The 57,671-nt window shown below is 59.8% G+C and carries 46 protein-coding genes (1 of these 46 running past the window's edge); 5 read left to right on the forward strand and 41 right to left on the reverse strand.

Translation table 11 applies throughout. The annotated features are described in order from the left end of the window. Positions 1-458: 458 nt before the first annotated feature. From tyrS to infC, 16 genes are all read right to left on the reverse strand, one after another. Positions 459-1,763, reverse strand: a complete 1,305-nt coding sequence (tyrS, locus tag HMPREF2879_RS05160) for a tyrosine--tRNA ligase (RefSeq protein WP_005507861.1) — start codon at positions 1,761-1,763, stop codon at positions 459-461. Positions 1,764-1,929: 166 nt separating this feature from the next. Then, a complete protein-coding gene (locus HMPREF2879_RS05165; RefSeq protein ID WP_141753028.1) occupies positions 1,930-4,224 on the reverse strand; it encodes a HelD family protein in 2,295 nt (764 codons plus the stop codon). Between the two features lie 203 nt (positions 4,225-4,427). Further along, positions 4,428-5,003: an adenine phosphoribosyltransferase gene (locus HMPREF2879_RS05170; protein ID WP_044150631.1), complete on the reverse strand. Its 576-nt coding sequence runs from the start codon at positions 5,001-5,003 to the stop codon at positions 4,428-4,430. Positions 5,004-5,137: 134 nt separating this feature from the next. Further along, complete coding sequence (locus HMPREF2879_RS05175) at positions 5,138-6,742, reverse strand: AMP-binding protein (protein WP_049356071.1); 1,605 nt, start codon at positions 6,740-6,742, stop codon at positions 5,138-5,140. 153 nt (positions 6,743-6,895) lie between these two features. Then, the gene (locus tag HMPREF2879_RS05180) at positions 6,896-7,381 is read right to left on the reverse strand and encodes an arginine repressor (RefSeq protein ID WP_049345349.1); all 486 of its coding nucleotides are present in this window, start codon (positions 7,379-7,381) and stop codon (positions 6,896-6,898) included. Positions 7,382-7,776: 395 nt separating this feature from the next. Next, positions 7,777-8,544 (reverse strand): hypothetical protein, encoded by a 768-nt coding sequence (locus HMPREF2879_RS05185; protein ID WP_070634966.1) that lies wholly within the window; start codon positions 8,542-8,544, stop codon positions 7,777-7,779. A gap of 192 nt (positions 8,545-8,736) precedes the next feature. After that, positions 8,737-11,307 carry a phenylalanine--tRNA ligase subunit beta gene (gene pheT, locus HMPREF2879_RS05190; RefSeq protein ID WP_070634967.1) on the reverse strand — a complete coding sequence of 857 codons (2,571 nt, stop codon included), beginning with the start codon at positions 11,305-11,307 and terminating at the stop codon, positions 8,737-8,739. Positions 11,308-11,310: 3 nt separating this feature from the next. Continuing rightward, on the reverse strand, positions 11,311-12,438 hold the full coding sequence (gene pheS, locus HMPREF2879_RS05195) for a phenylalanine--tRNA ligase subunit alpha (protein WP_049341754.1): 1,128 nt from the start codon (positions 12,436-12,438) through the stop codon (positions 11,311-11,313). Between the two features lie 237 nt (positions 12,439-12,675). Then, a complete protein-coding gene (locus HMPREF2879_RS05200) occupies positions 12,676-13,197 on the reverse strand; it encodes a hypothetical protein (protein ID WP_049356064.1) in 522 nt (173 codons plus the stop codon). Between the two features lie 328 nt (positions 13,198-13,525). Next, on the reverse strand, positions 13,526-14,008 hold the full coding sequence (locus HMPREF2879_RS05205) for a (deoxy)nucleoside triphosphate pyrophosphohydrolase (protein WP_070542795.1): 483 nt from the start codon (positions 14,006-14,008) through the stop codon (positions 13,526-13,528). A gap of 42 nt (positions 14,009-14,050) precedes the next feature. Next, positions 14,051-14,830: a DUF421 domain-containing protein gene (locus tag HMPREF2879_RS05210; RefSeq protein ID WP_070634968.1), complete on the reverse strand. Its 780-nt coding sequence runs from the start codon at positions 14,828-14,830 to the stop codon at positions 14,051-14,053. Between the two features lie 18 nt (positions 14,831-14,848). Beyond that, on the reverse strand, positions 14,849-15,769 hold the full coding sequence (locus tag HMPREF2879_RS05215) for a cation diffusion facilitator family transporter (protein ID WP_060823723.1): 921 nt from the start codon (positions 15,767-15,769) through the stop codon (positions 14,849-14,851). A gap of 91 nt (positions 15,770-15,860) precedes the next feature. Beyond that, positions 15,861-16,772 (reverse strand): TrmH family RNA methyltransferase, encoded by a 912-nt coding sequence (locus tag HMPREF2879_RS05220; RefSeq protein ID WP_246822919.1) that lies wholly within the window; start codon positions 16,770-16,772, stop codon positions 15,861-15,863. A gap of 208 nt (positions 16,773-16,980) precedes the next feature. Further along, positions 16,981-17,361 carry a 50S ribosomal protein L20 gene (gene rplT / locus HMPREF2879_RS05225; protein WP_005507127.1) on the reverse strand — a complete coding sequence of 127 codons (381 nt, stop codon included), beginning with the start codon at positions 17,359-17,361 and terminating at the stop codon, positions 16,981-16,983. Positions 17,362-17,475: 114 nt separating this feature from the next. Further along, complete coding sequence (gene rpmI / locus HMPREF2879_RS05230; RefSeq protein ID WP_004006287.1) at positions 17,476-17,670, reverse strand: 50S ribosomal protein L35; 195 nt, start codon at positions 17,668-17,670, stop codon at positions 17,476-17,478. Positions 17,671-17,867: 197 nt separating this feature from the next. After that, on the reverse strand, positions 17,868-18,569 hold the full coding sequence (gene infC, locus HMPREF2879_RS05235; RefSeq protein ID WP_083309633.1) for a translation initiation factor IF-3: 702 nt from the start codon (positions 18,567-18,569) through the stop codon (positions 17,868-17,870). A 293-nt stretch (positions 18,570-18,862) separates the two neighbouring features. On the opposite strand from infC, the gene HMPREF2879_RS05240 reads away from it, so the two are divergent. Then, positions 18,863-19,285 carry a DUF1844 domain-containing protein gene (locus tag HMPREF2879_RS05240; protein ID WP_049345337.1) on the forward strand — a complete coding sequence of 141 codons (423 nt, stop codon included), beginning with the start codon at positions 18,863-18,865 and terminating at the stop codon, positions 19,283-19,285. A gap of 173 nt (positions 19,286-19,458) precedes the next feature. On the opposite strand, the gene HMPREF2879_RS05245 is transcribed toward HMPREF2879_RS05240, so the two are convergent. The 3 genes from HMPREF2879_RS05245 to HMPREF2879_RS09195 form a co-directional block, all read right to left on the reverse strand. Next, the gene (locus HMPREF2879_RS05245; protein WP_049359333.1) at positions 19,459-20,244 is read right to left on the reverse strand and encodes a HisA/HisF-related TIM barrel protein; all 786 of its coding nucleotides are present in this window, start codon (positions 20,242-20,244) and stop codon (positions 19,459-19,461) included. Then, positions 20,244-21,011, reverse strand: coding sequence for a type 1 glutamine amidotransferase family protein (locus tag HMPREF2879_RS05250; protein ID WP_080976704.1), 768 nt, complete (start codon positions 21,009-21,011; stop codon positions 20,244-20,246). Before HMPREF2879_RS05250 ends, HMPREF2879_RS05245 begins: the two co-directional genes overlap by 1 nt. 118 nt (positions 21,012-21,129) lie before the next feature. Further along, complete coding sequence (locus HMPREF2879_RS09195; RefSeq protein WP_083309634.1) at positions 21,130-21,792, reverse strand: LysM peptidoglycan-binding domain-containing protein; 663 nt, start codon at positions 21,790-21,792, stop codon at positions 21,130-21,132. An 829-nt stretch (positions 21,793-22,621) separates the two neighbouring features. On the opposite strand from HMPREF2879_RS09195, the gene lexA reads away from it, so the two are divergent. After that, positions 22,622-23,296 (forward strand): transcriptional repressor LexA, encoded by a 675-nt coding sequence (gene lexA / locus HMPREF2879_RS05260; protein ID WP_005507121.1) that lies wholly within the window; start codon positions 22,622-22,624, stop codon positions 23,294-23,296. A gap of 245 nt (positions 23,297-23,541) precedes the next feature. Here the strand turns inward: lexA and HMPREF2879_RS05265 are convergent, their stop codons facing one another. Beyond that, on the reverse strand, positions 23,542-25,614 hold the full coding sequence (locus HMPREF2879_RS05265; protein ID WP_070634970.1) for an ATP-dependent DNA helicase: 2,073 nt from the start codon (positions 25,612-25,614) through the stop codon (positions 23,542-23,544). A gap of 6 nt (positions 25,615-25,620) precedes the next feature. Further along, the gene (gene hflX / locus HMPREF2879_RS05270) at positions 25,621-27,333 is read right to left on the reverse strand and encodes a GTPase HflX (RefSeq protein WP_070594143.1); all 1,713 of its coding nucleotides are present in this window, start codon (positions 27,331-27,333) and stop codon (positions 25,621-25,623) included. Between the two features lie 142 nt (positions 27,334-27,475). Between hflX and HMPREF2879_RS05275 the strand changes: the two genes are divergently transcribed. Further along, a complete protein-coding gene (locus HMPREF2879_RS05275) occupies positions 27,476-28,099 on the forward strand; it encodes a class I SAM-dependent methyltransferase (RefSeq protein ID WP_049352687.1) in 624 nt (207 codons plus the stop codon). A 126-nt stretch (positions 28,100-28,225) separates the two neighbouring features. Here HMPREF2879_RS05275 and dapF read toward each other — a convergent pair whose 3' ends face one another. The 3 genes from dapF to miaB all read right to left on the reverse strand — a co-directional run bounded on the left by dapF (position 28,226) and on the right by miaB (position 31,778). Further along, on the reverse strand, positions 28,226-29,161 hold the full coding sequence (dapF, locus tag HMPREF2879_RS05280) for a diaminopimelate epimerase (protein WP_070507696.1): 936 nt from the start codon (positions 29,159-29,161) through the stop codon (positions 28,226-28,228). A 96-nt stretch (positions 29,162-29,257) separates the two neighbouring features. After that, the gene (gene miaA, locus HMPREF2879_RS05285; protein WP_070634971.1) at positions 29,258-30,178 is read right to left on the reverse strand and encodes a tRNA (adenosine(37)-N6)-dimethylallyltransferase MiaA; all 921 of its coding nucleotides are present in this window, start codon (positions 30,176-30,178) and stop codon (positions 29,258-29,260) included. Positions 30,179-30,263: 85 nt separating this feature from the next. Beyond that, positions 30,264-31,778, reverse strand: coding sequence for a tRNA (N6-isopentenyl adenosine(37)-C2)-methylthiotransferase MiaB (gene miaB / locus HMPREF2879_RS05290; RefSeq protein WP_070634972.1), 1,515 nt, complete (start codon positions 31,776-31,778; stop codon positions 30,264-30,266). 35 nt (positions 31,779-31,813) lie between these two features. Between miaB and HMPREF2879_RS05295 the strand changes: the two genes are divergently transcribed. After that, the gene (locus HMPREF2879_RS05295) at positions 31,814-33,196 is read left to right on the forward strand and encodes a hemin ABC transporter substrate-binding protein (RefSeq protein WP_070635053.1); all 1,383 of its coding nucleotides are present in this window, start codon (positions 31,814-31,816) and stop codon (positions 33,194-33,196) included. 162 nt (positions 33,197-33,358) lie between these two features. Here HMPREF2879_RS05295 and HMPREF2879_RS05300 read toward each other — a convergent pair whose 3' ends face one another. The 11 genes from HMPREF2879_RS05300 to dapB form a co-directional block, all read right to left on the reverse strand. Beyond that, positions 33,359-35,317, reverse strand: coding sequence for a RecX family transcriptional regulator (locus HMPREF2879_RS05300; RefSeq protein ID WP_070634973.1), 1,959 nt, complete (start codon positions 35,315-35,317; stop codon positions 33,359-33,361). 210 nt (positions 35,318-35,527) lie between these two features. Further along, entirely contained in the window at positions 35,528-36,631 is a 1,104-nt protein-coding gene (gene recA / locus HMPREF2879_RS05305; protein ID WP_005507111.1) for a recombinase RecA, read from the reverse strand. Positions 36,632-37,035: 404 nt separating this feature from the next. Next, the gene (locus tag HMPREF2879_RS05310) at positions 37,036-37,257 is read right to left on the reverse strand and encodes a DUF3046 domain-containing protein (RefSeq protein ID WP_049351797.1); all 222 of its coding nucleotides are present in this window, start codon (positions 37,255-37,257) and stop codon (positions 37,036-37,038) included. Positions 37,258-37,402: 145 nt separating this feature from the next. Beyond that, a complete protein-coding gene (locus tag HMPREF2879_RS05315) occupies positions 37,403-37,810 on the reverse strand; it encodes a helix-turn-helix domain-containing protein (protein WP_012903910.1) in 408 nt (135 codons plus the stop codon). 290 nt (positions 37,811-38,100) lie between these two features. Continuing rightward, positions 38,101-38,691 (reverse strand): CinA family protein, encoded by a 591-nt coding sequence (locus tag HMPREF2879_RS05320; protein WP_070634974.1) that lies wholly within the window; start codon positions 38,689-38,691, stop codon positions 38,101-38,103. Between the two features lie 99 nt (positions 38,692-38,790). Beyond that, on the reverse strand, positions 38,791-39,438 hold the full coding sequence (pgsA, locus tag HMPREF2879_RS05325; RefSeq protein WP_049356045.1) for a CDP-diacylglycerol--glycerol-3-phosphate 3-phosphatidyltransferase: 648 nt from the start codon (positions 39,436-39,438) through the stop codon (positions 38,791-38,793). A gap of 200 nt (positions 39,439-39,638) precedes the next feature. Beyond that, positions 39,639-42,833, reverse strand: coding sequence for an FtsK/SpoIIIE family DNA translocase (locus HMPREF2879_RS05330; protein ID WP_070633925.1), 3,195 nt, complete (start codon positions 42,831-42,833; stop codon positions 39,639-39,641). Positions 42,834-43,101: 268 nt separating this feature from the next. Beyond that, the gene (locus HMPREF2879_RS05335; protein WP_049348890.1) at positions 43,102-44,817 is read right to left on the reverse strand and encodes a ribonuclease J; all 1,716 of its coding nucleotides are present in this window, start codon (positions 44,815-44,817) and stop codon (positions 43,102-43,104) included. A gap of 389 nt (positions 44,818-45,206) precedes the next feature. Next, entirely contained in the window at positions 45,207-46,142 is a 936-nt protein-coding gene (gene dapA, locus HMPREF2879_RS05340; protein WP_005507104.1) for a 4-hydroxy-tetrahydrodipicolinate synthase, read from the reverse strand. Positions 46,143-46,335: 193 nt separating this feature from the next. Continuing rightward, positions 46,336-46,998, reverse strand: a complete 663-nt coding sequence (locus HMPREF2879_RS05345; RefSeq protein WP_070604820.1) for a tetratricopeptide repeat protein — start codon at positions 46,996-46,998, stop codon at positions 46,336-46,338. A gap of 9 nt (positions 46,999-47,007) precedes the next feature. Beyond that, a complete protein-coding gene (gene dapB / locus HMPREF2879_RS05350) occupies positions 47,008-47,778 on the reverse strand; it encodes a 4-hydroxy-tetrahydrodipicolinate reductase (RefSeq protein ID WP_070604818.1) in 771 nt (256 codons plus the stop codon). Between the two features lie 252 nt (positions 47,779-48,030). Here dapB and HMPREF2879_RS05355 point away from each other — a divergent pair, with 252 nt between their 5' ends. Then, positions 48,031-49,989, forward strand: a complete 1,959-nt coding sequence (locus HMPREF2879_RS05355) for an acyltransferase family protein (RefSeq protein WP_070634975.1) — start codon at positions 48,031-48,033, stop codon at positions 49,987-49,989. A gap of 206 nt (positions 49,990-50,195) precedes the next feature. On the opposite strand, the gene HMPREF2879_RS05360 is transcribed toward HMPREF2879_RS05355, so the two are convergent. The 6 genes from HMPREF2879_RS05360 to mtnN all read right to left on the reverse strand — a co-directional run. After that, positions 50,196-51,527 (reverse strand): M16 family metallopeptidase, encoded by a 1,332-nt coding sequence (locus HMPREF2879_RS05360; RefSeq protein ID WP_005507100.1) that lies wholly within the window; start codon positions 51,525-51,527, stop codon positions 50,196-50,198. A 200-nt stretch (positions 51,528-51,727) separates the two neighbouring features. Continuing rightward, positions 51,728-53,947: a polyribonucleotide nucleotidyltransferase gene (locus HMPREF2879_RS05365; protein WP_005507099.1), complete on the reverse strand. Its 2,220-nt coding sequence runs from the start codon at positions 53,945-53,947 to the stop codon at positions 51,728-51,730. A 419-nt stretch (positions 53,948-54,366) separates the two neighbouring features. After that, on the reverse strand, positions 54,367-54,636 hold the full coding sequence (gene rpsO / locus HMPREF2879_RS05370) for a 30S ribosomal protein S15 (protein WP_005507098.1): 270 nt from the start codon (positions 54,634-54,636) through the stop codon (positions 54,367-54,369). Positions 54,637-54,938: 302 nt separating this feature from the next. After that, the gene (locus HMPREF2879_RS05375; protein ID WP_070634976.1) at positions 54,939-56,354 is read right to left on the reverse strand and encodes an amino acid permease; all 1,416 of its coding nucleotides are present in this window, start codon (positions 56,352-56,354) and stop codon (positions 54,939-54,941) included. Between the two features lie 252 nt (positions 56,355-56,606). After that, positions 56,607-56,945 (reverse strand): hypothetical protein, encoded by a 339-nt coding sequence (locus HMPREF2879_RS05380; RefSeq protein ID WP_070507722.1) that lies wholly within the window; start codon positions 56,943-56,945, stop codon positions 56,607-56,609. Between the two features lie 247 nt (positions 56,946-57,192). After that, positions 57,193-57,671: the 3' portion of a 5'-methylthioadenosine/S-adenosylhomocysteine nucleosidase gene (mtnN, locus tag HMPREF2879_RS05385; protein WP_070634977.1), read on the reverse strand. 415 nt of this gene lie beyond the right edge of the window; 479 of the gene's 894 nt are visible here — the last part of the coding sequence; its start codon lies off the right edge, out of view; the stop codon is at positions 57,193-57,195.

Consider the following 57,671-nt stretch of genomic DNA (forward strand, 5'->3'; position numbering starts at 1 on the left):
TCGCCGCGGCGACTCATACAACTATACAGATGCCGAAATGGGTCTGCAACCCGAAATAGGGTGAAGTAGACCACAAGTGGGGCCTTGAAAGGGTCCCAAACACCCTTCCAGACACTAAACCGCCTAGTCAGTGCGTTTTAAGGGTGCTAAAAAATCTTTAAAAAACTTCCAAAAACCTCAAAAATCTGCGAATTCCCCTCTCGGGAGCCCCAAAACAGGGTCGAACGGTGCCTAAAGCCCTCGCCAACAAAGACAAACCAAGAAAACCCAGAGCCAGAGGGCAGCAGAACGATACAAGAAGAGCCCCTCCTGACGGAGGGGCTCTGTGTGTATAGGGAATGTATATAGGGACCAGAAAAGGAGGGGCACTCCCCCACCGAACATTCAGTAATGAATACTTCAGTAGAGAAGAACCCCTCCCCATCTATATGTATCGAGAAGACTAAATCAGCTCTGTATTAGATCAGCTCTACAGCGCCCTGGTTCTTCTTGCCACGGCGAACCATCGCAAAACGACCGTGTAGCAAATCATCCTTAGAAATAGCTGCGTCCTCGCCCTGAACCTTCACGCCGTTCACCGAAGCGCCGCCCTCCTTCAGAATGCGACGAGCCTCAGAGTTAGACTTCGCAAAACCCAGCTCAGTCAGAACAGAAATCATGTCCAGGCGGTCCTCGGACAGCTTAGCCGAAGGAAGCTCAGCAACCACAGACTCCAAGGTAGCCTCATCCAGAGCAGCGAAATCGCCCTTACCAAACAAAGCCTCCGAAGCAGCCACAGCCTGATCAGTAGCCTCAGTACCGTGAACCAGCGAAGTCACCAGGTACGCCAGAGTCTTCTGAGCCTCACGCTTAAACGGCTCCTTCTCAACCTTCTCCGCAAACTCAGCAATCTCAGCACGAGTCAAGAAAGTGAACACCTTCAGGCGATCCAGCACATCCGCATCCGCAGTGTTCAGCCAGAACTGGTAGAAAGCGTACGGCGAGCACATCTGCGGGTTCAGCCAAATAGCGTTACCCTCGCTCTTACCAAACTTAGTGCCATCAGAGTTAGTAATCAGCGGAGTACCAATAGCGTGAACGCTCTTACCCTCCACCTTACGAATCAGCTCGGTACCGCTGGTCAGGTTACCCCACTGATCAGAACCACCGGTCTGCAGAGTACAACCAAAACGACGGTTCAGCTCCAGGAAGTCCAGGCCCTGCAGAATCTGGTACGAGAACTCGGTGTACGAAATGCCCTCATCAGAGTTCAGGCGCTTCGCCACAATCTCCTTCTTCACCATGGTGCCCACGCGGAAGTGCTTACCAACATCGCGTAGCAGCTGCAGAGCAGACATCTGACCGCTCCAGTCCAGGTTATTCACCATACGAGCAGCATTTTCACCTTCGAAAGAAAGGAAACGCTCAATCTGAGCACGCAGAGACTTAACCCACTCAGCCACAACCTCGGGAGAGTTCAGCACACGCTCAGAAGTCTGACGCGGATCACCAATCAGGCCGGTGAAGCCACCCACCAGGCCCAGCGGCTTGTGACCAGCCAGCTGCAGACGACGCATCACCAGCAGCTGCACCAGGTGACCCAGGTGCAGGGACGCAGCAGTCGGATCATAGCCCGTGTAGAAAGTCAGGCTCTCCTCGCTCAGCGCCTTCTCCAGAGCAGCCTCATCAGTGCTCACGTGCACCAGGCCGCGCCACTTCAGCTCCTGCCAAATATTCTCGAAGGTATCGTCATTATGCTGCGCGTTGAGGATCTCGGCAGACATGCTTCTCCCATTCACAAGGTAACAACGCCCAAAGGCGCTCGAACAAAATATGTAACAAGCCTAGCACCGCACCGGCACAAACGCTCAGAAAAACCCAAGCGAGCGCCCAAACCGGTACGGCACCGGCTCAAAGAAATAATAGAAAGGTGCTACAGAGCCACGAAGACTACAGGCCCGCAGGCATCCGCGAACCCACCATGTGCAGACGCTGAGTCGGACGAGTCATCGACACGTACAAGTCACCCACAGCACCATCAGCATCATCAATCAGCTGCTGCGGCTCAACAATCACCACAACATCAAACTCCAGGCCCTTAGCCTCCCACGGAGTCAGAACCAGCACCTGATTCTCCAAAGCCGTCTGCGCGGTACCCGTACGGTCAGCATGAGCACGAGCAACAGCCTGAGCCGTCTGAACATACAGGCTCGGCGGGCACACCACACCAATCAGAGCGCCACCCGAATGAGCGACCTCCTCGCTGACCACAGACACGGTCTGCTCCACGACAGACTCGGCGGCAACCTCATGCACCAGCGGAGGCCACTTGCCCTCACGCACCGCACGAGGCGCAGACACCTCATAACCGGCAGCCTGAGCAACCGACACCGCTGCCTCAGCAATCTGAGCCGGAGTACGGTAATTAATCGTCAGCTCATCCAGAGTGAAACGCTCACCCACAAACGGCGCCAACGCCTGCGACCACGACGAAGCAGCCGCAGCAGAAGAAGCCTGAGCAATATCGCCCACAATCGTGAAGGACTTCATCGGGCAACGACGCATCAGCAGACGCCACTGCATGGGCGAGAGCTCCTGAGCCTCATCCACCACAATATGGCCATACGCCCACGTACGATCAGCAGAAGCCGCAGCCGCAGCCGTCATACGCTCGCCACGAACCTCATTCATCATCGCAATCTGCTCAGGAGTAATCACGCCATCAGCGCCAATATCCTCCAGCGACTGGTGAACATTCTCCAGCGCCTTCGCAGCGTTCTCAAGGTTCGCGCGATGCTCCGCCGCAGCACGAGCCGCCGCAGCCGCACCGGTCACCTTCGAAAAATCACCCAGAAGCTCAGCGGCCTCATCCAGCAGCGGAACATCCGCCTCAGTGAAAGGAGCCTCCGCCGGACGAGCCAGCAGAGCACGCTCAGCCTTCGACAGCTCACGGGTCGCAGACTCCAAGTAATGCGGCTTCGAGAACAGCGAGCGCAACAGAGTCTCCGGCGACAGCGGCATCCACACCAGGTTCAGGGCGCGGCGCACATCCATCGAAGCACGCACATCATCCTGCAGATACGGACGCTCCACCACACGACCCGCCGCACGGTTCAGCTGATCATCCAGCTTCGCGGTCAGCTCCTTCAACAGAATCTTCACGAACGTCTCACGAGCCTCATTATGCGGCTTGCCGGTCGAACGAGCACGAGAACGAGCCGAACGAACCATCTCCGGAGTCAGCTCAACATCAGTACCCTCAACATTCAGACGCTGAACCTGAGCCGGCACCTTCTGACGATCCGCAACCGCACGCTTAATAACCTTCACCATGCGCAAATCGCCCTTCAGCGCCGCAACCGCACGATCCTTCTCAGGCACAGCACGCAGACCCGGGTACAGGGTCGCCAACGAAGACATCACCACGCCGGTCTCGCCCAGCGACGGAAGCACACGCTCGATGTACCACATGAACGAATTCGACGGACCAACCACCAGCACGCCAGCCTTCGACAGGCGCTCACGGTTCGTGTACAGCAGATACGCCGCACGATGCAGCGCCACAGCGGTCTTACCGGTACCGGGACCACCCTGCACCACGCGCACACCCGGCAGCTCCGAGCGGATAATCGCATCCTGCTCAGCCTGAATCGTCGCCACAATATCGCCCATGCGGCCGGTACGCTTCTTATTCAGCGCCGCCAACAGAGCACCCTCACCGTGGAGGGAATCCTCATCCTGCAGCATCTCCGAATCGAAGACCTCATCCTCAATATTGACGACAGTACGGCCCTCAAGCATCAGGTGACGGCGACGGCGCACACCCATCGAGTGGAAAGCAGTTGCCTGATAGAACGTACCCGCCTCCGGGGCACGCCAATCCATCAGCAGACGCTGCTGATTACTATCCGTAATACCGATACGACCGATATAGCGCACCGCATCAGCACCCTCACGGTCCATATCCAGGCGTCCAAAGGTCAGACGAGAATCCACAGCATTCAGCTGCGCCAAACGATCCTCATAGTGGGTAGCAAAAGAGTCACGCTCCGAACGGTTCTGATGACCGCCCACCGCCTGATTCTTACGCACAGCAGCCAGCTTCTCAGCCGTCTCCTCACGGAGCTCATCCAGACGGGCATATACGCGAGCAACATACTCACGCTCCGCAGCCATCTGCTCAGCAAACAGCTTCTCAGCCGCCGAAGAATCAGCAGACTGCTGGGGCAAAGATTCAGATGACACGTAAGCTCCTTAAACCTATGGTGTCTCAAAGACAGGGTGCGACAGGCACCCAAAAATACGGGTCACTATTTTACAGGACAGGCTCCGTAGCGCCGAAATATTACCCCCACAGAAAAGTGCCCCACCGGCTCAACCGGCGGGGCACCCCTCATCAATATCAGCTGCACACGCCCAAAGGACGGTACGCCTCAAACTCTATAAAACTACTTCGACGGCAGCGGGTACTCAGAGACCAAGCTCAGCGTCTCAAGACGGTAACCGTCCAGCGCCTCACGACCGCCCAGGCCCTCCAGCTCCAGAAGAGCACCAACGCCGGCAACCTTCAGGTTCGCGCGCTCCACCAACTTCGCGGCAGCCACCAGAGTACCGCCAGTCGCCAGCAGATCATCCAGCAGAAGAACACGGGTGCCCGGCGCGAAATCACTACAGTGAATCTCGATCGCGGCGCTACCGTACTCCAGCGCATACTCCTCACGGTACGTCTCACGCGGAAGCTTACCCGCCTTACGAACCGTCATAATGCCAGTGCCCGTAGCGTACGCGAGCGCAGAAGCCAGCAAGAAACCGCGAGCCTCAACACCAGCCACCACATCAAACTGACCATCAAAACGAGCAGCCAGCTCATCAATGCACGCCTTGAACACCTCAGCATCAGCGAAGAGAGTGGTCACATCGTAAAAGAGGATACCCTCATGCGGGTAATTCGGAATCGTAGCGCAAGCAGTCGGAATCAACTGCTCAATAGGGGTTCGCGAAGCCTCAGAAGCGGGAACGCTCATGCTCTCTCTTTCGTGAAGGGGATAGCCCCGGAAAAATTACCCGGGAACAATAACGCGGTAGAAGCCGCCTACAAAATTCTACCCTCTTCACCCGCGCTTGTCCTCAGATGAGCGACAAGAACCATCTGCCGGGATTAGCCTCTCTGAATCACAACCCGCAAGTCACGCTTAAGAATCTTGCCGGTCGGCCCCAGCGGCATGCTCTCCACCATCACGTAGCGGCGAGGATACTTATACGCCGCCAAACGAGTACGCGCCAACGCATTCAACTCCGCATGCAACACACCCTCATCAGCACCCGGACGCGGCATCACCACGGCGACAACCTCCTCGCCCACGCGCTCATCCGGCACACCCAATACCGCTACCGACTGCACATGCTCATGGGTATAGAGAACATCCTCAATCTCACGCGGATACACCGAATAGCCGTTACGCAGAACCATGTCTTTAATACGATCCACAATAAAAATATTGCCCTGCTCATCAACACGAGCAACATCGCCGGTCGCAAACCATTCGCCGTCAAAAACCTCAGCAGTAGCCGCCGGATTATTCCAGTAGCCAGCCATTACGTTCTCACCGCGCACCCACAGCTGACCGCTCACACCCGGCGCGCACTCGGAACCTTGCGGGCAACGGACCTGCACCTGCACACCCGGCAGCACACGACCCACCGAACCGAGCACCATGCCAAACTCCGCCTGATTAAACGAAACCACCGGCGACGTCTCACTCAAACCGTAGCCCTCATACACCGGGCACTCAATCAGCGTTTTCAACGCAGAATGCACCGGCGCAGGCAACGGCGAACCACCCGAAATGCCGAAACGGATGCGACCACGCAGCGAGCGCGCACGCTCAGGCTCAGCCTCCAGCGCCGCCGCTAACGACACATACATGCTCGGGACCGCAGCCAACACCGACACCCCAGCACTCTCAATCAGATTCAGCGCACCATCAGGGGTAAAACGCGGCAGCAAAGCCACCGTAGCCGACGCCGCAAACGCCGCGTTCATCGACACCGTCTGACCAAACGCGTGGAACAGCGGAAGGCCACCAAAAATGACGTCCTCAGCGGTAAAACCAAAAACGCTCACGCAGCTACGAGCATTCGAGAGGATATTCGCGTGGGTCAGCGTCGCACCCTTCGGTTTGCCCGTCGTACCCGAAGTGTACAGAATAATCGCCGGGTCGCTCGCCGCCACCGGGACAGGCTCCAGAACAGCATCCGACGAATCAGTAGCCGACAGCGCGCTATCGGCAGGCACGTCAAAAGGAGCCACCGGCGAGCCCTCTCCCCCGGTGAAAATCTCGCAACGAACCGAACCGTTCTTCACCAGCACCGTCGAGGATGCCTCCGACGCCAGACGAGTACCCGCAAACGCAAAAAGCACCTTCGCCCCGCTATCGCGCAGATGATACTCCAGCTCAGCACCCGACAACAGCGGATTCAACGGAACACAAATCGCACCCGCAGCCACAATGCCGTAATACAGTGCAGGCATCAACGCCACATTCGGCATAGACAACGCCACACGGTCACCACGCTCAACACCGAGCGCCGCCAAATGACGCTGAACCTGCGCGGCCGCAGACGCCAACTGCGCGTAGCTCACCACCCGCATATCAGCAGATTCAGAAGCCGGAATCGCCAAAGCTGTCTTAGCCCCCGAACCAGAAGCAGCCTCAGCCAAAAGGTAGGCAATATTGTTCGCTGAATCGTGTATTTCAGACATGATAGAAAACTCTCACCACAGAAAAATCGGTATATCTAGAAAAGGAGAAGACGAGCTAGAAGCCCGGCAAAGAACCCGAAGACAGCAGAAGGGCGTACCTTCAACCGCTCCCCCCGAAATATCAGAAGAACAGCGCAAGATACGCCCCAGCTACTACTGAGCAGCAGACCAATCCAAGAAGCTCTCGGCAAGCGCAGCCCCACCATTGGGGTCACGAGTAATCACTATTACCGTATCGTCACCGGCAATAGTGCCCATAATCGCTTCAAGACCGCCCTGATCAATAGACGACGCCAAGAACTGCGCAGCACCCGGAGGAGTACGCAGAACCGTAATATTTGCCGAACCCTCAGCGGTAATCAGCAGTTCCTTAAACAGGGAAATCATACGGGCATCAGGTGCAGTACCGCCGCCACGACGAGCAGGATAATTCGGCACAGCATAAATCAAGCCAGCGCCTTCATCACGGATGCGCTCAGCGCCAATTTCAACAAGATCACGGGAAAGGGTCGCCTGAGTAACCTTCATACCATCATCGGCCAGGTACTGCGCCAGTTCAGCCTGGGAGCGGACACGTCGGGTCTGCAGCAATTCAACGATGCGTGCCTGACGCGCGATCTTGGTCGAGGGGAAAGGCATAATATCTCTTCTTCCTACGGTGCCAATCACGAATTCAGAACGGAGCTGCCCAACGGTGGCGCAGCGCAACATTCTTTACTACCCAAGATAATACATATGCACATAAATATGCGCACCAAATATGGATTATTCCAAGATATGGGGGAATTTTCAGGGTTTATCTCACCAACTGTCACACAAAACGCCGCGAGTGTAGCGTGTATCTACACATTCGAGCGCATAACCTCGCAATGAATGCATAGCGTGCAAGAACATTCTGGGCTGGCGCGCCGAACCGAGCAAGAAGCCTCCGGCAGGCGAGCGCGAAAAAGGAGCCCGCCTCCAGCAACACCACGTGCGCCAGAAACAGGCTCCTTCAGCAAAACTTCGAGGTGAATCCTCAGGACTCAGAACGCCTAGCGCTCATCCTCCACCAGACCATCCAAGTCCTCATACTCAACATCGCGCGAACGGCGGTTCAGCCACACAGCAAAACCAAGACCCAGCAAAAGCACCAGCACCGCACCAACAATACTTGCGATACCGGCAAAACGCTCAGCGTTCACGCTGTCCTCAGTCACAGGCTTCAACGTGCCCTTCTCAGCGGTGTAGACAACCTCAAGGCTGCCGTTCTTCTCCACCAGCAGGCCGTCCACCTCACGCGGGAACTCAGAAGGAACATCACCAGTCTGCGAACCACGGAACTCAATCGAAGCACCCGAAGTCACCTGGTACTTATCCTTCAGGTTCGACACATACGTCTTACCGTTCAGCGCGTCATCAGCCGGCAGGTTGCCCTTATAACGAGCCACATTACCCTTCGTAATCAGGTCAGGAGTCAAATCCTGGTAGGTGCCCTGAATGACCCAGCTCTTACCGGCATACTCGGCGTTATTATTCACCGACGCAAAAGCACGGACACCCGCAATAGCCAAAACAATGGAAAGAATAACCGCGACAGCAGCAGAAAGAACCGACAGCCAGTTTACGCCCGGGCGGTCATCCAGCTCTTCCTCACTCATCGCGAAAAGGGAGGAGTTCTCTTCCTCATCGTCGTAATCCTCGTACTCGTCGTACTCCTCATATTCAGAATCCTCGTACTCAGAATCCTCAAAGTAGGTTTCTTCGACCTCAGTAGACTGCGACAGCTCATCCTGTTCGCGCGAGTTCTCTCGATTAGCCATTACTCTCTCCCTCACTTCATCTATCTTCTAGGGTACCCATAACCACATGAGTTCACCACTGAAAGCGCTTATCAACGCTTCATAAACCAACCCAACAGGTAAACCCACCACGCAACGCCAAAAGCTACGGGGTGGGAGCCAACAACTCCCACCCCGTCAGCACTAGGCATTACGCCTTAGGGTTAGACCCGGTTAGACACGCGGTTCCGCACCCAGCTGCTCAACAGTCGCAGCCACAGCAGCCTCACGAGCAGCCGATGCCTCATCAGCAGTCAGCGTACGATCCGGCGCGCGGAAACGCAGAGCAAACGCCAAAGACTTCTTCGACTCATCAATACCGACACCGCGGTAATCATCAAAGACGCGGATGTCCTCCAGCAGCTCGCCAGCGCCCTCACGCAGAACACGCTCCACCTCAGAAGCAGGCAGATCGCGGTCCACCAGAAGCGCCACATCCTGGGTAGCAGCCGGGAAAGTCAGCACCGGAGTAGCCTGATGCGCCTCAACACGACCAGCAAACAGAGCCGAGAAATCCAGCTCAAACGCGCAAGTACGCTCCGGCAGGTTCAGCTCCTGCAGAAGCTTCGGGTGTAGCTCGCCAGCGAAACCAACGCGCTCACCGGCAGCGTTCAGAACCTCAGCCACACGGCCCGGGTGGAACGCAGTGTGCACACCATTACGCACCTGAATCTCAGCCGACACAGCAGCAGCCACCAGACGCACAGCGTCCAGAGCGTCACGCCAATCGAAAGCGCGCGGAGCAGCACCCGGCATCGCCTCGTGCTCAGTACCTGCAAACAGACCAGCAATGAAAGTGGGCTGCTGCGGAATACCGGCATTCAGATCAGCCAGAACCTCATCCGAGGGGCGAGCTCCCAGCGGCGGAATAGACTCCGAACCCAGCTGCTCACCCGGAATGAACACGTGACCCGCCTCGAAAATAGCCAGGTTCTTGAAACCGCGAGACAGGTTACGCTTCAGAACCTCAACCAGACCCGGCAGCAGCGAGCGGCGCATCCAGCCCTCAGCCGAAGAAATCGGGTTCTCCAGGCGAATCGAAGGAACCTCAGTCACCGGGTTCTCGGGGGTGCTCACCCACGGAGCCGACCACAGGTTGTTCGCATCAGCCGACACGAAGGGGTACGCGAACACCTCAGTCAGACCGGAAGCCGCCAGTGCGTTCAGCGCACGACGCTTACCCGCCTGCTCCGGAGTGTAACCGCGGCCCGCAGGAGCCACCGGCAGGGTCGAGGGGATGTTCTCGTAACCGTCAATACGTGCGATTTCCTCGGTCAGGTCCTCCTTCGCGCGCAGGTCAGTACGCCACGACGGGACAGTCACAGCGTAACCGGATTCGGTACGCTCCACCGAGCAACCAATCTCACGCAGGCAAGACTCAATCTGCTCCGGCGAGTAATCCACGCCGATACGACCGGCAGTGTAATCAGCGGGCAGGTCAATCACGACCGGCTCATAGCCGAGGGACACATCGGTCACGCCCGGCTCAACCTGAGCGCCAGCCAGCTCAACCAGCAGCTCAACCGCACGCTGAGCAGCCGCAGCCTGAATCTGCGGATCCACGCCACGCTCGAAACGCTTCGACGCCTCAGAAATCAGCTTGTGACGGCGAGCAGTACGAGCCACCGACACCTCGTCAAAACGAGCAGCCTCAACCAGAATGCGGGTGGTCGAATCGGTCACCTCAGTGGAGGCGCCGCCCATCACACCGGCAAGACCAATCACGCCCGAATCATCAGCGATAACGATGTCCTCGGGGTGCAGAGTACGCTCCACACCATCCAGGGTCACCAGCTTCTCGCCAGCAGCGGCGCGGCGCACCACAATCTCGCCCTGAACCTTGTCAGCGTCGTAGAAGTGCAGCGGCTGACCGGTCTCCAGCATCACGTAGTTCGAAATATCCACCGGCAGCGACAGCGAGCGCACACCCGCCAGACGCAGACGCGAAGACATCCAGGTCGGAACCGGCGCATCCGCCTTCACGCCCGAAACCTCACGCATCACGAAACGAGTGCAGCCCGGGTTACCGTGAATCGGGGCGTCATCACGCAGAGAAACCGGGTGACCGGACTCGTTCGCCTCCGGGGCGCGCTCGCCGTACGCCAGCACAAAATCCTCAAAGGAAGAACCGGTAGCGTGGCACCACTCGCGAGCGATACCGCGCAGAGAGAACGCGTAACCGCGGTCCGGAGTCACGTTCACCTCGGCAGCCTGATCGTACAGGCCCAGCAGCTCCATCGCATCGGTGCCAAGCTCCGGGTCCAGGCCCAGGGTCGAAAGCACCAGGATGCCGCCGTGATCATCGCCAATACCCAGCTCACGAGTCGAAGCAATCATGCCAGCCGACTTGTGACCGTAAGTCTTACGGGCAGTAATCGCGAAACCACCGGGCAGAACAGCGCCGGGCAGGGTCACAACAACCTTGTCGCCGGGCTTGAAATTGTGGGCACCACAAATAATGCCCTGAACGCCGGAAGGCTCAATGCCCTTACCGGTCAGAGTCTGCTCCTGGCCCTCCGGAACCACACGCACCTGGCACCAGTTCACGGTCTTGCCGTTAGAGTGAGTCTCCGGCTCCATAGAGAGCACCTGGCCAACCACAATTGGTCCGGACAGCTCATCAGAGGGGCGGTGAACGTCTTCTTCTTCCAGGCCAACCTTCACCAGGGTTGCCATCAAATCTTCAGCCGAAGCATCCTCAGCTACAGGCACGAACTCGCGCAGCCATGACAGGGGTACACGCATAATTTAGATCTCCATCCCGAACTGCTCAGAGAAACGGATGTCGCCTTCAACCATGTCATGCATGTCAGCGACGTTGTTACGGAACATGAGGGTACGTTCAATACCCATACCGAAAGCGAAGCCCGAGTACTCCTCAGGATCAATACCCGCAGCACGCAAAACGTTGGGGTTCACCATGCCGCAACCGCCCCACTCAATCCACTGCGGGCCGCCCTTAGCGTTCGGGTGCCACAAATCCAGCTCAGCGGAAGGCTCAGTGAACGGGAAGAAGTTCGGGCGCAGGCGAATCTTAGCGTCCTCACCGAACATGGCGCGTGCCATGTACTCCAGGGTGCCCTTCAGATCAGCCATGGTCAGGCCCTTATCCACCGCAAGGCCCTCAATCTGGTGGAAGACCGGAGTATGGGTCGCGTCCAGCTCATCGGTGCGGTACACCTGGCCGGGGCACACAATGTACAGCGGCAACTCGCGAGAAAGCAGCGAGCGCATCTGCACCGGCGACGTGTGGGTGCGCAGCAGCAGGTGAGCGTTCTTCGGCTCAACGTAGAAAGTGTCCTGCATTTCGCGTGCCGGGTGATCCGGCTTAATGTTCAGAGCGTCAAAGTTGTACCACTCAGACTCCAGCTCCGGGCCGTCAGCAACTTCCCAACCCATACCAACGAAAATATCGGTCAGGCGCTCCTGCATCAGAGCAATCGGGTGGCGGCCACCCAGAGAACGGCGAGGCGACGCAGCCGAAACATCCACAGCCTCCTCAGCCAGGATGCGAGCCTCACGCTCAGCCTCCAGCTCAGCGGTACGAGCCTCAATAGCCTCAGTCAGAGCCGCACGAGCCTGACCCATCAGCTTACCCACCGGGCCCTTGTGCTGGTTCTGAAGATCACGCATCTGACGGTTCGCGATGCTCATGATGCCCTTCTCACCGAAGAAGCTCAGGCGCACCTCCTTGAGGCTGTCAAAGTCCTTAGCCTTCTCGCGAATCTCCTGGCGGGCGCGCTCACGCTCAGCCTCAAAAGCCTCACGGATAGCGTCCAAACCGTTCTCGGGGTTCTCCTCCAGAACCTGCGCAATGCGGGCGAGAACCTGAGCCGGGCCGTTAAGACCCTCGTGTTCCTGCACGGAATCGGTCATTGTCACTCTTCTCTGCATACCACCGGCACTATACCGGCTGGCTCGTTATACACCTTAGGCAGCACCATCTGCTCTCCCCCGGCTACCCGCACAGGGTGCGGAACAGGGGGAAGGCGACGGGCGCATATCCTATCTATTTTAGACCAGAGAGGCAAGCGCAAACAGCAGAACGCCCGGATAGTCCATCCGGGCGTTCTAGAGTATATCTTTTCAACAACAGGGTTGAAGAGGGTACTTCTACTTCAGAGCCTGCTTCACAGCCGGGTCAAAAGAAGCACGAATCCACAGCACGTTCGCAATGAACCATGCCGCGTACAGAGGCACGAAGCCGTAGCGCTGAGCGTCAATGACATTACCAATCAGAGACAAAATCGCCACGAACGCACCCAGAATCGCAAAAATCAGACCAACAGTCAGGCCCAGACGCCTGCCCTTCTGAATCGTGAAGTAGACCCAGATGTACACAACCGCAGAAACAACCAGCAGGCCGATACCGCCTGCAACGCCGACCTCCGGCAAACCCTTCAGAGGGGACAGGTTATCCGGTGCGAACGCGGAAATAACACCGTGGATCAAGCAGAGCAGTGCGGAGACAATCATAATCTCCTGCAGACGCAGAATCTTCGGGTGCTTGGTCGGCGAGTGGAACAGAATTCCGCGCGGCTCAGCGCCGCCTTCCTGAATATAAATAGCTTGAGTGTCCGAGGGAACCGCGTCGGAGCGGTAGGCACCCGGATCAAACGGGGGTTGAGCAGTCATCATTGTCTCCCAATACGTATGTGATTTCTCCCTCAATACTACCCGCCTACCGATTGGTTTCCAAAGTATGTATCCGTGTCGAACCCATATATGACAAAATCCCCTCCCCAACAAACACGCAAGTCAGGATCACCTGGCGCATAACTCACCCTCAAAATATGAATAAAGGCGGGACTCCCCACAGGAAATCCCGCCTTCAAACAGTGTCGAAAAAGATAGAGAAAATTTATCCTGTTACCGCCGCGAACGTGTCACATAACGGTGACTTAGCCTCGCAACGAACTAACGCAGAGAACTAATACAGGGTCTTAGCGCTACAGCATTAGGATTATGCCTCGCCAACACCTGCATCCTGCAGCTGCTGAAGAAGAGCCACAACAATCGGCAAATCCGCCGGAATCCACGGCAAACCCAGCAGGTCATCATACGCCTGCGCGTCATCTTTAGACTTCGGCAGCGGCATCCACTGCAGAGCGCTGTGATCCTCCAGAGTATCCGGAGTACCCGAAAGAATCTCCGCGAAGAACACGCGCATCGCCAGACGCTCACTCAGACGCCAGCCCTGCGGGTACGCACCGGGCACCTCAGCACCCAGACGGGCCTGCACGCCCAGCTCCTCCTTCAGCTCACGCACCAGCGCCTGCTCGCAACTCTCCCCCGGCTCGACCTTACCGCCCGGGAACTCCCACATGCCAGCAACAGTCTGCGGCTCAGAACGCTGAGCCACCAGCATGCGGGTCGGAGCCTCCAAAGAATCAACCACGGCGGCGCCAACCACCTGAACCTCAAACGAGAGCAACATATCACTCATCTTTCTCTACCTTCTTCTACGCTTTAGATTTACGCTGTAGTTCTACGCTTCAGAGCCCTTAGTCGGATGCGCACCCTCAGCGTCCTTAGGCTCGGGAGCGTCCTCCACGCCTTCCTGCCACTCTTCTTCCGTATCGTTCATGTTCGAGGCTTCTGCCACCTCACGGCGAATATTAGTGCCGTCATTGAGCAGAATGAGCAGGCGGTTACCGTTCTTGAACTCCATGAGGAAGACATCCTCAAGTTCGACCTCAGCCGCACGCAACTGCAGGTACACCCAATCCTCGGTCTTGTGCGCATCCGCGATATCGCGAGTGACCAAGGTACCCTTCACAATCAGAGCAAAGTTCGGCACACCGTCGCCCTTACGAATCACACTCAGCACACCATTCGGCTCAATCTGAGCGAACTCAATGTCTTCCAGGTCGTAAATACCCTGCGCACGAAGGTCAGCAATCAGGCGCATCGGATCAAGAACCACATCTGCCTGCTGGAAGCTCTTAATATCGATATCACCATCCGTAATGACCGGCACGCGCTGCTCACGCACCGCCATATGCAGAAAACGAATCTTCGTGGTCGCCACGTTCAGCAGCTGAATCATGCACAGCGTAAACACCATGTAGATGACAAAGTAGAACAGGCTAATCTGCTTGCTGTACAACACGCCACCGAACACACCACCGATGACAAAGTTACCGATGGTATCAATCGGGGTCTGGTGCCCCGCCTGAGAACGGTGAGTCAGACGCAGGTACACCAAAAGAATGATCAGGCCAACGAAAATCTTTAGCAAACCATCAACGATCATCTCAACGGTCATAACAAAAATCTCCTAGAACTAAGCCCGGAAAATATCCGGCTCCAAATAAATGATGCGTGCCGCAGGAACAGCCTCGCGAATACGAACCTCAGCCGCGTCAATCTCATCAGCTACCGCACGACCAGTGTCAGCATCATGAATACGAATCTTTGCCGCCACCAGAATCTCCTCAGGACCCAGGTGCACAGTCTTAATGTGGATAATGCGCTCGCTATCGCCATCCTCAATCGCCGCACGAATCTTCGCCAAATCCTCCGGCGAAGCAGCCTCACCCAAAATCAGCGACTTCATCTCCACCGCAAGGAACACAGCAATAAAGACCAGCAGCACACCAATAGCCAGGGTGCCGAACGCATCCCACAGACCATTACCGGTCAACAGAGTCATACCCACGCCAAAAAGCGCGAAAATCAGACCCAGCAACGCACCCGCATCCTCCAGCAGAAGCACCGGAAGCTCCGGGTTCTTCGAAGTACGCAAGAAACGCATCCAGCTCTGCTTGCCCTTCAGCTCACGCGACTCCTTCACCGCCACGCGGAACGAATTACCCTCCAGCAGGATCGAACCCACCAGAACAGCCACCGGAACCCACTGCCACTCAGTAATACCGTGCGGGTCATGCAGCTTCTCATAACCCTCATACAGGGCGAACAAGCCACCCAGGGCAAAGATAATAATCGAAACAATAAACGCGTAAATATAGCGGTTACGGCCATAACCAAACGGATGTTCCTCATCAGCCTGCTTCTGCGAAGCGCGACCGCCCAGAAGAAGCAGAAGCTGATTACCCGAGTCAGCCACCGAATGAATAGCCTCCGCCAACATCGACGAAGAACGAGTCAGCGCAAAAGCCAAAAACTTCAGCACCGCAATACCCAGGTTCGCACCCAGCGCGGCAATAATCGCGCCCGAACCCGAATGACCAGAAGGAGCAGACATAATTTCCCTTTCTCAGCCCTAAACTAAAACTCTAAAACCCATGATGCTAAAGCGGCCCACCGCTGTACCACAGCCGTGAACCGCCCAAAACCTAGCGAGAAACGCCGCGCTGAGCCATCGCCGAAGCATACAGGCACACAGCAGCAGCCGTACCCACATTCAAAGACTCAGCCGAACCATAGACAGGAACAGCCACGCGCATCGTAGCGGCACCCTTCTCTTCAGCGTTCAAGCCCTGCGCCTCATTACCGAAAAGCCACATCGTCGGCTTAGAAAGATCAAAATTACCCTTCACGCCGGAGGGGGCATTCGCCTCCACACCGGCACGACGAGCCGCAGTGTACTCACTCAGCTCCTGCAGATTCACCACGCCGTAGCCGTCAGCAGCCAGCACAGCAGTACCCTGAGACTTCACATCCTCCGCAAAATCCTCCAGCTGCACGCCCTGAATAATCGGCACATGGAACAGCGAACCCGCCGTAGAACGCACCGTCTTCGGGTTATACAAATCCACCGAGCCCTTAGTCGTAATCACCAAGTCAGCACCGGCCGCATCAGCCACACGAAGAATAGTGCCCGCATTACCCGGATCCTGCACACGAGACAGCACAGCAATCAACTTCGGGTTCAACGCGCCCTCACCCCACAGCAGCGAGAACGACGCATCCACCATAAAGGAAACCGCAATAATACCCTGCGGGCTCACCGAATCAGCCATCGCCTCCAGCACCTCATCGGTCACCACACGCATAAAGACGCGGCGGCCCTCCTCCGGGGGGGGAGTGCCGTACACCTGCTCCAGCAGCTCGGCAATATCCTCTTGACGGTCAAAAGCCGCCTCCGTAACGTAAACAGCATCCAGAATCGGCTTCTTCAGATGCGCCTTCAACGCCTCACGCACAGCCTGCGGACCTTCCACCAGGAACTGGCCCTTCTTCGTACGGGCAGGGCGGGTACGCAGCTTCGCAATATCGCGCACACGATCTGCCTGCGGATTGGACATCACAACGGGGGTACTAATACGTTCAAAAAAGTTCACTCTTAAAGGGTACAGGCAAAGGCACACCCAAAAAACGCAGAACAGTCACCAGCGCCCCCCCAGATACGCAGAAAGCGGCCGCCCACACTCAAAAGTGCAGACGGCCGCTCACGACGCTTAAGCATCCTACCCCGAACCTAGATCTTCGAGGTAAGAACACAACCTAGGCTAATTAAGCCTTGGGAGCCGAGGTGTCCTCGGGCAGGTTGTTCTTAGCAATCTCAACCAGTGCGTTGAAGGCAGCGGGCTCGTTAACAGCCAGCTCAGCCAGCATACGGCGGTCAACCTCAACACCAGCAGCCTTCAGGCCCTGGATGAAGCGGTTGTAGGTCAGGCCCTGTGCGCGGGAAGCAGCGTTAATACGCTGAATCCACAGGCGACGGAAGTCACCCTTCTTCTTACGACGGTGGTCGTAGCTGTAAACCAGCGAGTGAGTGACCTGCTCCTTAGCCTTACGGTACAGGCGAGAACGCTGACCGCGGTAGCCGGATGCACGATCGAGAATAGTACGGCGCTTCTTGTGCGCGTTAACCGCGCGCTTCACACGTGCCACGTGTGTCTCCTTCGTCTTATGTCCTGAACAGCTCACATATCACGCTGAACAGGAGCGAGTCTTTAATCAGTGCGCACCACTATCGGTGCGCCAGGTGCAGAGAGTAAGCGTTGCTTACTTACCCAGCATCTTCTTGACAACCTTTGCCTGGCCGCCGGTAACGATCTGGTCAGAAGCCAGACGACGGGTCAGACGAGAGGACTTGTGCTCCAGGTAGTGGCGACGGTTCGCCTGCTGGCGCTTAACCTTGCCGCTACCGGTGAGCTTGAAGCGCTTCTTAGCACCAGAGTGGGTCTTCTGCTTCGGCATAGCTGCCGTTCTCCTTACATTCATCCCCCGCCACAACAGCGGGGTAGCTTAGTGGGGTTGAGCGATACACGCATCAGCCCCAAGGACCAAACGTGAGGCACCCCTGACGAGGTGCCTCGGAACCGGCACCGGGTGAACCCGCAACACCCACCCAACGGTGGAGGCGCGTGCCCATCCTAAAGTGACGACCCGGTTCCCTACTCGGCGGAAGCCTGTGCCTTCAACTCGGCAGGCATAGCGTCTGCCAAAGAATTAGTTACGGGCTTCGCCTTGGTCGTGTCAATACGCTCGCGACCCTTGCGACCGCCGGCGCCCTGCTCACGGCGAGCCTCTGCCTTACCGCGAAGCGGAGCCAGAACCATCACCATGTTGCGGCCATCCTGACGGGGGCGAGACTCAACAGTGCTCACCTCAGCCAGTTCAGCCGCCAGACGCTCCAGCAGACGCACACCCATCTCGGGGCGCTGCTGCTCACGACCACGGAACTGAATCATTGCCTTGACCTTGTCACCACCGGAAAGGAAACGACGAGCGTGTCCAACCTTGGTTTCGTAGTCGTGGGTATCAATCTTCAGGCGGAAACGGATCTCCTTCAGAACGGCATTAGCCTGCTTCTTGCGGGATTCACGAGCCTTGATTGCGGCTTCGTACTTGTACTTACCGTAATCCATGAGCTTGCACACGGGCGGCTTCGCGTTCGGGGCAACCTCGACCAGGTCGAGTTCGGCGTCCTCAGCCAGACGCAGAGCGTCCTTCAGAGGGACAACGCCTACCTGCTCGCCACCGGGACCGACAAGACGGACCTCGGGAACGCGGATACGATCGTTAATGCGTGGTTCGCTAATGACTAGCTCCTGTGCTCTGTGGGTTTCCCCGTGAATATTATCCGTTGCGGGCACTAAAAAAGCCCCCGCAGTTACACAAGCGGAGGCACAAACCAGCGTACGCCGAAAGCGGCGGACAAACCCGTTCACCTCAAAACTCGCAAGCTAACGCTTGCGGCGGTCAACCGGGTGGGAGGCATGCTCCACTTGCAAACTGCCTACAACGATACCGCAGAATCCCCGACAGACGCAAGGAATTAGACGTAAAACACCATAAAAATTGCGGGGATTCCTGCAGAAAGCCCACAGAAGCATCCACTCTTAAGGACGCATTTACCGAAACAAACGAAATATGAGATTCTAGGACTATGAGCACTGAAAACACGAGTTTCCGCTTCACCGCGGAAGAAGAAACCCCCGTACACGGCCACACCGAACTCACCGAAGAGCAGGTCGAAGCCGTCAACGAACAGCTGCGTGACATCGCAGACGTACCCGCCATCGAAGTCATCAGCTCCGCAGCCATCCACATGATGAGCGCCGCAGCCGTCAAGTGCGGCCTGGCAGCAGAGGAAAACGCCGACGACCTCAAGGACCTCGACGAAGCACGCAAGCTTATCACCGCACTGGCAGGCCTCGTCACCGCCGCTGCACCCGAAATCGGCTCCCAGCACGCAGCACCCCTGCGCGACGGCCTGCGCACCCTGCAGCTCGCCTTCCGCGAAGCATCCCCCTTCCCGGACGAGCCCGGCAAGGGCCCCGGCGAAAAGCTCACCGGCCCGGTGTACTAAACCAACTGGTGTACTAAGCCAGGACGTGCGCTAAACCAGCAGGCCTACTAAGCCATATCTGGTGTATGCCATCACGAAGCCCCGCATCCCTCGTATTGAGGAAGACGGGGCTTCGTCATATATAAAACCTATGCGGATAAGAAATCTACGCGGGCTAAAGCAGAGCGGTAGCTTTAGCGGGAGCCAGCGACCTCAAGAGCCTGTTCAAAACTAAAGTTACCCACATACAGCGCCTTGCCAAGCACCACGCCCTCCAAACCATAAGGCACCATAGAACGCAGCTTCACAAGATCAGCCAGCGACGCCACACCACCGGACGCCACCACCCGACAGGCAGTCTGAGCCAGCACCTCATCCAGCAGCTCCGCACCCGGGCCCGCCAGAGAACCGTCCTTACTCACATCCGTGACGATATAGCGGCGCACACCCGCGCTCTCCAGCCACGCCAGCGCCTCCGCCAAATCAGGCCCCGACCAATCGGTACCGCGAGCCACCGTCACCCAGCCCCGCTCGGGGTTATAACGGGCATCGAGGCCAAGAGCCAGAAGATCAGAATCGGCATAATGAGCCAGAGTGCCTTCAAGCCAGGAAGAATCCGCCAGAGCCGCACTAGTCACGTTCACGCGGTCCGGATTCAGGCTCAGGGCGCGCTCCAGACTCTCAGCATTACGCACACCGCCACTGACCTGAACACGAACCGGAGCGGAGCCCGTTCGGGTGTTCTCGGCACGGACTGCGGCAACCACCTCAGCCAGAACCTCGGTATTCGTGCCGCGACCAAACGCCAGGTCAAGGTCAACCAGGTGAATCCAGCGGGCACCCGCCTTCACCCAGGTCAGAGCCGCCTCAACAGGGTCGAGGCGTTGCTCACCACCGGACAGGGTGCCGCCCACCGGGCGCACCGCGTAGCCTTCAGAAATATCAACGGCGGGCAGAAGTTCAAGAACGGGCACAGACATTAGTTACCTCCCGCAGCAGTAGCGGAGTCGCCAGGAGACAGGCGACCGGTCGCCGCCAGGGACGCAACCCAGCGGCGCATAAACTCCGCCCCCAGCTCGCCAGAACCTACCGGGCAGAACTGCACCGCCGTCAGTGGACCGTTCTCAACCGCCGCGATATAGGCGGGCTCGGTGACAGTCCAAGTCACCGCCGGAGGGGCAATATATTCAATGCTCTGATCAAAAGCCCACTCAAAAACGCCGTGCTCAGATTTGAAGTGAGCCTCACCCTCAAGATCCTTGAGCAACGTACTATCGGAGGAAGAACGCAGGGCAGAAGCACCGGGCGCCAGGTCTCGGGCAGAAAGCTCCACGCTCTCACCGGGCCACTCCCCCATGCACTGCACCTGAACCTGCCCCATCTGCGGATGCTCCACCGTCACCGAGTCGAAGAGGCAGCTCAACGCCGCACCGGCAACCAGCACCGGACGACCGCCAGCAACACGGCGACCAATCACGCGCTCAGCGTCCTTAGCTTTCAGGTCTTCGTACGCCTCGAGAGAGCTCACACCGCCGGTCACCACCATGCCGTCAGCCTCACGCAGCTGCTCGGGCACAGCGGTCACGATAACGTCCGCCCCCGCATCCTGAAGAAGCTTCACCAGAGGACCACGAGTTCCGGGTTCCCCCAAAACGGCAACCACAGGACGAGCGGGCTGAGTGGTCTGTACAGATTCAGTTTCGACGGGTGTGGTTGCAGCGGGTGTGGGTTCAGCGGGAACAGGCATCGGTGCGCTCCTATTTCATAGGCTCAAGAATTCGACTCAAGCGCTCAGCTTGAGAGATAGCGGGTTCGGAGTCAAGACATCAACCTCATGCAGAAGCCAACCACGTACGTGTCCATGCTTAGCGCTGAGTCTGAGGAATTTCCAGACGCTGACCGGCATCAACAGAGGTGCTGGTCAACGAGTTCAACTCCATAATACGAACCACAGTATCACGGGTGTCACCCTGCGGATCCACCGCCTGAGCAATATCCCACAGGGTCTCGCCATGCTTGACCACAACGACGGTTCGAGTCACCGAAGCGTTCTCCACAGAAGCAGAAGCCGCCGGGCCAAAGAAGCTAATAGCACCGAGCACAATCAGCGCCGCCAGGGTCAGCAGAGGCAGGCCCTTCAGGAAACCGCGCGGAGTGCCAAAACGACGAATCGAAGCGGGAACCGCACGCAGAAGCTCGCCTCCCTTAGCCAGAAGAGCACTCTTCACGCTAGGCGCCTGTGCGGCAGAAGCAGCCTGCGCCTCAGAAGCTACGGAGCGAACCGACGCGGGCGCTTGGGCAGAAACAGCAGGTGCAGAAACAGCGGGAACGTGGGTAGGCTGGGCCACCTGCGCGGGACGGGGCGCATGAGCCGCACGAGAAGAGCGAACAGACTGCGAAGACGCAGGCACACGAGAACGCCCCTGCACGGTGCTGGCGGACGCAGTGCGGGCGGGGTGAAGTACCACCAAACCTGCCGGAAGGTGTGCAGAAGTGTCACGAGAAGCAAGAGGTGTTGCAGTAGTCATTGTGGTTCCTTTCTCTTAGCTCGCCCCGGGGTTACCTCGCGGGTCTAGCAATGCCGAGCGATACCCGCTCGGAGGTCCTAGTTGAGTGATAACTATGGAGTGGTGATTGTTAGGCGATAACTATTGGGTAGCTATTCTCTAGTTAGGTCAGAGCGCCGGATGCACCGGGTTGCGCTGGGTCGCCCCAACACCCCATCCCCTGCGCTCTCTCTTCGCCGGATGCTCCCTAGAGCATCCGGGGTAGATCGTGCGAAGAGAGAGGCAGAGGATTCGAATACATTCGAACACTCCTTCACTCGCCCCTCCTGGAAGACTCCGGGTCGAATCTTCGAATATTTTTCGAACATTCACCCGTAAATCCTGAATTTCAGGAGAGATTCAAGAGTATATACGAACTCTTGTTCTAAAGTCTAGCAGAGATGTACTAAAAATTTCTTCGAGTTTCGAAGAAAAAATCTAGAATATTTGTTTGAGTTTTTCGGTGTAGTGTTCTACACTGGTGTCAAGAGACGTTCCACACGCTCCTGATGAGTCCTACTCACAGCAGGTTTCTGTACCCGTTACAGCTTGGTTCTGTATCTAAATGCAGGTGCTGCTGACTGAGTTTTATAGGGCGGAGGCGCATACTCGTTGCCCGCGTATCGCTCCGGCACGGATAGAATTCCTCCACCCCCTGACGAGATAAGACCAATTTCAGCAGAACCAAAAAATTTTCAGGACACCATCGGAAAACGTGTGAAGCACCCATCCGTGCCCCGACCGGACTGTGTCTCAAACAGACTGCAGAGACCGGAATACAGAAATCGGGGCACAGACCGAAGGAAAAGAAATGGCAACAGCACCCCGTCCGGCGCTGACCGCGCGCCAGCAGAAGATTCTTGACGCGATCCGCACCGAGATTGAACAAAAGGGTTACCCGCCGTCCATGCGCCAGATTGGTGACATGGTGGGTCTTGCGTCCCTGTCTTCGGTCACTCACCAGCTCGGCCGTCTCGAGACCATGGGCTACATTCGCCGCGACCCCAAGCTCCCCCGCGCCATTGAGGTGCTGGATGAGAACGGCGTCGGCATCCACGGTAGCGCTTCCTCTTCCCTGCCCGAGCTGCCGAACTTCGAAGTCGGCGATGAGGACCTCGTACCCGTTCCCCTGGTTGGACGAATTGCAGCGGGCGGCCCCATTACCGCCGAGCAGTCCGTGGAGGATGTGCTTGCCCTGCCCCGCCAGCTGGTCGGTAACGGCAAGCTTTTCATGCTCAAGGTCAAGGGCGATTCCATGATTGACGCCGCAATCTGCGACGGCGACTGGGTGGTTGTCCGCGAGCAGCACACCGCAGACAACGGCGATATCGTTGCTGCTCTGCTCGACGATGAAGCAACCGTAAAGGTGTTCCGTCAGGTTGACGGCCACACCTGGCTCATGCCGCGCAACTCCAACTACGAGCCGATTATGGGTGACCGCGCAACCGTCATGGGTAAGGTCGTCTCCGTGCTGCGTAGTCTCTAGAAAACCACAGCCTCTAGAAGATGCAGTCTCTGAAAGACGCGGGCTCTAAACAGCCACAGCATCTCAAAGAAGCTGTTTTAAACAACACAGCCTCTAAAAGACATAGCTACGAGGCTTTTAGCTCTCTATAGAAATCACCCCGGTGATACGTAAACGTTCACGTATCACCGGGGTGATTTCTATATGTCTAAATTTATATGCCCAAAACGGGGCGGCGGCGCGGCAAGGAATGGATCTCGCCCGAGCTAACGCTCAATACTCGCCGAAAGACGAGCCAGCGCGCCGGTCACCGCGGCCTTATTTTGCGTTGACCACATCGGCGGCATCGCCTTCATCAAGAAACCGCCGTAGCGTTTAGTCGCCACGCGAGAATCCAGCACAGCCACCACGCCGCGGTCAGACACCGAACGGATCAGACGGCCCGCACCCTGCGCCATACGAATCGCCGCATGGTGAGCCGAAACCGCCATAAAGCCGTTACCGTGGTGACGGTTCACCGCCTCCGTACGAGCCTGCGCAATCGGGTCGTCCGGGCGGGGGAACGGAATGCGGTCCATCACCACCAGGCGGCACGAGTCACCGGGAACGTCCACGCCCTGCCATAGGCTCATCGTTCCAAACAGGCATGAGTCAACGTCCTCGCTGAACTCCTCCACCAGAGCCTTGAGCGAAGACTCACCCTGCAGAAGAATGTTCAGGTCGCTATGCTCACGCATGTACTCGGCGGCACGCTCAGCGGCACGCTTTGAGGAGAACAGACCCAGGGCGCCGCCCTCCGATGCCTCGCACAGCTCACGCAGACGCTCCAGCTGACCCTCGTGCACACCAAATCCCGGAGGCTTCAAATCTCCGGCAACGTACATGATGCCCTGCTTGCGGTAGTCGAAAGGTGAACCCACATCGATACTCGTCCAGCGCGGCGCACCCTCCCCTTGCAGTCCCAGGGCAGCGGTTGCAACATCAAAAGAGTCACCCACCGTCAGGGTCGCACTCGTCAAAATCACGGTGCGGTCAGCGAACAGGCCGTCACGCAACTGCAGGCCAACGCTCAACGGAGCGATATTCAGGGTCGCCGGGTCGGTATCGGAAGCAGCCACGTAGCGGCCGTTCTCCCAACCGCCCTGACGAGAAATCCACAGAACGTCCTGCTCGCCCGAAGCCTCCAGAATGCGGCTGCTCATATCGTGCACCTCAGAGACACGCGAGCGCGCCATCTGCAGGCCGGCGTCAACGTCCTGACCGTCCGGTTTGGTATCGGACAGGGCGGTGCGGGCGGCATCATTTACCGCAGAAATAGCGGTCAAAAGGCGACCGTCCAGGCCCTTCAGAAGGCCCTCGGCAAGACCCTCGAAAGCGGTCTCCAGGGTGCCGGCTGCCATTTCCAGTGCGCCGGAATCAGCCTTCGAATGCTTCTTCACGCTACGCGCCGCACGGTGAACCATCGCAACCGTCAAAGAACCAGACACGGCACCTGTCACGCGGTCCACCAGCTCATGAGCCTCATCAATAATGACCGTCTCATGTTCGGGCAGAACCTTCATGCCCTCGAAAGCGTTAATCGCCAGCAGGGCGTGGTTCGTGATGACGATATCAGCCTCAGCGGCACGGCTACGCGCCATCTCGCTAAAGCACTCTTCCACCAGCGGGCAGCGGCGGCCCAGACACTCGGCGGCGCTGACCGATACCTGAGCCCAGGCGCGGTCAGAGACGCCGGGCTTCAGCTCGTCACGGTCGCCGGTCTCCGTGCGGTCGGCCCACTCGCGCAGGCGCACTACTTCCTCACCCACGCGCGAGGTCGAAGAAGGCATGTCGAAGAGAGCATCCGGCTCGTCTTCCGGGTAGCCGCCCTCCAGCTTGTGCAGGCAGAGGTAGTTATTGCGGCCCTTGAGCAGAGCCACCTGCGCCTGCGACTCCGGGCGCGGCTCCAGCGCTTGTAGAAGACGCGGAATATCGCGGTTCACGATCTGCGCCTGCAGGGCAAGAGTCGCCGTCGCAACCACAATCGGCTGGTCCGACTCCCCCACCCGCGCCAGGGCAGGAACCAGGTAGCCCAGGGACTTACCGGTACCGGTACCCGCCTGGACCAGCAGGTGACGCTGCAGTTCAAGAGCCTGCGCCACATGCGCCACCATGGTGCGCTGACCGGCACGATTCTGACCGCCAGTGGCGGCAACCACCTCATCCAGCAGGGTCAGGGCATCCTTCGCACCGGGCAGGGTCTCAAGCTCCTGTCCGGTGAATCGGGTGCCGTCGGTCCCCGGTCCGGGCCCAGTTCCCGGGGTGTTTTTGGGCGCGTTGATGCTCTCGGTCACGCTCATCCGCCCTTAGAGAGCCTCAGAGTTAGAGGGCTGCTCGGAGTCAGATGCGGTCGCCTCAGTGAGGGCGTGTGCCTCCGCAAGTTCCTCTTCCAGGACCTCCAGCAGGTCGCCCTCCAGCACATACTCGGACAGTTCGGAGGCGACATCCTCACGGACCAGAGCCACCACGAAGGTGCCGTCCGATACGAAATCGGTGCTCTTAATTTCGGCGTCCCACTCGTGCAGGCGCGAAATAATCTCACCGTGCGAGTACGGAATCAGCAGCTTCACCTCAATGGAGGGGCGCGGAATGGTGTCCGCAATCTTCTGCTTCAGCTCCTCAATACCCTCACCGGTACGCGCCGAAACAATCACGTGCTCCGGCTCGCGCTGGCGCATACGCTCCAGTACGAACGGGTCGGCGGCATCCGCCTTATTCAGCACAATGATCTCGGGGATATGGCGGGCGTCAACCTCCGCGATGACCTCGCGGACAGCACGAATCTGCCCCTCCGGGTCCGGGTGCGAAGCATCCACCACGTGCAGGATGACGTCAGCGTCAGCGACCTCTTCCAGGGTGGAGCGGAACGCCTCCACCAGCTGGGTCGGCAGCGAACGCACGAAACCCACCGTGTCAGAGAGGGTGTAGCCGATACCGTCCGGGGTCTGCGCCTTACGGACGGTCGGGTCCAGGGTCGCAAACAGGGCGTTCTCCACGAGCACGCCGGCGTCGGTCAGACGGTTCAGCAGGGAGGACTTACCCGCGTTCGTGTACCCGGCGATAGCCACCGAAGGCACGCGGTTACGGCGACGGTTCAGACGCTTCGTCTCACGCGCCGGCGCCATCGCAGCAATCTCACGCTTAAGCTTCGCCATGCGAGCGCGCAGGCGGCGGCGGTCCATCTCAATCTTGGTTTCACCGGGACCACGCGAACCGATACCCTCACCGGCTGCGGCACGGCCACCCGCCTGACGGGACAGGGACGCACCCCAACCACGCAGACGCGGCAGCATGTACTCCAGCTGAGCCAGCTCAACCTGCGCCTTACCCTCGCGGGACTTAGCGTGCTGAGCGAAAATATCGAGAATCAGGGCGGTGCGGTCAATAACCTTGACCTTCACAATGTCTTCGAGGGCGCGACGCTGAGAGGGAGCCAGTTCAGAGTCGACAATGACGGTGTCGGCGCCGGTCGCCTCCACAATGTCCTTGAGTTCCAGTGCCTTACCGGAGCCGAGGAAGGTGCCGGGGTCCGGCTTGAGGCGGCGCTGAACCAGGCCGTCCAGAACCTCGGAACCTGCGGTTTCAGCCAGTGCCGCGAGCTCACGCAGGGAGTTCTCTGCGTCCTCTACGGTGCCTTCAGTCCACAGACCAGCCAGCACCACGCGCTCCAAGCGCAGCTGGCGGTACTCGACCTCGGTGACGTCTTCAAGTTCGGTTGAGAGGTTCGCGGTACGGCGCAGGGCGCGGCGCTCAGCGAGATCTTCCTGATCACCGTCATATTCGGAGTGCTCGCGCTGAACGTCAGAAATTTCGCGCGCGCGAGTATCCAGCACGCGGCGGCTATTGTTACCGTGGGTGCTGGAGGAGTTATCACTGTGATGCGCAGTACCGGCGGCGTCATAAGTAGTGACGGAGGCGGCGGCCTGGGATCGGCCCAGAACGCGGTCTACGGTGCGGCGCAGCTGCTCATCGCTGGGCAGCTTTTCGGTATCAGATACGGGGGTGTTCTTAGAATTCATACGATTCTAATTCTACCGCCGTTGCCCGCATCGGGTAGGGGGTTCGGTCGCCTGTGCGCTCAGGGCGTGCAAGCTATTGCCCCACCCGCGCATACTCTGCCCGTGTGCGGCGGGTTCTTGCCCTACCGGTACACTGGATAGCATGAGCGAGCAGCATTATTTCTCTGAAACCCCCGAGACCGAGTTCAAGCCCCGCCCCGTGCAGGTGGAGCTTGCCGGTCGCAAGGTCACTGTCACTACAGCCAACGGCATTTTCAGCCCCTCCGGCATTGATAAGGGCACCGCTATTTTGCTGCAGGAAGCACCCGACCCGCAGGGCGAACGCATGCTCGACATCGGCTGCGGTTGGGGCCCCATCACCCTGACTTTGGCGATGCTCGCACCGCAGGCGCAGGTGCACGCGGTGGACGTGAACTCCCGCTCCATTAGCCTGACCGAACGCAACGCCGCCGCTCTCGGCCTGTCCAACGTCACCGTGGGAACCCCCGAATCGGTTGACCCCGAACTGCGTTTTGACACCATCTGGTCGAACCCGCCGATTCGCGTGGGCAAGGAGGTTCTGCACGAGATCCTGCTGACCTGGCTGCCGCGTCTGGCGCCCGGCGGTGACGCCTACCTGGTGGTTCAGAAGAACCTGGGCTCCGATTCACTACAGAAGTGGATGGACGCGCAGCTTGAGGAGCTGCACCCCGGCGAGTTTGAGGTGTCGCGCTATACGACTTCGAAGGGCTTCCGTATTCTGCAGGTGCACCGCTACGAGGACTAAAGCCCCTGGCGCTGATTCCTCTGGCGCTCATTGCTAAAAACGTAAAAGCGGCGGGTGTTTTCTGAATGTGTTATCAGAAAACACCAGCCGCTTTTCTCTATAAAATCTCTGTTCTAAAACAGCACGTTATCGCAGCACGACGGTTGCAACCATCTGCGCCGGACCAGCCAGAACAACATGCTCCAGGTCATCCGGGCCCAGCACGAAAGTCACCGCGAGGGTACCGCCGGGCACATGCACCAGCCACTCATCCGGTGCTTCCTCGCCGCCCCAGAAACGGGTCGCAGCAGCAGCCGCACACGCGCCGGTACCGCAGGACAGAGTCTCGCCCACGCCACGTTCGTGCACGCGCATACGGATAGCGCCCACATGCGCGCCGCTCTCAACGTCCAGGTCGACCGGCACCACAAACTCAACGTTCGTACCGTTGACCGGGGCGGGGCTCACCTGAGGCAGGCTGTGCAGGTCCAGGCCGTCCAGCTTACCGTCAGAGCCGAGCATCACCACGGTGTGCGGGTTACCCATCGAAATGGACAGGCCAGCACGCGGAGTCTTCAGGCCGCGAGCAGACACCAGGCAGTCCTCGCCACCCTCGCGGGCAGCCTCACCGTGAATGAAGCTCCACGGACCCATATCAATCGCGTAGCCCTCTTCGGTACGCGCCACAGTCTTCACGCCGGCACGGGTACCAATCTTGACGGTCTCGCCCACCTCAAGCTCAATCAGGCCCTCAGTGCGCAGGTACTCCACGAACGCGCGCACACCGTTGCCGCACATTTCAGCGATAGAGCCGTCACCGTTGCGGTAGTCCATGAACCAGACAGCGTCCGGGTGCTCCTCGAGCAGCTTCTGGCCCGCGCGGGAGGCGGTGCTGCGGGTAGCACGAATGAAGCCGTCCGCACCAATGCCGAAGTGTCGGTCGCAGGCGCGGGCTACCAGCTCGGGGGTGAGAGCAATTTCTGCGTTCTCGTCCGTCAGAAAGATGAAGTCGTTACCGGTGCCGTGACCCTTGGTGAGGGTCAGGCCTGCCAGCTCGCCCCAGGTGGAAGGGTTCTCGCTCATATGCTGTCCTTAAGGTTGGTGACCTGTCCGTTTATGATTTTACCGCGCCGACCGACTCGACGAGGTATCGGTTCGGCGACGGCTCGTTATTGTGGCTTATCGGGTGCTTTCGCAGATGATGGCTTCCGCCTCATCGGCAAGGGTGGGTGAGAGCGCATCCAGCCAGTGCACACGCGGGTCCGCACGGAACCAGGTCAGCTGGCGGCGCGCAAACTGGCGGGTCGCAATGGTCGTATCCTCAATCGCCTGCTCCACGCTATAGTCTTCATCTTCAAGTACGCGAGCAAACTGCGCGTAACCAATCGCGCGGGAGGCGGTCTTACCCTCCTGCAAACCCTGCTCGTTCAGGGTGCGCACCTCGTCCAGCAGGCCGCGCTCGTGCATCAGCTCCACGCGGCGGTGCAGACGCTCGTGCAGCAGGGCACGATCCATATCCAGACCAATCTGAATACTCTCGGTCACGTACTCGCGCACCGGCATGAACGCCGAGAACGGGCGACCCGTCACCTCGAACACCTCCAGGGCGCGAATGATGCGGCGCTCATCCTTCACACGCGCAGCCGACTCCGGGTCGACCTCCGCCAGGCGGGCATGCAAAACACCAATACCCTCGGTACGTGCCTGCTCCTCCAGGCGCTCGCGCACCCGCGCATCCGTGCCGGGGAACTCCAACTTATCCAGGGCGGCACGCACATACAGGCCGGAACCACCCACCAGAATCGGGTAGCGGCCACGGCCACGAATCTGCTCAATCAGCTCACGGCTACGCTCCTGAAACTCCGCCACGGACGCCTCATCCCGCACATCCATAATGTCCAGCAGGTGGTGCGGAACGCCGCGCATCTCCTCCGCAGTAACCTTCGCGGTACCAATATCCATGCCATGGTAGAACTGCATAGAATCAGCGTTAATGCACTCACCGTTCAGGCGCAGAGCCAGCTCAATGGCGAGCGCGCTCTTACCGGTGCCGGTCGGGCCCACAATAGCGATAACGGGCAGAGTTTCGGAGATAGTCATGCGCCCCATTCTACCGGTTCCCTCACCCCCACTCGCGGTGAGGATGAGGGCCCGAAGAACAGGGCGCATGATTCGAATCTAGGTTTTAGGGGCGCAGACCGATGGTCGGCATGCCCAGACCCACCGGCGCACCGGGCACCTGGGTGGTGCCGGTACCGCAGGAATCAGCCTGGGAGCGGTCCCACGCGTCGCCGGCGCGGGTGCGGCGCAGGTGGTACTGCTCGGCGGTCGGGTCAGAAATCAGGTGGAAGGAACCAGCCTCGGTAATCGGCACGGTGACCATGTCGCCGGGGCGGGGAGTCTCGCAGCCCTCGGGCACGGAGAAGTGCACGAGGCGCTGGTCCGGGCCGCGGCCCGAGAGGCGGTGAGTCTGGTCAGCCTTACGACCGGCCTCCGCAACGACCATCAGCTCAACGGTCTTGCCGAGCTGCTTGCGGTTCTCTTCACCGGCGATGCGGTCCTGCAGGGCAATCAGACGCTCGTAGCGTTCCTGCACGACCTCCTTCGGGATCTGGTTCTCCATGGTCGCCGCCGGGGTGCCGGGGCGGATCGAATACTGGAAGGTGAACGCGGAGGAGAAACGAGCCTGCTCCACAACCTTCAGGGTGTCCTGGAAGTCCTCTTCAGTCTCGCCGGGGAAGCCCACAATGATGTCGGTGGTAATCACGGCGTTCGGGATGCGCTCGCGCACCTTGTCCAGAATGTTCAGGAACTTCTTGGAACGGTAGGAGCGGCGCATATCCTTGAGCACCTTATCGGAGCCGGACTGCAGCGGCATGTGCAGTACGGGCATGACGTTCGGGGTCTCCGCCATCGCGTCAATCACGTCATCGGTGAACATTGCCGGGTGCGGGGAGGTGAAGCGTACACGCTCCAGGCCCTCAATCTCGCCGCAGGCACGCAGCAGCTTGGAGAATGCCTGGCGGTCGCCGAACTCCACACCGTAGGAGTTCACGTTCTGGCCCAGCAGGGTCACCTCGATAGCGCCGTCATCGACCAGCGCCTGAACCTCAGCGAGAATGTCGCCGGGGCGGCGGTCTTTCTCCTTACCGCGCAGAGACGGCACAATGCAGAAGGTGCAGGTGTTGTTACAGCCCACGGAGATAGACACCCAGCCGGAGTACACGTGGTCGCGCTTAGTCGGCAGGGTGGAGGGGAAAACTTCGAGGGATTCGAGCAGTTCTGCCTGCGCCTCGTGGTTGTGGCGGGCACGCTCCAGCAGGGTGGGGAGGGCACCAATGTTGTGGGTACCGAACACGACGTCAACCCAGGGCGCCTTCTCAATGATGGCGTCCTGGTCCTTCTGCGCCAGGCAGCCGCCCACGGCGATCTGCATACCCTTGTGGGCGCGCTTGACCGGTGCCAGCTGGCCGAGGTTGCCGTACAGGCGGTTGGAAGCGTTTTCGCGGACCGCGCAGGTGTTGAAAACCACCAGGTCGGGCTGGGTGCCTTCCTCAGCGCGAACGTAGCCGCTAGCCTCCAGCAGGCCGGACATTCGTTCGGAGTCGTGCACGTTCATCTGGCAGCCGAAAGTGCGCACTTCGTAGGTGCGGGGGCTGGTTTCGGGGGTCTGGGCGGAATCGCTGAGGGTCGAAGTCATGCCCTATAGGGTATCCGATGGGGGATAATGGCTCTATGCAGGTTTCCCTTAGTAGCAACTTTCCGGCTCTGTCACCGAACGATTCTTCCGCCCCCACCCCTGACGGGGAGCGTCTGAACACCCTCATTGAGGAGGCGATTGCCGCCTACTCCCCCGTGCCGCCTCAGGCGAGCGCTGATTCTGCCTCGATGCGTCAGACCCTGATGCAGCTGCTCAGCTGGGCGCATTCTTTGGAACAGGTGGCTGGTCGCGCGGTTGAGCGCGTGCAGATTCTGGGCACCGGCATGCGTTCCGTTGTGGTGCGTGTGGCGTATGAGCCTGCCGCCGAGTCTGCCCAGTCTTTCGAATCTGCACAGTCTTTGCCGACCTCGATTATTGTGAAGCGTTACCGCCGTAAGGATTCGACGGTGAACGCCGGCGGTTTCGGGTACCTGCGTGAGCGCTACGGTTTGGAGGCGCTGAACCGGCAGGTTCCGGATTTGTTCCCGCAGCTCTACGGCGCGGATCCTGAGCTGCGCGTGCTGGCGCTGGAAGATGTGAGCGCCGGAACCGTTGAGGGCGAGCAGTATTCGGTCGCCCACGCCCTACTGGAGGGCACCGAACAGCAGGCGCTGGACGCGCTGAACTACTACATTGAGGCGTATCGTTCCCTTGCCGCCAGCGGCATTATGGGCGAGGCGGTGGAGGATTACCGCCTGAACCTGGCGCGTGCTGACCGCAAGGCACAGTTCCCGGGCGCTATTGCCTCGCCGGGGTTGGCCGAGCGCGGTTTGAAGAAGCTGTACGGTGTGACTGATGAGGCGCGCGCCCCCGAGCACGATGCTGACAGCCCAGCTTCCAGCTCTGCCGCGCATGGGGACGCGCCCGTTCTTCCCGCCGCCGTTGAGGAGCTGTCCTTCCGTTTCCGCCGCGTTCTGCAGCCTTTCTTTACCAAGCGCCCGCCGGTACCCGAGCAGTTCAAGCTCAACCGCGGCAGGGTATATATGCTCTCTTCGGGTGATTTTTCGCCGCAGAACGTGCTGATCGGTTCGGCAGACGGCGCGCAGGTACGCATGGTCGATGCGGAGGGCACCTGCCTGCACCACCGCGGCTTCCCCTTCGTTGAGGCGATGTTGGGCTTCCCCTCCTCGCCGGAGTACCCGCGCTACCGGGTGGACCGTAAGAAGGCGCTGCCGGCGCTGTACTCTGCACTGTTCGAGGACGCCCCGCTGGATGAGCACCTGGCGGAGGATTTGGCGGTGTGCACGGCGGTGACCGTGTGCGCCCTGTTGGAGCTGTACTCTTCTTCGGCGCGTGCCGGCTTGTTGCCTCGTATTCGCCGTGAGGGTGCGCAACTGATGCGCCTGCTGCTGGAAATCGCTGGTTCTCAGGATGCAACCCTCGCCGAGTTCGCGGACCGTCTGGGAGCGGTCGAGTAACCAGCGGATATGGCCTTCGACAAGGTATTTTATAAATCTCAAAAACGTAAGGGTGAGCCCGCCACAGAGTATGTCTGTAGCGGGCTCACCCTTTGTTGTGCCTATTTTATGGTCACCCCAGCATGGGTCTATCTGTGCGTGCGGACCGTCTTTATTCGCCCTCTACCAGAGCTCGTCCTCCTCACCGTAGGCGGCAAGCTCCTCACGAATCACCGACATCGACACCGAAGAGGAGTACCCGCGGCGCGCGAGCATCCCCAGCAGGCGACGGGTGACCCTATCCTTCTCGGCGCGGTCGCTCAGATCCATGCCGGGGCGCAGCTTCTTGCACACCAGCTCGGCGGCGTCCTCACGTTCCTGCTCGTCGGTGCGCTGGGCCAGGGCGTTCTCCGCTTCCTCGCCGCGCACCCCGCGCTCAGCGAGCTCACGGCGTAGCGCGGCGCGGGAGAGCTTCTTGGTGCGGCTCTTCTGCGCCACAAACGTTTGGGCGTATTCGGCGTCGTCAATGAGTTTTGCCGCCTCAAATTTATCGAGCAGCGGCTCAATGAGCTCCGCCTCGAAGCCTTCTGCCTGCAGCTTCTTCCGCAGCTGACCTCGGGTTTTTGCAGAGTACGCCAGCTGGTTGTACACGATGGTTTTAGCACGCGTGTAGGGGTCTGTTTCTTCCGCGGCTCGGGCGGCACACACCTTCTGTTTCCAGGAAGGCACGTTGCTTTCCGACCGCGAGGAAGCATGTCCCACCTGAGAGCCGCCCGGTTGGGAGCCGCGTGCTCGAGAACCGTCCTTTGGCGATCCAGCCGAAGCGGCGCGGCGCTTTCCGGTACCGACGCCCTGCGCCTCCTCCTCGGCAATACCGCGGATAAGCGCTTCTTCGGCGGGGGTGAGTTCTTCGTTCAAGCTACTTCCCTCCCTGAATAGGCGGCTCCCCGAGCCGCGGCCTGCAGGACTCTTGCGGGTTTCCTCGTCGTCATTTCGAGCCCCGAAGGCGGGCGCGTAGGGCGAGCGGCTCCGCATTTTCTCTTGCTGCGCCGCGCTCATGCGACGGAATCCGCGCTTGTAGTCGGTGTTCTTGGAGGCACGCGAAGACTTGCGTTTCTTCTGCTTATCCCGCTGAGCTGCTTGCCTCTCGATCTCTTCCTTTTCTTCGGCGGTGAGCCCCGATCCGATGGATGCGGCACCGGCTCGACTCATACGCCCAGCCGCCATGGGGCGCGGCTCGGCACCGCCGGGGGTGAACGCACGAGCGGGCGCTTCGTCAATGGAGACGGCGGGCAGGTTCGGGTCAACGAGCAGGCTGCGGCGCGGGGATTCGCCGTCTTCCTCAGAGCTGCCACCTTCAGAACTGGCGGGCACAGCCTGCAGGGGTAGCTCGGGTACGCGGAACTCACCGGCGTAGTCGCCGCCGTTATCGCGGGCAATGCTTTCTTCAACAAAGCCGTGCGCGGCGGGGTGCCAGTCCGGGAACTCCTCAGCGACTACAGAATCCGCGGCCCTGTTCCGCACCCACTTTTTGGGTGCGTTTTCTGTGGCCACTGACTTCTTCTTAGGCGCTGACTTCTTCTGAGGCGCGGGCTTTTCAGCCTGCCACGCTTTCGGCTTGGATTTTTGGGGTGCGGTTTCTTGGCCCCCACGCTGCTCCGCTATCGCTTCTGCGGGTGCCGCTTCGTCCGAGGGTACCCAATACTCCCCCGCGTACTCTGCTTCAGGGTACTCTGCTTCAGGGTACAAAGGCTCTGCCGGATAGGGAGGTTCACCCTCATAGGGCGGCTCATCAGGGTATGGGGGCTCATCCTCATACGGGGGCTCTTCAACAGCGGGAACAGTAGCCTGCGGCGCCTCCCAGGTGAGGGTGGGCTCCGCCAGGGCGGCAGGTGCCTCAAAATTGAGCGCCTCGAAGCCGCCTACCTCAACCGGCGGGGCGGTAGATTCAAACGAACCAGTAGCTTCAAAGGAAACAGACGCAGAGAAAGTCGAGTCATGGAATGCAGGGTCATGGAAGGCTGACCCCTGCATAGTTGAGGGACCGAAGTGGGGTTCGGTCGCATCCAGCGCCGCAAAACCGGCGTCGTCGTCACGCGCGCTGTTTTGCTCACGCTCTTTATGAGCGTTCTGTTCCGTCATGTTCAGTTCCTCCTCTCCCCTGTGTTGGCTCGCTTGATGACCCGTGCACCGGGTTATACGGCGCTCCCCCATTGTAACGAGGCGCTGTCCCGGCACCCGCTGGCGCTCCATATAAAGCGCTCCCGTTAACGACAGATTGCCGTGCACCGTGCGGAATGCACAGCACACGGCAATCAGTCGTGGCGTTAGCAAGAAGCTACGCGGGCCGGTTTAGAACTCCTCAGCCAGCTCGTCCAGCGGGTCGTTACCCTCAGACTCAGCAGCTGCCTGCTCGTCAGCTTCTTCCTCAATGATGCCCAGCTTCACCAGAACCTTGTACTGCAGTTCCTCGGTGAGCTCGGGGTTGTCCTTGAGCAGCTTACGAACGTTCTCGCGGCCCTGGCCCAGCTGCTCACCGTCGTAGGTGAACCATGCGCCGGACTTCTTGACGATGTCGTTCTCCACCGCCAGGTCCAGGATGCCACCCTCAACGGAGATACCCTCACCGTAGAGGATGTCGAACTCAGCCTGCTTGAAGGGCGGAGCCATCTTGTTCTTCACAATCTTGGCGCGGGTGCGGTTACCGATCGGGTTAGCGCCGTCCTTGAGGGTCTCAATGCGGCGGATGTCGATACGGACCGAAGCGTAGAACTTCAGCGCCTTACCACCGGTGGTGGTTTCGGGAGAGCCGAAGAAGACACCAATCTTCTCACGCAGCTGGTTGATGAAGATTGCGGTGGTGCCGGTTGCGGAGAGGCGACCGGTAATCTTACGCAGAGCCTGGCTCATGAGGCGAGCCTGCAGACCCACGTGGGAGTCACCCATGTCGCCTTCAATTTCGGCGCGGGGTACCAGTGCTGCAACGGAGTCGACAACCACGATATCAACGGCACCGGAACCAACCAGCATGTCCATGATTTCCAGTGCCTGCTCGCCGGTGTCGGGCTGAGAGACCAGCAGCTGGTCGATGTCCACGCCCAGCTTAGCCGCGTAAATCGGGTCCAGCGCGTGCTCGGCGTCGATGAACGCTGCCACGCCGCCTGCCTTCTGAACGTTCGCTACAGCGTGCAGTGCAACGGTGGTCTTACCGGAGGACTCGGGACCGTAAATCTCGATGACGCGGCCGCGGGGCAGACCACCAATACCCAGAGCGGCATCCAGAGCGATAGCGCCGGTGGAGATAACCTCGGTCTTGGTGATTTCCTTATCACCCAGGCGCATGACTGCACCCTTGCCGTAGTTCTTGTCGATCTGTGCCATCACGGCTTCAAGTGCCTTGGCGCGACCCTCTTCGGGAACGCGAGCTACGCTCTGAGACTTGGTGTTCTTAGCCACGGTAGTACCTCGTTCTTTGTGTTGTCAGTGGTTGACGGGAGTAATGTTTCTTCGGAATCGGTGGGACTCGTAATCGAGACCTTGAAGGTTTTGGCCTACCGGTTCCTTCTGAGACTACTCTAGGGTCACAGCCTGACAGGATAAGGCCATTTTTTAAAATCTGTGGAAAACTTTGAAGATTTTTCCGAAAAATTCCTGATGTGGAAAAGTCTAGCATGAGTCGAACAAAATTACGACCCGGTTTCGAATAAATCGGATAGGGTTTCGGCATATATTTTCGAAAAACCCCGGATTCTCGGCTAATTATTCGAAAATACCTCCCGCACAGGCGCCAGCACTCGAACAAACGCTAGGGAACAGACGGTGGGCACCGCCCATACGCTAGAACACGCCAGGCTCACTACCTAGCGCAGCGGTTCCTTATCCGGACCCAGGCGGCGCTCCTGCGGAATCTCCTGCTCATCACAGATCGCCAGCCACACATCCCTCGGGTTAACGCCCTGGTCCAGCGCCTCCGCAGCGGTCACATGACCCAGCGAGCCCAGCACCAGGTCCCGCGCAAGTACCGGAGCATACCCGGCACCGAACTCATACTCCATGCACGCCCAAAATTCGCTCAGCTTCACAAGCGCTCCTTCCGCTTCACCGCTAGTTTGCTTCATAATTCGTCACATCGCTCGGTAATAAACCGAGAATAAGCGATGCCGCACACCCACCTTACGGGGATGCACGGCATCGCTTCACGTTTAGTGCGGCATGTGCCGCCTCGCATTACTTCGAGAGAATGTAGTAATCGCTCTTGTACTGCTCAGACATCTCAGCCGGAACAGTATCCGGGATCTGAACGCCCTCGAGAACCGCCATACGGTCGGCAACCTCACGCAGCATCTGGGACATCGGAATGTCCAGAGCCTGGCAAATCCATGCCAGCAGTTCGGAGGAAGCTTCCTTCTGACCGCGCTCAACTTCGCTCAGGTAACCGAGGGAAACACGGGCACGCTGGGAAACCTCGCGTAGGGTGCGACCCTGACGCTGGCGAACGTCGCGAAGGACCTCACCGATTGCCTGTCGCAGGGGAACAACCTTAGCTTCCTCAACGACCGGGGCGGCCTGTCGGGGGGTCTCCTCGATTTCCTTCCACTTAGTAATGCCATTAATCGATACGCGCTGCTTAGCCATGAGCTTCTATATCACTTTCCTGAGTAGGTATTCCCGACGCGCGGGACTGTACATAGTTAAGCCTAACTGATTTTTGGAGCGTGAGCTAGGAGCCCCGCCATTTTTGTCTTTTTCTTACGGCTTGTATCTATTCAAACAGACGAACCTATGCCTTTATTCCCTCGGAGCTGAAAGAACCCTGTGAATATATTTGAACCGTAAAATTTTTTCTCAGGTAGGCGCTGCACAGACGACTACACAGCCGTTCCAGGCGCCGCACAGCACAGCACAGCACAGTCTAGCCCAGCACGCTACGCCTGCTCGTTCTCCAGAACCCCACCGGCACCGCCGCGCACCGCACGCGCCAGCAGGGCAATCGCATCCGCGCTCGCCGCCGCACGAATCTGCGCCCGGTCCCCCGAATAGTGCCGCTCAAACACCTCAGAACCGGACGGGGAACACACACCAATATAGACCGTACCCACCGGCTGACCATCCGCAGGGTCAGGACCGGCAACACCCGTGGTCGACACCGCATAATCGGCACCGCACACACGCGCCGCACCGACCGCCATCTGCACCGCCACCGCAGGATGCACCGCACCCTCACGCGCCAACAGCTGAGCGTCTACGTCCAGCACCTGAGCCTTCACCTCGTAGGCATAGGAAATCACGCCGCCGCGGTAATACGCGGATGCGCCCGGCACCGTACAAATCGCACCGCCAACATCCCCGCCGGTCAGCGACTCAGCCGTCGCCACCTGCACCGGGCCTTCCTGGGCGGCGCGCAACTGCACCGCATCACGCAGCAACAGCGCCGCCGCCTCCGGGGTACCGGAGAAAACCTCAGCGGAGGAAAGCCCAGCGGACAGAGCATCTTCAAGTACGAGGGGAACCATCATTCTCTCCTTTCAGCGGCGCACCGCCGCCCGAACCTTACGCGGTACACACCGCACCGCAGGTACAGCGAAGGGGAGCAGCACACGCCACTCCCCTCGCCTCTAGTTACCGCCGCCCTGGGAGGCCTGAGCCTGCAACCAGTTACGACGCAAAATATACGCATCACGCACATACACCAGACCGGTCCACACGGTAATCGCGGTGACCGCGCCCATCAGAACCCAACCCGGAATCAGCCAACCGATACCCAGCTGCCCCAGCGGCAGAAGCATCAGCACCAGCGCCACCGTCTGCAGCACGGTCTTAATCTTGCCGCCCTTACTAGCGGCCATCACACCGTACTTAATGACGAACAGGCGCATGATCGTAATGCCCCACTCACGTAGCAGAATCACAATCGTGACCCACCACCACAGCTCGCCCAGCGCCGACAGCACAATAAACGCCGCGCCGGTGAGGAACTTATCGGCAATCGGGTCAGCAATCTTACCGAAGCTCGTAATCAGATTACGCGAGCGCGCCAAGTAGCCGTCCGCCCAGTCCGTGAGCATGGCAAGAATGAAAATAATCCACGCGAGCCAGCGGTGCGTCGGATCAGCGGCACCAAAGGTACCGCCCGCGACTAGGGCAACGATGAAGAAAGGAACCGCAATAATACGCAGAACCGTCAACACATTCGGCACGTTCCAGTTCGAAGGCTTCGCTGTGCTGACCGCACCGGCGGGTGCGGAATTGCGAGCTTCACTCATATCGGCTCCTTACGGGTAGATGGCTTTCGACGGTGAGAGACCGCATACGCACCGACACCTAATCGTATCGGGGGTACGCAAACACCCCGTACCGTCCATTATACGTGTGCCGTAGCAGACATCACGGGGACGATACGGGGTGTATGTCGCGAGTTCACCCAGCCGAGTGGACTCAGCCGAATGGATAGGGCGCTGAAAGGCTAACGGCCGGTCAGCTGCCAGGCGTCCTCCGAGCCATCATCATCGGGCTCATCGAAATAGTCGGTGACCGCCTCGCCCGGGTCCACCGCGTTCGCGTACGGGTCGGCAGCCGGAGGCTCCTCACCGCGAATACGCGCCAGGGTCGCCTGCAGGTCATCCGGGCGGATGAGCACCTCACGTGCCTTCGAGCCCTCCGAGGGGCCCACCACGCCCTGCGACTCCAGCAGGTCCATGATGCGGCCAGCCTTCGCGAAGCCCATGCGCAGCTTACGTTGCAACATCGAGGTCGAACCGAACTGGGTCGTAATCACAATCTCCGCCGCCTGTAGCAGATCATCGAGGTCATCGCCGATTTCCTCATCAATCTGCTTCTTCGCGGCAGAGACCATCACGTCCTCACGGTAGATGGTCGGCGCCTGCTTCTTCACGTGCTCAACCACGGCGTGAATCTCAGATTCAGACACCCACGCACCCTGAACACGCATCGGCTTCGAGGCACCCATCGGCAGGAAGAGCGCGTCACCCTGACCGATCAGCTTCTCAGCGCCGGGCTGATCCAGCACCACGCGAGAGTCAGTGACCGAGGAGGTCGCAAACGCCATACGAGACGGAACGTTCGCCTTAATCAGACCGGTCACCACATCCACCGACGGACGCTGGGTCGCCAGCACCAGGTGAATACCCGCCGCACGCGCCAGCTGCGTAATACGAACAATCGCCTCTTCCACGTCACGCGGAGCGACCATCATCAGGTCGGCGAGCTCGTCAACAATCACCAGCAGGTACGGGTACTCGTGCACCGTGCGCTTGCTACCGGGATCGGGCTGAACCTTACCCTCACGCACCGCCTTGTTGAAATCGTCCACGTGCTTGTAGCCGTAGTGGGCGAGGTCGTCGTAACGGGCGTCCATCTCACGAACTACCCACTGAAGAGCCTCAGCAGCCTTCTTCGGGTTCGTAATGATGGGCGTAATCAGGTGCGGAATACCCTCATAGGCGGTCAGCTCCACACGCTTCGGGTCAACCATCACCAGGCGCACCTGGTCGGGAGTTGCACGCATCAGAATCGAGGTGATCATCGAGTTCACGAACGAAGACTTACCGGCACCGGTCGCACCAGCGACCAGCATATGCGGCATCTTCGCGAGGTTCGCCAGCACGAAGCCGCCTTCAACGTCCTTACCCACACCCATGACCATCGGGTGCTGGTTCGCGTGAGCCTGCGGGGAACGCAGCACATCACCCAGGGCAACGGTCTCACGGTCCGTATTCGGAATCTCAATACCGATTGCGGACTTACCCGGAATCGGGGACAGAATACGAACATCCGGGCTCGCCACAGCGTACGCAATGTTCTTGCTCAGCGCCGTCACACGCTCCACCTTCGTGGCGGGACCCAGCTCAATCTCGTAACGGGTCACGGTCGGGCCACGCGAGAAGCCGGTGACCTGCGCATCCACCTTGAACTGCTCCAGCACGTTCGTCAGAGCCTCAACCACGTGCTCGTTGACCTCGGAGGATTCCTTAGCGGGCGGGCCAGAAACCAGCATCTCCTCAGAAGGCAGCACGTACGCGCCGCGGGAGGACTGCACAACCTGCTCACCGCGTGCCTGCTCGGTGGTCGCCACCTGAGTATTGTTCTGCAGCGGGCGGGATGCGCCAGCCTCGGGCGCTCGCGAAGCCGCGGGAGCCGCGTTCTTCGAGTGCGCGCCGGGCGAGTGCATGCGGGTCGGAATCGGAGGCTGTGCCGCGGATGCTGCAGGAGCCTGGGATGCGGAAGCCGAGGTAGCAGACTGCGCAAGGTTCACCACCTGGTGCGGTTTCGTCTGCGGTGCAGCTTCCTCAGAAGCACCGAAGCCGTCATATGCCTCAACGTCAAAGAGAGGCTCCTCGCCAGGAATACGGTTCACGCGGCCGTTCGCCACGGCGGCACGCTGCACCTGATCCAGGCGGGCTGCGGGTGCATCCGACGCCTCAACGTCGAAGAGGTCAGGGCTGCTCGAATAAGCACCGTTCTGTGCAGAAGTACCCTGGGCGGACGTACCCTGCGCGGCCGGTGCCTGGTTGAGGCGACCGGGCAGACGGGACAGACGGTTCGGCTTAGCCGCCGGGCGCGTCTGCTGAGCGGATCCCTGCGCAGAATCCTGTGCAGAGTCCGCCGGCTGTACCGGCATCTGCGTGGTCTCCGGGTGAGTCTCATCCACCACGGCACTCACGAATGCTTCATCACCGGCGTACTCGTCCAGGGAAGAATCGGTCGAGGCAGCGGGAGCAATGCCCAACCAACCGCGCAGACGAGAGAACAGGCCGCCAGACTTCGGAGCCGTACGCGCCGGCTTCTCATCCTCGTACAGGTAGCTACGGTCGTGCTCCTCAGCGTTCAGATCCACGGTCTGAGTCGCATCCGAAGGGCTATCCTTCGCGGAGGTTCGAGTCGTGCCGTTAGGCTTCTCACCCAAAGCCAAACCGACCAGGTGCAGGGTACGCGGCACCACCTGACGAATCGGAGTGTTCGTCAGAACCATCAGACCGGCAATACCCAGTAGCAGGTGAATCAGAATCTCAACGAACGCAATACCCCCGCTCAAACGCACAATGGGGGTGCCCAGCAGCACACCAGCCACGCCACCACCAGCCCAGACGGCGTCAAAACCATCCGCGAACGTCGGGTGACCCGCATGGCGTGCAAAGAACAGGGATGCCGCCATCAGCATGATGAAGGACCCCACCGCCACGCGGTTATTACGTTTAATCAGGTCGGGCCCACGGAAAACACACCACGCCATGATGAGGCAGAACACCGGAATCAACAGGGCGCCCTGACCGAAAATACCACCCAGCATGGTGTGCCAGGCGTCCAGGGGCGCGCGCAACAAACCGAGGGAGGTGTGGGCACGCCAGTTGTACCACTCCACTCCGGCGCTAATCATGCCGAACAGCAGGATGGTGAGCGCGCCACCGTCACGGCGGTCTTCGGGCGCAAGGTCGGTGCGCACCGCGCCAATGGAGCGGAAGAGCCCACCGATAGCGTGAGCGATGCTCAGCCAGACGGAGGAGATAGCGCCCGCTACAGGGTTCGCCGCGTTGGCACCGCGCTGGGCACCGCCTCGGGAGGTGGTGCGCTTGCGGGTGGTCTTCTTAGTGTTTGCTTTAGTAGAGGTCGTGTTACGACCCTTCGTGGTCCGTGGAGCCATACCTTTTAGGGTATCAACCTTCCCGTTAATGTACCGATTCTTTCGTTATCAGTGAGCTAAAAAGTGCGCCCCGCCCGGTGCCTATAGAGGTGTTGATAGGGCACTGATGAGGCGCTTCTCCCCTACCGCGTTCGCGCTTACGCAGCTTTTCGCGTAGCTTTCGCGCATACATTCGGCAGATACACGGCAGATACGCGGCAGGCGGGGCCGACACCAAGTATCGACCCCGCCTTTTCGCTATGACAGGCGACTAGCCTCGCGCAGAGTATTAGTTCTTCGCGGCCTTCGAGGTGTTCTCAACAACCACGGGAACAATCATGGGCTTGCGGCGCAGACGGCGAGAAATCCAGGCACCGATGGTGCGGCGCACAATCTGCTGCAGCTGCTGCACGGTGTGTACCTTCTCGGGTGCGCGGTGCAGAGCATCCTCCAGAGCGGCGGTAATCTTCGGAACAATCTCGTCGAAGACCGAGTCGTCCTCAGCGATACCGCGAGCGTGAATATCCGGGCCGGTCACCACGCGCTTGGTTGCACGGTCCACGACGGTCACGATGGACACGAAGCCCTCTTCACCCAGGATGCGGCGGTCCTTCAGGTCGCTCTCGGTGACCTCACCGACGGAGCGGCCGTCAACGTACAGGTACTCGCAGGGAACCTCGCCCACCACGGACGCCACGCCATCGCGCAGGTCCACAACGGTGCCGGACTCGCAGAGCAGCACGTTCTTCTTCGGAACGCCGGTCTCCATCGCCAGGTCACCGCTAGCAATCAGGTGGCGAACCTCGCCGTGAACCGGCATAACATTCTTCGGCTTGAGGATGTTGTAGCAGTACAGCAGCTCACCCGCGGCAGCGTGACCGGAAACGTGGACCTTCGCGTTGCCCTTGTGCACCACGTTAGCGCCCAGCTTCATGAGGGCGTTGATGATGCGGAAGACGCTGGTCTCGTTACCGGGAATCAGCGAGGAGGCGAGCACCACGGTGTCGCCGGGCTCAATCTGAATCTTGTGGTCACCGTTCGCCATGCGCGACAGTGCCGCCATCGGCTCGCCCTGCGAACCGGTGCACATCATCACGATCTGGTCGGGGCGGTAGTCGTCAACCTTCTTCAGGTCCACCAGCACGTTGGCGGGAACCTTCAGGTAGCCCAGCTTCTCAGCGATGGTCATGTTGCGGACCATGGAGCGGCCCACGAGCACGACCTTGCGGCCACGCTCAGCGGCTGCGTCCAGAACCTGCTGCACACGGTGAACGTGCGAGGAGAAGGACGCCACAATGATGCGGCCGCTCGCGTCACGGAATACGTTCGACAGCACCGGACCGATGTGCTTCTCGGTCGGGGTGAAGCCGGGAACCTCAGCGTTGGTGGAGTCCGGCAGGAACAGGTCCACGCCCTCCTCGCCCAGGCGAGCGAAGTGGCGCAGGTCGGTGATGCGGCCATCCAGCGGCAGCTGGTCCATCTTGAAGTCACCGGTGTGCAGAACCTTGCCAGCCTTGGTACGGATGTAAACAGCCAGTGCGTCCGGAATCGAGTGGTTCACAGCAACGAACTCGCACTCGAACGGGCCGAAACGCTCCACCTGGTGTTCCTTCACCGCGAGGGTGTAGGGCTTGATGCGGTGCTCGGCGAGCTTCGCCTCGACCAGCGCCAGGGTCAGTTCGGAGCCGACCAGGGGGATGTCGGGGCGGCGGCGCAGCAGGTAAGGAACCGCACCGATGTGGTCCTCGTGGCCGTGGGTCAGCACCATGGCGACCACGTCGTCCAGACGGTCGACAATGTAGCTGAAGTCGGGCAGAATCAGGTCCACGCCGGGCTGGGACTCTTCGGGGAAGAGCACGCCGCAGTCAACAATCAGCAGCTTGCCGTTGATTTCGTACACGGTCATGTTACGACCGACTTCGCCCAGACCGCCCAGGGGCACCACGCGCAGGGTGTCCTTCTTCAGGCGGGGAGGCAGGGGAAGATTCGCTTCAAAGACGCTCATCGTGTGTCTCCTCTTTCTTCTATGTTTTCTTGTGATGTCTGTGATTCGTAGGCGACGCTTCGTACCGCATGCGCTCCCGCCGGTTCGGCTCTCACATGCCGAGGAGGTGGGGTGCTGCCGGTGCGTCCAAATCACCGAAAGTATTCAAAAGTATTGGGGGTGTAGTGCGCGGGTGCCTCTGCCTAAGCTGGGCCCCTGTCTGAGTGGTGGCCGAATCATTGGGCGGTAAACCGCGGCAATACGCCAGAGCGGACCCCTCACCTAGTGTTAGGTGTGGAGTCCGCGTCCGTTGGCTACATCATGCGCCCGAAGTCGGGGTGTGACGGTAGCCGAAGTCCTCTATATATACGCGCTCTGCACGATAAGTTGTGCAGGTTCTGCGTTAAAGTTTAGGCGTTCTTCAGGGTGTGAGCGATGCTCGAGGAGAGCAGGTCAGCTCGCATCGCCTGGGCAACCTCCGGTTCGGAGAGTACGTGCGGCAGGCGAACGACGGGCTCATCCAGCACACCCTGCCAGGAAAGAATTTCCTTGGCGGCAACGCAACCGGGGGCACGGCCCATGGTTGCTCGGACAATCGGAGTCAGTTCCAGGTGAAGACGCTGAGCCTCCACCAGGTCCTGTGCAACGACAGCATCAATCAGGGCACGGAAGAGTGCGGGTGCCACGTGTGCGGTCACCGAGACGAGGCCGACGGCGCCCATTGCCATCCAGGGAAGGGTCAGTCCGTCGTCGCCGCTGTAGTAGTGCAGGTCGGTGGTTGCCATAACTTCGGTTGCGGCACCGAAGTCTGCCTTGGCGTCTTTCACCGCTACAATACTATCAATTTCTGCAAGGCGACGGTAGGTTTCGGGTGCGATGGGGATGCCCGCACGACCCGGAATATCGTAAAGCATGACGGGGGTCTCAGTTGCCTGCGCAACGGTCGCAAAATGGGCGTAGACACCCGGCTGAGTCGGCTTGTTGTAGTAGGGAGTCACGACCAGCAGGCCGTCCACACCAATCTTTTCGGCACGGTGCGCCAGCTCAATAGTATGCGCCGTATCGTTTGAACCAACACCGGCAATAATCTTCGCGCGAGAACCGACGGTGTCCTTCACAATCTGGAAGACGCGTTCATTCTCGTCATCGGTCATGGTGGAGTATTCGCCGGTGGTACCGCAGACTACCAGACCATCGTGACCGTTCTCCACAAGGTAGTTCGCCAGGTCTGCGACCTGCTTTTCATCAACGGAGCCGTCCTTCGCGAAGGGGGTCACCATTGCGGTCAGGAGGCGACCGAAGACGGGTTCAACAAAAGTACCGGGGTTCGAAAGGTTCTCAGACATATGTCCAGAGTACGCCCGAAATGCAGATTTTTCCGTTAGAACGCATAAGTTTTCATGCGTGTTCTACTATTCGGACTCTTTCAAACCCGCGGTACTTCCACGAGAGCCTATGAAACCGGGCACATAGCCTCGGCGTTATCAGTCTCATACCGAAAATAAATGTGGCATTGACTAGGGATCGCAGGGTCAGAGCCTAACGCATGCCCTTCGCCTGACCGCCCGAACGCAACGACCACGCGTTACGCATCGCCGCACGGGCACGCTTGCGTTCACCACCGGCATCGTACATGCACGCCAGGTTGAACCACGCCTTCCAGTTCTCGGGGTCCTGCTCAACCGCCGCCGCGAAGCCTTCAAACTCCACCGCTGCCGCCTCACGGTCCACCTTACCGCTCGGGGTGCGAGGCAGGGTATCCTCCGCCAGTTCGCCTGACGCCGCCAGTTCCTGAGCCATACGCTGAATACGAGCACCGAAAAGCACCTCACGCACCAGCGCCCACGCACCCAGAATCGGCAGCAGAATCATACCCGCACCAAGAACAATGCCAGCCACCGAACCGGAGGTGAGCATCACGAACCCCTGCTGCGCAATATGCACCAGGTACAGGGTCAGCAGCGCGCAAGTCAGCGCCGCGAAGGTCTTGCCGAATCCGCCAGCATCCACCGTCACAAAGACAGCACTAAAAATCAGCACACCCAAAATAGAGGCACGCGCCGCCAAAGGCAACGGAAGAATCAGCACGGTCAGCACCATCAGCACGCACGCACAGATAGTCCACAGACGCAGTGAAGTCCACCAGGGGCTACGAGCCTCGGAAGATACCTGCGAGGCGTCGGGTGAAGTCTGTTCAGACATAACGCTCCCCTACGACAAATCCATGTAGGCGTCCAAGCCCACGCTCAAACCCGGATGCGCCGCCACCTCACGCACACCCAACAGTACGCCGGGCATGAAGGAGGCACGGTCAAAGGAATCGTGACGAATCACGAGCTGCTGACCGGGATCGCCCAGCAGAATCTCCTGATGCGCCACCATGCCGCGCAGACGCACCGCATGTACGTGAATATCGTCGATTACGGCGCCGCGCGAGCCCAAAGGATCGGAGGTGGTGGCATCCGGGCTTGCACCCACGCCAGCCTCCGCGCGGGCGGCAGCCACCTTACGGGCGGTGTGCACAGCGGTACCGGAGGGGGCGTCCACCTTATTTGGGTGGTGAATCTCGATAATCTCTACAGACTCGAAGTAGCGTGCCGCCTTCGCCGCGAACTCGGTGGCGAGAATCGAACCAATCGCAAAGTTCGGGGCGATGAGCACACCCACCTCGGGGTGCTCAGCCAGCAGTTCGCGCAGGGAGTTCAGACGCTCGGGGGTCCAACCGGTCGTACCAACCACCGCGTGCATACCGTGCTCCACCGCGAAGCGCACATTCGCCTCGCTGGAATCGGGAACGGTCAGGTCAATAACAATCTCTGCACCGGCATCGACCAGCTCCTGCAGGTCGTCGCCGCGGCCCAGTGCCGCCACCAGGTCCATGTCTGCGGAGGTGTTGACGGCGCGCACCGCCTCAGAACCCATACGGCCTGCGGCACCGAGTACCGCAACCTTCCAGATTTTTTCGTTACCCTCGCGGGCCATCTTCTCTCCTCCGTAACTTATGAGCACCCCGACGATGGGGCAGACGCTGTGACGTACAGCCTCTATTATCCCCGTGTGAGCGCGGTGCACGCCATCGCACACGCTGGGTGAGATGCCCTGCGGAACCTCAGCGGCATAAAAAGCGAAGTAATCTAACCGTCATACAAGCCGTTTAATACGCTATCTAAAGTTAGCAACCATATAATTAGGAAGTATTTCTATAATTTCCATCCTACGGAGTGCTTTGACAGTATGAAGTCCCTCTTTACCTCCTCCGTGCGTCCAGATGAGGCTAACCGGCGTTATATTCTGCCGGGTCTGGACGGTCTGCGAGCAATCGCTGTGCTCCTCGTGATGGTGTACCATTTCTGGCCCACCGTACTACCCGGCGGCATGATCGGCGTGGATATTTTCTTCGTCATCTCCGGTTTCCTGATTACCTCCCTGCTTCTGCGTGAAGGTGCTCTCACCGGCAAAATTGCCCTGGGCAACTTCTGGATTCGCCGTGCCCGCCGACTACTTCCCGCCATTACCCTGCTGATTCTGGTCATGGGACCGGTCAGCCTGCTCATTGGCGGCGATATTCAGGTGAACCTCGGCCGACAGCTCGCCGGTGCGGCGACCTTCTCGTCCAACTGGATTTCCATTTTTGCCGGTAATGACTACTTCGCGCAGACCTCCCCGGAGCTCTTCACAAACTTCTGGTCCCTGGCAGTGGAAGAACAGTTCTACGTGGTGTGGCCGCTGCTCATTGTTGGCGCCGGCGTGCTGTTGCGCCGTTCGTGGCGTCGCTTCAGCGTGGTTATGGTGCTGGGCATTATTGCGTCACTGAGCGTTGCTACCGCTCTTCTGATGTCCGGCGCACCCATTAGCCGCGTCTACTACGGCACCGACACTCACCTGTACGGCCTGCTGCTCGGCGCCCTGCTGGCGTTTGCGCGCCCCTGGTCGCTGTACCCGCCGTTGCAGCAGTCCGTGCTGTACCGCGTGGCTCAGCCCTTCGGCCTGGTTGCCTTCGCCCGCGTCATGATCAGCTGGCTGTCCCTGTTCGCTCTGATTCCCTACGCAATTCTGGTTCCCGAGTCGGCTCCCGGTGCGATTCCCTGGGGTCTGTTCGGCGCCTCCCTGCTGGCGCTGGGCGTGATTCAGGGCATGCTTCCGGACATGCTTGCTGGCGCTTCCGAGGTGCTGCGCCGCCTGCTGAACTTCGCTCCCCTACGCTGGGTGGGTGAGCGCTCCTACGGCCTGTACCTGTGGCACTGGCCGCTCGCCGTGGTCATGCACTACCTGATGGGTGCGGACCGTTCCCCGCTGGTAAATGTGGGCGTTTTGGTGGCGACCTTCGCGATTGCGGAGATGTCGTACCGCTGGGTTGAGACCCCGATTCGCCGCTACGGTTTCCGCGGTAGCGCTAATCGCGTGGTGGCGGCTTTCCAGTCTTCACGCACTAAGTTCCTGCCGGTTTCGGTGGCTCTGGCTGTTGTGGTGGCTGCCGCTTCGACCGGTCTGGCGGTGCACACCGCTCCGGCGATGACTACCGCGCAGCAGTCCGTTGAGGACGGCAAGCGTGCCGCCGCTGAACGCCTGAAGGCTCGTCAGGAGGCGCAGGCTGCGAGCGCATCGGCAAGCCCGAGCGCTTCTGCTACGGGTAAGGATGCGAAGGCTTCTGCCTCTGCTAGCCCTTCCGATTCGAAGGCTGCAACCGGTTCGGTGAACTCCTCGCAGGTGACCATTGTGGGTGACTCCATTGTGGTGGCGGTATCCCCCGAGCTGTACGACAAGATGCCCGAGGCATCTATCGATGCGGCTGAGGGACGAACCATTGCTAAGGCCCTGCCGATTATTAAGTCTATGGGTTCCAACGGCCAGATTCGTAAAACCTTCGTGCTGTCGGTGACCGCGAACTCGACCATTCTGGATGGTCAGCTCGACGAGGTTCTGGCGGCTATGCCCGCCGATTCTAAGCTGGTGCTGGTCACCGGTTACGGCCCGCGCAACCTGACCTGGATTGACTACTCGAACGGTAAGATTCGTGAGTTTGCGGCTCAGCATTCTGATCGTGTGATCATTGCGGATTGGAACTCTACGATCCGCCAGGCTCTGCAGACTCAGAGTGGTCTGCTGGCCTCTGACGGTGTTCACCCTGAGGTTGCTGGTCAGGAGCTCTACGCCCAGGTGCTGATGGAAGCTATTGCCAAGGCACAGAAGTAGTAGCTCTCAGCGGTAGCTTTTTCGGTTCTGCCGCTCATGCTGAGCGTCAAGAGCATGGGCGGCAGAACACTCGGAAGCACTTCTTGGAAGTATCTCTTCGTAGATACCGATGCACACAAAATGCCCGTTCCCTCCCCCGCTTTGGTGGGGTGTGGGAACGGGCATTCTATGCCTTATCAGCGTTGTGTTTTAGGGATGTTCAGGGGCTAGCGCACGATGGTGGTAATCATCTGCTGCTGCCCCAGGTACGCCGCCAAGTCGCGAACCTCCTCCAGGGAGACCGCGCGAATCTTCTCCAGCAGCTCATCGGTGCTCGTGAACAGTCCAGAGTCCAGCTCGGCGCGACCCAGACGGGACATGCGCGATCCCGAGTCCTCGCTACCGAGCACGGTGGAACCAGCCAGCTGGCCGCGGACCTTCGTCAGCTCCTCCTCGGTAATACCGGCGGTGGCGAGCTTATCGAACTCGTAGCCCATAACCTCGCGCACCTGCTCGGTCTTAGCGGGCAGGCAGCCCGCGTACATGCCGAAGTAGCCGGCATCCGAGTACGCACCGGAGAACGCGAACGTGCTGTAGGCGAGGCCTCGCTTCTCACGAATCTCCTGGAACAGGCGCGAGGACATGCCCGCACCGAATGCGCTGGTCAGCACGCTCATCGCGTAGCGGCGGTCGTCACCGGCGATAATGCTCGGGCAACCCATCACAATGTTGGTCTGTTCGAAGCCCTTCTCCACCTCACGCAGCTCACTCAGCGGAACAATGCCGCTGTCGGTGCGTACGCGACGCGGTGCCGGTGCCACGCCCTCCTGCAGGTTCCAGCCGTAGCGGGTCAGCGCCTCCAGCACGAGGCGGACCATGGTGCTATGCTCCAGCGAACCTGCGGCAGAAATGACCAGGCGGTCCGGGGTGTAGTAGCGCTTGTAGTGCTCCCACACGGCGTCACGCGGCACCTCGGTAATCTCCTGCGGGGTACCGCCGATGGGGCGGCCCAGCGGGTTCTCACCCATAAGCTGCTCCACGAAGTTCTCGAAGGCAACGTCGGTCGGGTCGTCCTGGTCCATGGCGATTTCTTCGAGGATCACGCCGCGTTCCTGTTCCAGGTGAGCCGGGTCCAGCAGGGCGTTGGTGACCATGTCGGTGATGACGTCCACCGCCATGGGCGCGTCATCGTCGAGCACGCGCGCGTAGTAGCAGGTGTGCTCCTTAGCGGTCAGGGCGTTAGATTCGCCGCCTACCGCGTCGAAGGAGGATGCAATGTCCAGGGCGGTGCGGGTGCCGGTGCCCTTGAACAGCAGGTGCTCCAGGAAGTGGGTGGAGCCGAGCATGCCGGGGGCTTCGTCGCGGGAGCCGACTCCCACCCAGAACCCGATGGATACGCCGCGGGTACCGGGCATTTTTTCGGTAATCACGCGCACGCCACCGGGCAGGATGGAACGGCGCACCTCGTTACCGCCCACACCTTCGTAGATGAGGCGGCCGTGCTCGTAGTTGAGCTCTTCGGCAATCGCCTCAAGCTCGACGGGCAGGGAAATAGACATAGGGAGAAGAACCTTTCAACAGGTACGTCTGAAGGTAAGCATTCCCGCCCCACTACCTATAGGCAGTCCCACAGTTGGTGGGGCGGGTGAGCGTCAAAAGATGCAGGGCAAGCACAGCGAAGGGGCGCCCGGTGCATCCGGCGGGGAATGAACCGCACCGGGTGCGCCGAACGCCCCTCATCACTTAGCGGGGGTTACGACTACTCGTCGTCGCCACCCTCAACGACCGGTGCCAGCGAGAGCTTGCCGCGGTCATCAATCTTGGTGATCTCCACCTGGACCTTCTGGCCCACGGAGACAACGTCCTCAGCGTCAACAACGCGCTTGCCGCCATTGAGCTTACGCATCTCGGAGATGTGCAGCAGGCCATCCTTACCGGGGGTCAGCGAGATGAACGCGCCGAAGTCGGTAACCTTCACCACGGTACCCAGGTAGCGTTCGCCAACCTCGGGAACCTGCGGGTTAGCGATAGCGTTCACTGCCGCACGGGCAGCCTCGGCGGAGGGGCCGTCAGCTGCGCCGATGTATACGGTGCCGTCGTCCTCAATGGAGATGTCTGCGCCGGTGTCTTCCTGGATCTGGTTGATCATCTTACCCTTGGGGCCGATAACCTCACCGATCTTGGCAACCGGGATCTTCACGGAAATAATGCGCGGTGCGAACTCGCTCATCTCATCCGGTGCGTCAATCGCGCTGACGAGTACCTCGAGGATGTGCAGGCGTGCCTCACGTGCCTGGGTCAGTGCGCCAGCGAGCACGGATGCGGGGATACCGTCGAGCTTGGTGTCCAGCTGGATAGCGGTCACGAACTCAGAGGTACCTGCAACCTTGAAGTCCATATCGCCCAGTGCGTCTTCCGCGCCGAGGATGTCGGTCAGGGCTGCGTAGCGGGTCTCGCCGTCAACCTCGTCAGAGACCAGGCCCATTGCGATACCTGCAACGGGTGCGCGCAGCGGCACACCGGCGTTCAGCAGGGACAGGGTCGATGCGCAGACCGAGCCCATGGAGGTCGAGCCGTTGGAGCCCAGAGCCTCGGAGACCTGACGGATTGCGTAGGGGAACTCTTCGCGGGAGGGCAGCACCGGGGTGATTGCGCGCTCTGCGAGTGCACCGTGGCCGATTTCGCGGCGCTTGGGCGAACCCACGCGACCGGTCTCACCGGTGGAGTACGGCGGGAAGTTGTAGTGGTGGATGTAGCGCTTGGACTTGACCGGGTGCAGGGAGTCCAGCTGCTGCTCCATCTTGAGCATGTTCAGGGTGGTGATACCCATAATCTGGGTTTCGCCGCGCTCGAAGAGAGCGGAACCGTGAACGCGGGGCAGGATCTCAACCTCAGCGGTGAGCTGGCGGATGTCGGTCAGGCCGCGGCCGTCAATACGGACCTGCTCGGTGAGGATGCGCTGGCGAACCACGTGCTTGGTCAGGGCAGCGAATGCTACGGAGACCTCGTTGGAGCGCTCTTCGAATTCCTTACCTTCGCCGGTGAGAGCTTCCATGAGCTCTTCCTGCAGCTCGGATGCTGCTGCTTCGCGTTCCTGCTTGCCAGCGATGGAGTACACCTCTGCCAGGCGGTCTGCTGCGAATGCTTCAACTGCTGCGTCGACGTCCTCGCCGTGGCCGCCGAAGAAGGGCAGTTCCAGGGCGGGCTTGCCTGCGCGAGCCACCAGATCAGCCTGCGCCTTGCACAGTGCTGCGATGAAGGGCTTAGCTGCTTCCAGACCCTCAGCGACGATCTCTTCGGTGGGGGCGGTCTGGCCGTCTTCCTTGATGAGCTTCCAGGAGTTGTCGGTTGCTTCTGCCTCAACCATCATGATGGCGACGTCTTCGGTACCGTCAGCCTTGGTGACGATACGACCTGCAACAGCCATGTCGAATACAGCGTTTTCCAGCTGGGAGTACTTGGGGAAGCAGACCCACTGGCCATCGATCAGTGCCATGCGCACGCCACCGATGGGGCCGTTGAACGGCGCACCGGACAGGGAGGTCGATGCGGATGCAGCGTTGATTGCGAAGGTGTTGTAGATTTCGTCCGGCTCGTAGGTCAGGACGGTCACAACGACCTGAACCTCGTTGCGGATGCCCTTGGTGAAGGCGGGGCGCAGCGGGCGGTCGATCAGGCGTGCAGCCAGGATTGCCTCGGTGCTGGGGCGGCCTTCGCGGCGGAAGTACGATGCGGGAATCTTGCCGCCTGCGTACATGCGCTCTTCCACGTCCACGGTCAGCGGGAAGAAGTCGAAGCCCTCACGGGGAGACTTGCCGATTGCGGTTGCGGAGAGCAGGGTGGTCTCGTCATCGATGGTGACGAGGACAGAGCCAGCAGCCTGCTTTGCGAGGCGGCCGGTTTCAAAGCGCACGTGGCGCTTACCGTGAATGCCGTTGTCGATTTCGACTTCAGCAAACTTGATTTCGGGACCTTCCACGGTTCCTTCTTTCTTCTTGGCAGGCCGTACGGCGCACGAGTCGGCCTTCGATAGGAAACCACGGCACCTCTCCCCCGCCTTTTCGTATGCTCGACGTGTGTCGGTGAGGTTGCGGGGGTGGTGTTGTTCCGTAATTCGCTACCGAGGACCGCGGCGTGTGTGCCGGTACGGCCTTCTGTTCTTTCTTTCAGGTGGGACGGCGTCTTCTACCGGTTTCTCGCTGTGAATCTAGCGCTGGATTCTAGTCTTGGAATCTAGCGCTGGAATCTAGCGAGCGGAAGATGCGCCCCTCAACGCGGCAGTACGGACGCGCTGGCGCTACCCGCCTCCGTGATGGAGGGTTGGTAGTGCTGACAGCACGTCCGCACACACCGCCTAAAGGCGAATAATCACCACAAAAGCGTCAAGACGCTCCTGTTTTATCGGCGCAGACCCAGGCGCTCGATCAGCGAACGGTAACGCTCGATGTCGACGCTCTTCAGGTAGCCGAGCATGTTGCGGCGACGACCAACGAGGATCATCAGGCCACGACGGGAGTGGTGATCGTGCTTGTGGAACTTCAGGTGCTCGGTCAGGTCGGCGATACGACGAGACAGAACTGCAATCTGAACCTCGGGCGAACCGGTGTCGCCCTCGTGGGTTGCGTATTCCTTGATGATTGCCTGCTTGACAGCGGGATCCAGTGCCACTTTTAACTCCTAGAGTTAGTACCGCATACGTCCCGTACGGACGGTTGCCGCCGGGTGGTGGGCTTACGCCCTGTAATACACGTCGTCTGCTGCGGACTGCAGACGCGTTCTTCCCATTCTACGCTACCGGGGCGCTTTCGTGGAAGGGTGAGCAGAAGCCCGGCGACAGGTAGCTCATCACACTACCGGTCGCCGGGCTTTGCAGTCGGGTTCTCACACCGGGTTCTCACGCCGAGTCCTCGCACCGGGCTCTACGTTTATTCAGTGGCTCTACGTTTATTCGGTGTCTGCGCTTCTACTCCCTATGCTTCTGCTGCTTCAGCGCGAGCGCGCACCACCATGAGGCGGTAGTAGCCCAGCAGGAACAGGCACCAGATTGCGCCCATCACCAGCGCCAGCTGGGTGTCGGCGAAGCAGCCGAAGAGCACCACGATAAAGATCATGAACACCAACGCCAGGTAGCTCAGCCACAGGGGCTGGCGCACCGGCTGCGCCTCGGTATCGGCGCCGCTACGCTTGAAGGCAATGTGCGCCAGCAGAATCATGACCCACACGAATACGGTCGCGAAGGTTGCCAGGGAGGCGACCACCTCGAACGCGTTCTCGAAGAGCACGTTCACAATCACGCCGACCGCCATAACCAGCACCATGATGAGGGTGGTCATCCAGGGCGCACCATTCTTCGTAACCTTCGCAAAGGAAGCCGGCGCCAGGTTCTGCTTCGCCAGGCCGTACATCATGCGGCCGGCACCGTACACGTCCGCGTTCAGCGCAGAGATGGCAGCGGTAATAATGACCACGTTCAGAATCGAAGCAGCCGCCGGAATACCCAGGCCCTCAAAAATCTGCACAAACGGCGAGTTCGCCTTCGTCACCGAGTACCAGGGGTACAGGGACATGATGACCGACAGGGTCAGAATGTAGAAGATGAGGATGCGGAACGGCACCGTGCGAATCGCCTTGGGAATCGAGGTGCGCGGGTCCTTCGCCTCACCGGCGGCAATACCGATGTTCTCGATACCGCCGAAGGCAAACATCACCACGGTAAAGCAGGCGAGGAAGCCGGTAAAACCGTTCGCGAAGAAGCCGCCTTCAAGCGCCCAGAGGTTCGTGACGGAGGGTGCCACAGAGTCGTGCGCCTGCACACCCACGAAGAGCAGGGCGATACCGCCAACAATCATGGCGATAATGGCGCTGACCTTCACGAGCGTGAACCAGAATTCGGTCTCACCAAACGCCTTGACCTTCGCCAGGTTAATGGCGAGCAGAATCAGCAGAACCGAGACGATCCAAATCCAGGAGGGGCTGTTCGGGAACCAGAACTTCATGTACACCGCGAAAGCGGTCACGTCCGCGATGGCGACCAGCGCCATTTCCAGGGCGTAGGTCCAGCCGGTCACAAAACCCGCCCAGCGTCCAAGGTAGCGGGTGGCGTATTCGGAGAACGCTCCGGAGACCGGGTGCGCCAGGGCGAGTTCGCCCATTGCGCGCATTACCATGAACACTGCAACGCCACCAATAACGTAGGCAAGCAGCACGGAGGGGCCCGCCAGCTGAATGGCGGATGCAGAGCCGTAGAACAGGCCGGTGCCGATGGCGGAGCCGAGGGCGATGAACATGATGTGACGCAGGGAGAGTCCACGCGCTAGCTGCGGGCTCTCGGAGGTAGCCTCAGCTACGCCCTGCTGTACCGGGGATGAGTCCGGAGTGGTATTCATCTTCTTCTTTTCCTTTACCTCGTGGGGTGTACCCGCCGGTGGCGGGGAAACTTATCGGGCGGTGCCGCAGCTTAGCAGGTGGCTGAGAGCGGTACCGGTTGATTCACTCCCCATCGAGTGATGGGGCGATGCGCAGAAGGTGTTGCCTTCGCGCGTCGCCCCGTCGCATCCCCACCCAACCGGTACGGTGGGAGGGAACGCAAAAGACGGCGGGAAGGCAACGTTGCCTTTCCGCCGTCTTTTCGTCAAAGACTACTTCTGTCGCTTACGTCCAATGACGATAGAGCACAGAGCGGTTGCAGCAGTCACAGTGTAGACTGCAGGCCACGCGCCAAGCTTCTTGGCGAGCGGATGAGCGGCGCCGAACGCGCCGAGGTAGAGAGCGGTGAGGAAGGTGGCACGGCCTGCGCCAGCCTTACGCTTCCAATTCTTGTAAGCCACGGCACCGCACAGTGCCAGGACAGCGCCACCGAGCGGGCGGATGCCGGTGCTAGATGCAACCTTGTAGCCACCGAGCAGACCGGTGACGGAGGCGAGAGTCGGGCAGAACTTCACGACGTACTCCTCTGTGAGATCGGACAGTTTCCACATTCATAGTACTCCACGACACACAGAATGTATATTCACCGCGGTTAATATTTCTGCGTTTCTTACGGACCGGGTACATCAAAGTGCCTGATCAGAAAAAGACTGGGGTACAAAAACCAGTACAAAAAGACCGGCACAAAAGGACCGGGGCGCAAGGACCGGGGCGCAAAGACCGGGGCGCGAACCCGTCAGGTTCACGCCCCGGCACTTGCCGCATGCGAGCTCACTTCATGCCGCATGCTCTAGAGCTTTAGAGAGCCAGCTCCAGCGCCTCCAGCTGCGCTTCGGTCCACAGCTCAGCAGCCAGCTGCAGCGCGTAACGAGCCGAACGAGGAGCCACCACATCCATGGAGAGGTGGAAGTCCTGGTCAGCCTCCGGGCCGCACAGATCAGACACGCAACGCACTCCGATAAACGGAATCTCGTAGTTGTGGCAGACCTGCGCAATAGCGGTGGTTTCCATGTCGGTGCTGATGGCGCCCTCGAATGCCTCGCGGGTGTCCTTCACGTTGTGGGCGGTTACGAAGGAGTTACCCGCCAGCATCTGGCCGCGGTGCACCTCCCACACGCTCTCAGCCTGCTCACGCACCGTCTCCAGTGCGGCGAGCGCATGCTCCAGGGCATCCTGCCACTCGTCCACCTGGCCGTCGTAGCTTTCGGGCATGCCCGGAACCTGGCCGCGCGCGTAACCGAACGCGGTCGCGTCGGCGTCAGTGTAGGTGTAGTTCT

It is taken from the genome of Rothia sp. HMSC069C04, from assembly GCF_001812895.1.
Taxonomy (GTDB): Bacteria; Actinomycetota; Actinomycetes; order Actinomycetales; family Micrococcaceae; genus Rothia.

Coding starts and splice junctions, on each gene's coding strand:
- HMPREF2879_RS05375 (WP_070634976.1), bottom strand. CDS start 56,354: ATGAATACCACTCCGGACTCATCCCCGGTACAGCAGGGCGTAGCTGAG.
- HMPREF2879_RS05185 (WP_070634966.1), bottom strand. CDS start 8,544: ATGGCTAATCGAGAGAACTCGCGCGAACAGGATGAGCTGTCGCAGTCT.
- HMPREF2879_RS05265 (WP_070634970.1), bottom strand. CDS start 25,614: ATGAGCGTGACCGAGAGCATCAACGCGCCCAAAAACACCCCGGGAACT.
- dapA (WP_005507104.1), bottom strand. CDS start 46,142: ATGTCTGAGAACCTTTCGAACCCCGGTACTTTTGTTGAACCCGTCTTC.
- HMPREF2879_RS05170 (WP_044150631.1), bottom strand. CDS start 5,003: ATGAGCGTTCCCGCTTCTGAGGCTTCGCGAACCCCTATTGAGCAGTTG.
- HMPREF2879_RS05360 (WP_005507100.1), bottom strand. CDS start 51,527: ATGTCTATTTCCCTGCCCGTCGAGCTTGAGGCGATTGCCGAAGAGCTC.
- HMPREF2879_RS05245 (WP_049359333.1), bottom strand. CDS start 20,244: ATGTCTGTGCCCGTTCTTGAACTTCTGCCCGCCGTTGATATTTCTGAA.
- HMPREF2879_RS05240 (WP_049345337.1), top strand. CDS start 18,863: ATGAGCACTGAAAACACGAGTTTCCGCTTCACCGCGGAAGAAGAAACC.
- HMPREF2879_RS05205 (WP_070542795.1), bottom strand. CDS start 14,008: ATGAGTGATATGTTGCTCTCGTTTGAGGTTCAGGTGGTTGGCGCCGCC.
- tyrS (WP_005507861.1), bottom strand. CDS start 1,763: ATGTCTGCCGAGATCCTCAACGCGCAGCATAATGACGATACCTTCGAG.
- pheS (WP_049341754.1), bottom strand. CDS start 12,438: ATGACCGATTCCGTGCAGGAACACGAGGGTCTTAACGGCCCGGCTCAG.
- HMPREF2879_RS05315 (WP_012903910.1), bottom strand. CDS start 37,810: ATGGCTAAGCAGCGCGTATCGATTAATGGCATTACTAAGTGGAAGGAA.
- HMPREF2879_RS05295 (WP_070635053.1), top strand. CDS start 31,814: ATGCAGGTTTCCCTTAGTAGCAACTTTCCGGCTCTGTCACCGAACGAT.
- rpmI (WP_004006287.1), bottom strand. CDS start 17,670: ATGCCGAAGCAGAAGACCCACTCTGGTGCTAAGAAGCGCTTCAAGCTC.
- dapB (WP_070604818.1), bottom strand. CDS start 47,778: ATGGCCCGCGAGGGTAACGAAAAAATCTGGAAGGTTGCGGTACTCGGT.
- hflX (WP_070594143.1), bottom strand. CDS start 27,333: ATGAATTCTAAGAACACCCCCGTATCTGATACCGAAAAGCTGCCCAGC.
- HMPREF2879_RS05300 (WP_070634973.1), bottom strand. CDS start 35,317: ATGACGGAACAGAACGCTCATAAAGAGCGTGAGCAAAACAGCGCGCGT.
- HMPREF2879_RS05215 (WP_060823723.1), bottom strand. CDS start 15,769: ATGTCTGCTCCTTCTGGTCATTCGGGTTCGGGCGCGATTATTGCCGCG.
- HMPREF2879_RS05175 (WP_049356071.1), bottom strand. CDS start 6,742: ATGTCTGAAATACACGATTCAGCGAACAATATTGCCTACCTTTTGGCT.
- HMPREF2879_RS05320 (WP_070634974.1), bottom strand. CDS start 38,691: ATGATGGTTCCCCTCGTACTTGAAGATGCTCTGTCCGCTGGGCTTTCC.
- pheT (WP_070634967.1), bottom strand. CDS start 11,307: ATGCGTGTACCCCTGTCATGGCTGCGCGAGTTCGTGCCTGTAGCTGAG.
- lexA (WP_005507121.1), top strand. CDS start 22,622: ATGGCAACAGCACCCCGTCCGGCGCTGACCGCGCGCCAGCAGAAGATT.
- HMPREF2879_RS05345 (WP_070604820.1), bottom strand. CDS start 46,998: ATGTCTGAACAGACTTCACCCGACGCCTCGCAGGTATCTTCCGAGGCT.
- HMPREF2879_RS05200 (WP_049356064.1), bottom strand. CDS start 13,197: ATGACTGCTCAACCCCCGTTTGATCCGGGTGCCTACCGCTCCGACGCG.
- HMPREF2879_RS05210 (WP_070634968.1), bottom strand. CDS start 14,830: ATGACCGTTGAGATGATCGTTGATGGTTTGCTAAAGATTTTCGTTGGC.
- HMPREF2879_RS05380 (WP_070507722.1), bottom strand. CDS start 56,945: ATGTGGAAACTGTCCGATCTCACAGAGGAGTACGTCGTGAAGTTCTGC.
- HMPREF2879_RS05330 (WP_070633925.1), bottom strand. CDS start 42,833: ATGGCTCCACGGACCACGAAGGGTCGTAACACGACCTCTACTAAAGCA.
- HMPREF2879_RS05220 (WP_246822919.1), bottom strand. CDS start 16,772: ATGTCCAATCCGCAGGCAGATCGTGTGCGCGATATTGCGAAGCTGCGT.
- dapF (WP_070507696.1), bottom strand. CDS start 29,161: ATGAGCGAGAACCCTTCCACCTGGGGCGAGCTGGCAGGCCTGACCCTC.
- HMPREF2879_RS05355 (WP_070634975.1), top strand. CDS start 48,031: ATGAAGTCCCTCTTTACCTCCTCCGTGCGTCCAGATGAGGCTAACCGG.
- miaA (WP_070634971.1), bottom strand. CDS start 30,178: ATGACTATCTCCGAAACTCTGCCCGTTATCGCTATTGTGGGCCCGACC.
- miaB (WP_070634972.1), bottom strand. CDS start 31,778: ATGACTTCGACCCTCAGCGATTCCGCCCAGACCCCCGAAACCAGCCCC.
- HMPREF2879_RS05335 (WP_049348890.1), bottom strand. CDS start 44,817: ATGAGCGTCTTTGAAGCGAATCTTCCCCTGCCTCCCCGCCTGAAGAAG.
- HMPREF2879_RS05275 (WP_049352687.1), top strand. CDS start 27,476: ATGAGCGAGCAGCATTATTTCTCTGAAACCCCCGAGACCGAGTTCAAG.
- HMPREF2879_RS05250 (WP_080976704.1), bottom strand. CDS start 21,011: ATGCCTGTTCCCGCTGAACCCACACCCGCTGCAACCACACCCGTCGAA.
- HMPREF2879_RS05180 (WP_049345349.1), bottom strand. CDS start 7,381: ATGCCTTTCCCCTCGACCAAGATCGCGCGTCAGGCACGCATCGTTGAA.
- HMPREF2879_RS09195 (WP_083309634.1), bottom strand. CDS start 21,792: ATGACTACTGCAACACCTCTTGCTTCTCGTGACACTTCTGCACACCTT.
- pgsA (WP_049356045.1), bottom strand. CDS start 39,438: ATGAGTGAAGCTCGCAATTCCGCACCCGCCGGTGCGGTCAGCACAGCG.